Below are 57,671 nucleotides of genomic sequence, written 5' to 3'. Positions count from 1 at the left end.
TGAATTAGCTGATATTCGGGCTGATTTAACAAAAAAAGTCGCTCAAGCCCCTGACTTTTTTTATCTCGTACCCGTTGTGGTCAATATTGAACAACTTTCGTGTTCAATTGATTACCAAGCGGTAAAAGCATTAATTGAAGAATTCAACTTTACTTTTGTTGGTTTTACTGGCGCAGTAACAAAAGAACAACGTTTTCATATTCGAGAACTGGGCTTTTCTTTTGTTAATACAGCAAAGGCCAATGTACCACCAAAATCAACAATCGCACCAAATAGTGAAGTAAAAGAAACGGCAATAGAAGCACCAAAAGTTGTTGAGCATTTATATACTGATAAAGTTCACCGAGGACAAATCCGATCGGGCCAGCAAATTTATGCTAAAGATCAAAACTTAGTGATTATTGGTTCGGTATCTGCCGGTGCAGAAGTGATAGCAGATGGCAACATTCATGTATATGGTTCGTTACGCGGTAGAGCAATAGCCGGTGCAAAAGGTCATCATAAAGCACAAATATATTGCCAAAATCTTGAAGCTGAGTTGGTCTCAATCAATGGTAACTATTGGCTAAGTGAGTCAATGGAAGAACATTGGGGATCGCCAGCATTTATACATTTGACTGACACTGAATTAACGTCATCAAAACTTATTTAATTTTAATTTAAAAGGATATTCGGTCTATGGCACGGATAATAGTGGTTACATCAGGTAAAGGCGGTGTTGGTAAAACAACATCAAGTGCTGCCATTGGTCTTGGCTTAGCGTTAAAAGGCCATAAAGTTGTCTTGATAGATTTTGATATAGGCTTACGTAATCTTGATTTAATTATGGGCTGCGAACGTCGAGTAGTATATGATTTTGTTAATGTAATTAACGGTGAAGCTACGTTAAATCAAGCACTAATTAAAGATAAACGTGTAAGTAGTTTGTCAATTTTACCGGCTTCACAAACACGTGATAAAGATGCATTAAATAAAGAAAGTGTTGGGAAAGTACTAGAAGAACTTGGTAAAACCTTCGACTTTATTGTTTGTGATTCACCTGCGGGGATTGAAGCCGGTGCAATGATGGCACTTTATTATGCAGATGAAGCTATAGTTACAACAAACCCTGAAGTATCTTCAGTACGTGATTCAGATCGTATTTTAGGTATGCTTGCCAGTCGTTCACGTAGAGCGGAGCTTAACTTAGAGCCAATCAAAGAACATTTGTTATTAACTCGTTATTCACCTAAACGTGTAGAAGAAGGTGAAATGCTGAGTGTTGAAGATGTTAAAGATATCCTTTCAATCCCATTATTAGGTGTTATTCCAGAGTCACAAGCCGTACTTAAAGCCTCAAATGCCGGTGAGCCGGTAATTCTTGATACTGAAAGTGATGCAGGTCAAGCTTACCAAGACGTAATTGATCGCTTGTTAGGTGAAACTGTAGAATTTAGATTTTTAGTTGCCGAGAAGAAAGGCATATTTAGTCGTATGTTTGGAGGATAACATGGCACTATTAGATTACTTTTTACGTAAAAAAGAAAAACAGGTAACTACTGCTTCTAAAGCGAAAGAACGTCTACAAATTATTGTTGCGCATGAGCGCAATAGTCGTAATAAACAACCAGATTATTTACCACAGCTTACCGAAGATATCCTTCAAGTTTTACGTAAATATATTCAAGTATCTGACGAAACATTCTCGATAAACCTTGATAAAAAAGATGGCGATTTGAATGTGTTAGAGCTCAATATTGAATTACATGATGAGCTAAACAAAGACAATTAATTTTGTGTGTCTGTTTAATTGATTAAGAACAAATCATCAATTAAACAGACATAAAAATGTTATTAGTTTTCGTCTTCTTGAACTGGATTCCGGAACTCAAGCATCATGTTTCAAGTATAAAAAGATTCCGTATTAATACACTTACGGAATGACGAGATATACAACTCCCACCCTATAGCAGTTTTCGTCTTCCTGAACTGGATTCAGGATCTCAAGCGCTATATCAGTATAACTTGATAAACAGCATCGATATAAATGAATAAGAATATACAATACATGACGAGCTAAGGAGATAGTTTGCTTAAATCAATTCACCATGCTGCAATTATTTGCTCAAATTACGAAAAGTCTAAGCATTTTTATACAAGAATTCTTGGGTTAGAAGTTTTAGCTGAAAACTATAGAAAAGACCGTGACTCATTTAAACTCGACCTTCAACTTCCACAGGGAGGCAAAATAGAATTATTTTCATTTTTAAACGCTCCAGAACGACCTAGTTATCCTGAAGCACTAGGTTTAAGGCATTTAGCCTTTACTGTTGAATCAGTTGAGTCAGTACGCGATTATCTTTTATCACACCATATTGCTGTAGAAACCATTCGAATAGATGAATTCACAAATAGGAAATTTACATTCTTTCATGATCCTGATGGTCTTCCATTAGAATTATATGAGCAAGAAAATAACTCGATCATATAGGGTATGTTAATCCCGAAGGATAATTTTTATTGGAATAAGCAAGCATACCTTTGCTTTCATTTACATATAAAAACATTCATCTGCAATAGTAAATAACTGTGCTAATTAACTAAATTAGCGACCGAAAATTAATAAACGAATAATTGGTCAAACACAACAAAGCTTATGCTTAAGGCCATCAAACAAAGAATTTGCGAGTTGTACTATTCTCAATTCAAAACTTACTAAGTATTAAAGTACTTTGTGATTTAACAATTTGATGTTTTTAGCTTTTCTGGTAAATTGAATAAAGTCTGCGGAAGGATGTTACTAATAAACCAAATTGTAGTTGTTAATTGCAATTAGTTTTATACTTCTACTTATAACTTCCGTTAAGAAAATTGAAAGTATTCAGGTGGAATATCTAAGGTTATTAATTAAAAAGTTCAAATAAAAGGGAATTAATGAAAGTACTAATGCACTATACAACTTCTAGTCATGTATCTAGTATATTTCTTCGATCAGGAACTAAAACCTTTACGGAGAAAGAAAGAATTAAAAAGGTATCTGATTTTTACGACAAGTTTCATAGGTTACAGAATCATTTATATTTTATTGTTAGTTACTTCGACTTAGGTACAAGAACCCCTATTTACAGTGTCTCAAATATTCATTTTGATAAAAAGACAAGTAAGTTTAAGCATTCAAAAGTGTCAGCGAATACCAAAGAGTTAATTTGTGAAGAATTAGGACTCAATGGGGCCAATACATACGATAAAGAATCGTATTATAGAACCTTCACTATTGAAGGAAGTGAAACAGAGTTTGAAAATAACAAAAAAGATAGCAATTTAAATAAAATTAAAATGAAGTTTTTTACATGGGATGAATTACTTGATTGTAATGAGATTCTTTTTAACGAAATTAATGAAAAAATCTTTAATAAAGAAAACGTACTCAAAATTGCTAGTACTTATTCACCAGCGAATAAAGATACCGACGACCTAAAACAAAAAAAATACTTAGATGCATTAAAAGCTATTGGTTTTATATCTAAAACAGGAGTTAATACTTCCCGTACAACATTGCATGGCGATATAGGTGAGTTTCTAATGCATACTATGCTCAGCCAATTTTTGTCAGAACAATCTAGCGAAAAATATATTTACCCTAAACTTGTTTTTAAAACTTCACCGAAAATGCCTATATATGGTAATGATGGAACTATTTATTTAAAAGATAAAAAGGAAATATATTACTTAGAAGCTAAGTTTTACGGTGATTTAAATAAAGCAATTAATAAAGCTGTTGTTTCACTAAGCGAGCATAATGAGGTAACTCAAGAAGAATTAAGTCATAAAATTGAATTATTTCGAAATATCAGGACTGATATGTTAAATGAAGTAATTGAAATAGATGAGAATGTTTCAGAAAACTTGGTTTTGTTTTTAATTTGCGATAATTACACTGGATATAACGACATTCTGAACGTTGTTAAAGAAAATACTAAACTAAATGATTTAAAAGCTAAATTTAATATCGTCTTATTTGTTTTACCTATTATCAATAAGAGTGACTTCCTTAATCTCTTTAATACAAAAAGTAAAAACGTATGGGAGGAGTTAAATGCCTAATAAATTTGATCCAAATATGAATGAATTAAGAAGTTATTTTTTAAAGGGAATATATAGTGGACAAGTGATATCAGAAGCAGAATTAAGTATTACCGACTTATCAATTTACTCCCAGAATAGTACTTTCTTTTCCAGATTTAGCAATGCTATTAAACAGTCTTTATTAGACGAAAAAATTATTCTGACAAATGAACAAATTGAATGTTTAAATATATTAAATGACAATAATTTATTTCTAAGTGCCCCTACAAGCTTTGGCAAAACCTTTATTGCATTGGAGTTTATAGCAAGAAATAGACACATATTAGATAATATAATCTTTGTCGTTCCTACCATTTCTTTAATGAATGAGTTGCGTAAGAAATGTTTTAACTTTTTCAATGAGGAATACATATTAATTACATCTGATGCAGAACTCGATCAATATAATGATGTAACGAAAAAAATTATGATCGTAGTCCCTGAAAGAATTAGCAGTAAGAAATTCAAGGAATATATTAGCAAGACAAATATTGATTTACTTGTATATGATGAAATCTACAAGCTTAAATATGAAGCAAAACAACGAGAGACGAATAGTAGAATTATTAAAATGAATTCTATCTACAAGTACTTAATAAAAAAATCACGAAAAATATTATTGCTTGGGCCTTTTATAAAAGATGTAGATTTTTCTAGAAGTGATATTAAAATCGTTAAATTCATTACCAACTTAAACCTTGTTTATAACGAGATTGAACTTAAACCTAATAAATCAACTGCCAATTTTAAATTTTCTAATGATAAAAAATTTGTTTATTTTAAATCTCCTAGCAGTATTAGGTCTTTTATTAATAAAACTGACTTAATAAATGATGAAGACAATTTTAATAAGTTTGATGGCGATATCATTGATTGGATATCCGAGAACATTCATCCTGAATGGTATTATTCTATTTATTTAAAAAAAGGAATAGGTATCCATCATGGAAAAACGCCTTTGTTTCTTAGAAAGTATATAGAAAATGAATACTCAAAGCCCGATGGTTCGATACACACAATACTTTGCACAAGTACATTGATGGAGGGAATAAATACTCCAACTAATAAATTAATAATTTATGATCCTCCCCGTGGAACATTTGAACTGAATAACCTGATCGGAAGGGTTGGACGGCTAAACCCTAAATCTCCTCAAATAGGGAAAATTTATATTTATGATAAGGACGTACTTGATCTTTACAATCCTGCTCAATGGATTGATTTAAAAATACTATATGAAACAGACGAAGTAATTACAAATAGTCCTGAAGATGAAATTTTATACTTGGATAAATCTTCTAGTGACGGAGTACCAGAAAACACAATTCAAGAATTAAAAGAATCTTTAGCGGATAAATTCGGAATAGATCTATCTGAAGTTATAGATTCTGAAATTGAAATAAGTCTATTAATTGAATTTATAAATATATATGACGAAATAACAACCTATGAAAAAGAATGGGATGTTATTAGGGATATTAAATTTAAATTACTTAGGAGGGATGCGTCATTTGTAAGGGGGTTAGAAATTAAAAACTATTCATTTAACTATCAAGGCAGTCATATTTTTGATGCTGTTTATTCTTTAATGATTAACGGTGGGATATTGAAACCAGTAATTGATAAATTTGTTAATAAATATACCCCTAATGTTGATGATATAAATAAATTTATTGATACACTTTTTCAAATTGATGAGTTTATTAAATTTAAGATGATGAAAATTATCGGTATATATGAGTTATTCAATAGTAAAAACTTGTTTCATAAATCAAATAACAGAGCATTTATTCAAAGTGTTTACATGATAGAGAATTACTTTGATTCAACAGATGGTTATGAGCGTATTTTAAGTGACCTTGGAATACCACAAGAAGATATCGTAAAAATTGCAAGTGAGATAAGTAAATTTAAAGAAATAGTTGGAACCGAGAATAAACTAAAACAAACAGTGGGAAAAGAGTTTTTTAATAATCTATCTCCATTTAGTAGACGAATCATTCAATCTTTATAGCTAATTATCTGTCAACCTAATAAGGACTCAAGCATTGAATGATTTTTCACTAAGTTTTATTGTATTTAAAGGTGGCTATTTATGAAGTAAAGGCCATTAACTGGGCGATCTATTTTTATACAACAAACTAATTGATTATCTGTGTTTTAATTTCTATGGAAGTTGAATTATACCGCTATAAATGTGCTATATAATTTATTTTTATGTATCGAATGAGTTACGCCAAGCAACGTAACTCATTGATATATTTGGTCGGAGTAGCAAGATTCGAACTTGCGACCTCACGTCCCCCAGACGCACGCGCTACCAAGCTGCGCTATACCCCGATTTGTAAAGCAATGTTCTAATCAGTTAGCTAATACTTATGTTTCTAAAGAAATAATAATCTGGGGAGATCACCATAAGTACACTTGATTTACGCTGACTATAATAATCGTTTCTCAAACGAATGCAACGACATTTATTAGAACGGTTAATCAATAATAACTAACCGTCTAACGAATGAACAATTATTCATTCTCTTGTTCTAATTGCTTACTAAAACGTTTAATAAAGTGAACACCGTCAATCATTAAAGGAAAGTCTTTATTGACGGTAATAGGGGCATTTAATTTACTAGAATAACTATGAAAATTACCATTTCTATCAATAAAAACAGATTTATCTTTGTTAAATACCATCAAACCAGCCGCAGAAGTATTTGCAATAACACGGTCTTTATTTAATGTAATAAGATCTGAACCATTACTATATTTTTTATCTTCAGTATCACAGCCAAGCCAATTTTTCATGAGTGTAGATTGTAAATCCATATGGCTTGTTAACTTAGTAACAATATCCTTATTTACTTGCCTTTGGGCTTTTTTGTAAGGTGTTATCAGTAATGCAGGTTTAGTAATTAATTGGGTATCTTCTATTTGATTTCCAATTGAACTAATCCAAATAATATCTTTTTGCTGTTTTTGTTGCTGTGCTAATAATAAAGCATCAACAAAAAGCTCAAATTGATACTTACTGATACTGCTTTCAACATCGTTACTGATTGCACTTTTAAAGTAAATTATATGTAATCCTAACTTTTTGCTATTAAGTTTATCAGCGAAAATTAGGCTCGATATATCGTTAAGGTGACTCTTTTCGTCAAACAAAGAAACAAACCAAGGTGCGTTATGTTGATCAGTTATTGAGTTTACGTCAGATTTATCTATTAACGTAAAACTACTGGCTAAATTTTGCTTTTCAATGGCTTGAAATAGCAATGGCTTAGTGGATTGCTTTAAAATATCGTCTTGATAAATATTTGGTAAAGAATAAAACAATTTAAACCAGGCTTCATCATTTAGCGCCGAGTCTACATGGTTATTAAATTGGTAACTATTACCACTTGTTCTATTGCTAAAACGTTGTAGTTGCTCGGTATTTAACTGTGCATCAGTAAGTACTATAAATACCGACTGCTCTGCGTTAGTTATTTCACATTGCCCTGACGTTAAACTTGGGTAAGGTGGAATAGCACTGCTAAACGATAATGGGCTTGTTTTACGTTCTATATAATCGTCAACATCAAATAAACCGTACTTGGTAAGTAAAGTTTGAGCGGTTGCAGGGTAAGATAGAGGTAATACAGTATCTTGGCGTAATATATCGTAATCTAAGTTAGCATCAGCCCAAATATGAGTTAAATGACTAAAGAAGAATGATGCGACTAAGCCAAAAATAACAAAACGAGCAAAAATCGTTTTTTGTAATTTTTTCAAGTGCTTCCATGCATAATTACTAATAGTGAATTCAAAAGCTAAAATTAAAATAGCTAAAAAACCACTAACAGTATAAAAAATAACATTTTTCTGTGCTATTTCTTGAATCAAACTAAAAATTTGAGCACTGGAAGATGCATTTAAATGATAACCCAAACGGCTATAAATAAAACCATCAAGTAATAGCAACAGCAGTCCAAGGGTAAATATTATTGAAGCACTGGATCTAATCACTTTGGTATTGGGCCAAATAATGATCAATGGAAACAAAATTAACACAAAGCTAATAAAGGTTAGAAAAGCAATATGACTAACCCAAGTAGTAACAAGATACATCTGACCTAAAAATGTAGTCGGTGCAGTTTCACTGAAAAGGTAATAAGAGGAGAGGGCTATTGCTGCAAAAATATTAAAAAATGTGAACCAATGGCTCCAACTTATTAAATGTAACAGCTTTCTACTATAGGTTTTGGTATCAAAAGTGACCATTGAACTTTATTCTTCTTATCTGATGAAATTATAAAATGAATTATTCACTAGTTATCAATAAAACTAGTGAGTTTTTTGGATAGATTGATTCAATGCGCGAGTAAAATTGTCTACAATAGCACTTTGTTTGTCGGCAGGAATTTTACTAATAACATTAGTTATTGTATTTCCTAAACACATTAAGGCTAAATCGGTTGTTGCTGATTCATTTACAAGAACATCCATCAGTTCTTGGATAATTTTTTCTACACGTTCGTTTGAGTATTTCGATACAATGGGCATAATGACACTTAATTGCTGATGATTAATAATATTTTTGCAGTTTATCAAATGCCTGCACAATATACTAATATATCCCTAACATAGACCCTTACTTATGAGTTTAATAATTTCTAACATAGCACTACATTTTATTTCGAAAAAAGAAGAATCAAGCGAAGTTTTACTACGCTTAGGGCCTGAGAGTATAGAAATTGGGCCTAAAATAACCGCTTTTGTTGACGGTTTGCATAGTATTTATAATGCTAAAGGCAGTAAAGCTTATGGTAGTTTCTCTTCTATGCCTGCACCTGGTAGTTCTGCAAGCAGTACCGAAAGTGATATAGATAGTAGCGATACCGTCACTGCTCGTTTTGTTGATTTAATGGAAAGTTACTTAGGCGAGCGCCAAAACTTTTATACTTTTAGTACACAAGCGGCAAATACCTTAAAAAATGAAATAGAAAAATATGATCTAGACGAAACCGGTTATTTAGTTGTTTGTCATTATGAATATATGGGGGGACGTTACTTATTGGTTGCCGTGATTCCTGTATCTGAGCATTATAGTGTTGATGGTGAATTAAATATTTCAGCGGATCAACACCTTGATACTACTAAATTACAGTTAGCAGCGCGTATCGATTTATTTGATTATCAGCAAAATGCTAGCGGTAACCGATATATTTCCTTTATTAAAGGACGTGCCGGACGTAAGGTTTCTGATTTCTTTCTCGATTTTTTAGGTTGCGAAGAAGGCTTAAATTCAAAAGAGCAAACCCAAACATTAGTACAAGCAGTAGAAGACTATGTCGCTGTTAACCAACTTGATTCAAATGAAAAACAGCAAACACGTAAAGAGTTACTTAATTACTGTAAAGAGCAAAAAGCAAGTTCTCAAGATGTGTCTATGCAAGAAGTTGGCAAAGTCATTGGCCATACAGCAACTGATAGTGATGGTAATGAACAAAACTTTTATCAATTTTGTCAGCAACAATCTTATCCTATTGAAGAGTCTTTTCCTCATGACCAAACCGTTGTTAATAAAATAACGAAATATTCGGGTTATGGTAATGGCATTAGTTTAAGTTTTGAACGTAGTCACTTTGGTCAAGATGTCGTTTATAACCCTCATAATGATTCAATTACTATTTTTAAAGTGCCTCCTAATTTAAAGGAACAATTGCAAGCATTGTTAGCAAATAATGATGAAGAAATAATTGAAAATAATTAATTTACTAATACCAATCACCATAAAATAAGTTACGCGTAACCATGGTTTTTTTGTTAGCGCGTTGAAAATTAATAATTTATCAGTAATTTACTATTAAGTGAGTTACGTTAAAGAAAAGAGAGTTACCATGACAAATAAAGCACAAGCAAGTACAGAAAATACCCTTACTATCACCCGCCCTGACGACTGGCATGTACATTTACGCGATGGTTTGGTACTAAAAAATACCGTCGCAGATATTAGTCGCTATTTTGCTCGTGCCATTGTAATGCCAAATTTAGTGCCGCCGGTAACGGATACTAAACTAGCCAAAAGTTATCATGATCGCATTATGGCTGTTGCAGCTAATGACAATTTTAAACCATTAATGGTGTTATATTTAACCGATCAAACAAGCGCACAAGATATTATTGAAGCAAAAGAATCTGGTCTTGTATTTGCTGCTAAGCTTTATCCTGCAGGAGCAACAACTAACTCTTCTTCTGGGGTAACTGACATAGCTAAAATGGCAGATGTTTTTGCCGCAATGCAAAGTGTTGGTATGCCATTATTAATTCATGGTGAAGTTACCGATTGCAATATTGATATTTTTGACCGTGAACAAGTATTTATTGACACTATATTGTCACCACTCGTTGCTAACTACCCAAATTTAAAAGTAGTGCTAGAACATATCACCACAAAAAATGCTGTCGATTTTGTTAAATCAGCGAGTAACAATGTTGCGGCAACAATTACGGTTCATCATTTACTCTATAACCGTAATGACATGTTAGTAGGCGGCATTCGACCACATTATTTCTGCTTGCCAATTTTAAAGCGTAATATACATCAACAAGCACTTATCGAAGCAGCAACAAGTGGTAGTGCTAAGTTTTTCTTAGGTACAGATTCAGCACCACATGCACAGCATGCCAAAGAGTCGGCTTGTGGTTGTGCTGGTGTTTATTCAGCTCATGCAGCCATCGAGTTATATGCTGAAGTATTTGAACAAGAAAATGCTCTTGATAAATTAGAAGCATTTGCTAGTTTAAATGGACCAGAGTTTTATCAATTACCCATTAACACTGACAAAATAACCTTAGTTAAAAAATCGTGGAAAGTTCCTGCTACCATGAGTTTTGGTGACGACGTTGTTGTACCTGTACGTGCCGATGACGATATTTTGTGGCAAGTAAAAGACTAAGTTTTGCGTTGGTTAGTTGTTTACCTTTTGTAAATAACTAACGTAATAGCTAAACAATCTAATTAACAATTGAGAGCCAAAAGTAAATTAAGGAAAAAAATGCAATTATTTGTAGATGATTTAACCGTTATTGATTTTTCGTACCTGTGTAAACAGCGCGGTATTGTGGGTGAAAGCTGGATTGTTGACGTGTTACTCGATGGCTCATTAAATGAAATGAGCATGGTGCTTGATTTTGCCGTCGTTAAAAAGCAAATTAAAGCCATTATTGACGAAGCAGTAGATCATAAATTATTACTTCCGATGCAAGAGCAAGCAGTAACCTTAGCTGAATCACCTTATAATGAAGGTCATCAAACTGTTGATTTTGTGAGTGATATTGCCAGTTATTATTTACAATCACCTGCCTGTGCTTTTGCCGCAATTGATTGCTTAACCATAACAGTACCAGCAGTAATTGAGCATTTAAAAGCAATAATATTAGCGCAGTTACCTAATAATGTTGAAGGCTTAACGTTAGTATTACGTCCTGAAAATATCCCAACCGATTATTATCATTACACTCACGGTTTAAAGCTCCATGATGGTAATTGCCAACGTATTGCCCATGGTCATCGTTCTAAAATTCAAATATTAGTTGATGATAAAAGAGATGCACATTTAGAAGCTGCTTGGTGTAAACGCTGGCAAGATATTTACATTGCCAGTGAAGCCGATAGAATTTCTGTAGATGACATTCAATTATCAGCTCAAGCAATGAAGGACTTAACCCCTGATCATCAATATTTTAGTTATCATGCGCCACAAGGGCGATTTGATATTGCTGTTGATACTAAAATTCTTGATGTTGTTGATTGTGATTCAACAGTAGAATTACTGGCTGATTTTATTTTACGACAAGTAAAAGCAGAACACCCTGAACTCGCTAATAACACCATTAAAGTTATTGCGTATGAAGGGGTTGCTAAAGGAGCCATTGTTCATGGTTAGTTTGTTTATGATTAATAATACCTTTCGTTTAACGCTAATGGCATTAACTTTTGCTGGTGGCTATGTAACAAGTGCTACAACTCAAGCAGCGACTAATGTTTTGAGTGATAAAGCTGAAATAATTGAAAAAGTGAATACAAAAAATATCGCTTTATCAGGTGTTATTAAGCAGGGCGGTTTAATTGTTGGTAAAACATTACCAAGTGACACTGTTAAGCTAAATGGTAAAACATTAATGGTATCAGCTAATGGAGATTACACGTTTGGCTTTTCTCGTGATGATAAACAAAGCCATAAACTAGTCATCACTTCAATTAATGGTGATCGGGTAGAAAAAATATTAATACCTGAGCAACGTGAATATAACATTCAACGGATTGAAGGCATTAAAAAAAGCATTATGCAGCCAAACCCTAAAGCCGCTATACGCGCTAGAAAAGATAGTACACAAGTAAAAGCGGCTAGAAAAATTGCCAGCTCGCTTGATTATTTTGCTCAAGGCTTTATTCCTCCTATTGAAGGTACCATTACCGGTGTTTATGGTAGCCAACGTGTTTATAATGGCGTACCTAAAAATCCTCATTTTGGTCTAGACTATGCCGGTAATACGGGTGATCCAGTAAAAGCACCGGCTTCTGGCACTGTATTACTGTGGGTTCCTGATATGTTTTATTCGGGGGGGACTATGGTTATTGATCATGGTCAGGGCGTTAGCTCTACTTTTTTACATTTAAGTGATTCGTATGTTAAAAAAGGCGATAAAGTAACACAAGGACAAGTAGTTGCTGCCGTAGGCCAAAGTGGTCGAGCGACAGGACCTCACTTAGATTGGCGTATTAATTGGTTTGATGTGAGAATTGATCCTGCCTTAGTGCTGGAATTACAACCGTTGAAAACAGTACAACATTAATGAATCTTCACCAATACTTGTTGGCAATCCAGGAAGGAAAAATAATAAACTTCACACGTTTTTTAACCTTGCTACCTAAATTGCATCAGCAAAATTGGCGACATATTTTTAGTGTCAGCAAAGTAAAAGGCAATGGAAAGTTTCTGGTAACAGTTGTTGATAAAGCCTGTTTTGAACAGTTATTATCAGCAGCGACACCTAGTACGAATAGAACTGAAGCCGCAGTTAAAGGAAATTCACACCAACATAAAAGTTCAATGAGCTTCGTGTTGGTGTTTCCTGAAGCATTTAATCATCAATACTGGCAAGAAAAACCTAAATGTCCTCATGTTGTTGTGTGTAGTCATTCAGAATTAACATTGAGCTTTAAGCCCCAAAAAACCTTAGTAATAATTGAAAATCAAGAGAATTTCTTTCGATACAATGAGTTTTTAGCTGCTCTGTTAGATGAAACATCTTCAAATGTTAATTATGATCTACAGGCCCTTGATATTGCTTTTGGGCACGGTAATAGTATAACTAATGCATTACATGCGGATTTTTTCTGCCAATATCAAACAATATTATGCTGTTTTGATTATGATCTTGGTGGTTTAACCATGTTTTCGACTTTACGCAAACTATTTAAAGCACATACAATTAACACGGAACTGTTATTTATGCAGCCAAGTAACAATCAAGTTAACAACGAGAAATTTCTAAAAACCCACTTTAATAAAATCCCAGAAAAACCAGAGAGTTGGCAACAAGCAATTAAGTTAGCAGAACAACTTGATTTGGTTGATTTAGCTCATGCGTTCCAGCACACTAGAGCGTTTATGGAACAAGAAGTCTATTTGTCAGACCGAATTAGATAAATAGTATATAACTAATACACATTAGTTTAAAACGTCAGTAAAACTTGGTAATAACCTAATTAATGACCCATTAAAGGTCGAGTTCAGACAAAACTGAATTTGTCAGACAAAAAGAAAAAGGTAAGACATGTCGTCACAATACAAATTTGAAATTAAGCGTATGGTACTCGTTGACTCAGCGGGTTTTTGCTATGTAGAACTACCGGTAGATGAACATGCTATTTTACTCGCTGATGGTAATATTGGTAAATCGAGTATATTAAACTCACTACGATTATTTTTATTACCTGAAAACAATTTTAAGAATTCAAAAAACAAATTTGCATTCAGTACCCCTAAAAATGATGGTTTTTATGACAATGAAGAAAGTTATCATCATTATTTCCCAAGTAAATACAGTTTCTTAATTTTAGAAGTAAGTCATCAACATGCAGGCACTGAGTATAATCATTGCCAAATTCTACATCCAAGTACTGGCTATTTAAGTTACAGTCGAATTTTCACACCGCTAGCATTCGATCAAATTCGTCATTTATTTTGGCAGCTTGATGGAGATGAAGACGGTATTGGTTATCGTGCTAACAGTTTAAGTAGCAGCGAAGTTTTTAAACAACTGAAAAGTTTACATAAAGATACTGTATCAATCAAAGACACCACTAAGTTAAAAGAATTACTTTACGCGAACGAGCAACTAGTGCCCCAGAATATGCGTTACAGTGTGTTTCCACTTGCTGAGTGTGATGATGCGCGAATTGAATCGTTACGTACTTTAGTGCTCTTATTATTTGAAATGAATTCAGGTAGCGGTGGTGTAGCGAAAGCCGTTGCAAATATCATCGAAGCGGATAAAAAATTCACTAGTGATATTTTAGATTTTAATATTGATCAGTTTCTATCAAAGCACGACGAACTAAAACAACAAGAGTTAGAGCTAACCAAAATCTCTAACTTAGAAAACAAATACCAAGGCCTACAAGAAAACTTTCAGCAGTATTCTCGTTTTCAAATGGCAGACAAAGATTTTGCTAACTTTTATATCTCGCTTAATACCCAACTTAGTGAACTGAAAAAGCATTTACAACTAGCTGCTAATGTTGTCAGTGAGTCTAGCAGCGAGTTGAAAGACCAACAGGCATTAGTGCAAAGTATAAAAGTTAGTTTAAAAGCAGAGCAAATTGAAGAAAATAAACTCAATACTAAATACACACGTTTAACCAAAGCATTAGATAAAGCACAATTGCTTCTCGCTGGCTATCCAGATAAACCACTTCATACCGTTATTGAATGGTTTAATGACGATATTGCCACAATGAAAGAAGACTTAGCTGCACACCAAGATAGAACAGCAAGTATTAATCGTATTGCTAAACTTGAAGCAAGTATTAACCAGAATGAAAGTGAGCAACAACGTTTAATTACGCGTATTAATACCCAAGAATTTTCCTTAAGTAATCAATTGCCTAAACGTACTTGGCAAGTATACGCTGCAATAAATAAACGTTTAGCACTAGCAAACCCAGGTAAAAATTTAACTGAACTACAGTTAGCAGCTTTCAATCAGTTTGCAGAGTTGTTTGAAAATAAAAGTGATGCAGTCATTTTATTTGATGAAGTCTTTAATCAACAATCCCAACAACTTAACGATGATAGTAAACTTAGACTAACAGATGTAGAAGCTGACTTAAAAGCAGATAGACAATCGTTACAAGCATTACGACAATCTCAAAATAATAGTATCGCCAATGCTGGTGAGATCAAACGTCTAACCCGTGATATAAATCTTGCAGAAGAAGAGTTACTTACGCTTAAGCATCTTGAACATAATAATTTAAGCCTAGAAGAAGTAACGCAAGAGCTTGAGCAAGTACGAAGGAAAACAACAGAGCTAGCCGATGAACAAGGTAAAGCATCAACCACGCTAAGTCAGTTACAACAAACAGCAGAGCAAGCAAAACTTAATTGGCAAACTATTTCTAATCAAGTAAATAGTTTAGTGCAATTACAAAAACAAGCCGATAGCATAAAAACGCGTTATCCCCGTTGTGCTCAGGCTTTAGAAAAATCCATTACCTCAACACGCCAATTTACGTTAACAACAGCAGAGTTAGCAGATATTGAAGCGCAATTAGCGTCGTTAACTGAGCTGAATTTACAGTTACAAAAAGGTTTATGTAACTTTGTGTTAGAACAAATTATTGTTGATAAACAGGGGATTATGAACGAAGCACCAAGTTTCTCTGTTGTTAGAAAAACGTTTGAAGCATTAAGTGATGTTTATACTAATTTAGAAGCACGTCAAACCATGCTGAATGAGCAGATTTATGTGCATAATGAATCTGTACAAAGTTACATGAATTTATTACAACAAAACTTCGATTATATTAAAGATTTTGAAACCGGACTTAATCGAGATTTTTCACAAATCAGTATTAATGATCTAGACGGTATCAGCGTTGAAATTCATATCGATAAACGGTTCGAAAATCTAGTACAAGAATTACAACATGTTGACTTATATGCCGAACAATTAATTTCAGATAATTTTTATGCAAGATTACGTGCTTTTGCCAATTCAGGAATATTCGCAAGTAAAAGTAGTGGTTCAAATGTAAAGGCCGTTAGTCAGCGCTTAACTATGGATAAGATTATTGAAAACTTATCTTATAAAACCCGTAAAAGAAATCAAACACAGTGGCAAAGTAAACAACAATCCAATTCAACAACAGCATTAATCAACCTAAAGTTAGTACAAATATTACTTAAACGTCTACGTGCCAGTGGTTATGATTTATTACTGCCATTAGTGCTAGATGAAGTAGCGACAGTTGATGTTAAACAATTTGATTGGTTACTTGATGATATTAAATCGAGTGGCTTTACTTTATTCGCTGCATCAACGCATAGTGCTAGTTCACAACTTATTTATAAAATTGGTCGTTATCATGAAATAGGGGCCATGCGCACACAAAAGCCTTATTCCAAAGAGCGTACATTAGTTTATTGGGGCGGCGCAGAGTTATTTACATCGCTTGATGAAAGCTTGCTAAATGATAATGATCAATCAACAGAGTCGCAACTTGGTTTACTTGCTGGTATCGAAGCAGGGCAAACGGATATATTTGATTTGCAAAATGATGATGACCAAATAGCTGACAAACAAGTAAATAAAAGTAAAGTACTTGAAAATGATATTACTGAGAGCCAAACGATTACCAGTGAAGTAAAACAAGGGAATGAGGAAGCTTAAGTGGCTATCAGTAAAGCAATCAGCAACGAGAATAGCTCAACTCAAACCACCTTGGTATCAAGTGGGCAAAAGCACTCAGATAAAAAATTTAATACGATTGAAACGTTACGCATATTATTAGATCACCCAACAATCATGTTTAATGTTATTCGTACTATGGATAACAACAAAGTCCGTTTTATTACTGAGTCTCACTTAGCACTAGAAATTTTACAGTACTCTCAACAAGTAAGTCATATTGAAAGTCAGCGTATTACGCTTGCATTTGATACCGACAACTTATTGCAAAGTCACATATTGATGGATAAAGATATTTATCAAGGAACATGCCGCTTAAGTTTTCAAGAAGGGATTATTAGTATATTCCGTCTTTGTGAAAGCTCACTGTATCAAGAGTTGACTGATTCTAAACTGAAATCTCGACTCGCGTCACTTTGGCGCTTACAAGAGCGAGTTAATAATGCCGAGCTATCGTTTATTGATGATGATCCAGATTACTTAGAATTTGTAGACGACTTAGTTCAGCAGTTAAGTGAATTGTTAAGTTTGCTCAAACAAAATATTGACCGAATGCAAGGACTTGGAAAAGATCTTGAAGCAATGTCGAGTCAAGTATTTACAGAAGTAGTCAGTAACGATTCATCTACAACGAATAATCAATATTTAGGTAACGAACATAAAGAAAAAATGTTGGCGCAAATTACACATTTATTTGAGCGTCATATAAAACCAACACAAAACTTTTTGAATCACAGTACTCGCTTGGCCAAAGGTACTAATTTATTTGCCACGTTAGAGAGCTTTAAAAACGCCTTTTCAGGCAATAATAAACATGCCTTAAGTTCACAAGTATTACGTTATAGCATGAGTTTTAGTAACATTTTTCTCCCTATAACCGAAGTAGCTCACCAAGTAGATCAGTTTTTAAGGAAAACGCGTTCAGCGTTACTGCAAAGTAATGCTATGGAGCATTTTCATCAAAAATTACTGTCTGCTTATGACAAAACACTTGAGCGAAGTTTGAATAAAACCAAAATAGATAATAACCTTGTTAAAGAATTTGATTTTATTAATAGCCTAAAACGAGCAAGCAAATTAAAAGATTTTAGAGTAGGGCAGTCAACCAGTTATTTTAATAACTTATTCACTGAGTTATCACTGCGCCTTGAAGCCTTGAACCTTGATGGACATTTTAATTCAGACAATGAAAACTTCAATTTAACTGCGGTTATTGATGATAGCGAGTCACTTGTTCTTAAGCGATCTCTTGCGATGTTTGAACATTTAAATACTATTAAATTAAGAGAAAGCAATGACTTAACAGCAATGCTACATTGTCGTCTAAGTGATAGTTTTGACGATTATCGACTGGTAGACCTTATTGGTGCATGCCAATTAATGCAAGAGCAACAAGCTAACTTCACGTTAAGAACGGTAAACCAAAAAGCCTACTTACGACATAACGATGAAATTTATATTTACCGCCGTAAAAAAGTAATTGCTAATCAGCCTAAGTGCAATGAAAAAGAGATCACGAAATAATGAGTAATGACAAAGACATAACAACAGAAGCCGACGACGTGAATACTACTAATAGTGGCTATAAGCCTAAGTTAGATGCTGGTGAAAATAGTAGTCAAAACACCAATGACAACACGCAAGTACCTAATGATGTAGGTAGTAGTGTAAGTGGTGATGAAAATGATGACCAAGAATCAGCTCAAAACAATTTATCACCATCAAATCAACAAATCATTAATAGCTTTGAGCAAGTTAATGCGCAACATAGCGCAGCAATTTTTCGTCAATTCAACCAAGGAAAAGTCATTACTAAGCTAGTGTATGACGATATAAATGCTAAAAATATCGATAACCCATTATTTACCTGTTTATTTAATTCATCTCAACATTTTGAATCCTTATACCAGCATTTAGGTTATGAACTTTGTTTACATAGCGCAGGGGATTTTTATTATGTTCGTGAATTACGTGCCGATAGTAGTGATGAAGCAGACGATAATGCCTTAAAAGTACAAGCTATTTTACTGCAGTTAGGCCGTTATTATAGTCAAACAGGACGTGAACTTGAGCAATTATGCCAAGCTCAATTTGGTTTTAATGAGAACGATTTATTAACATTGTCAAAAGACGATGAGTCATTAGCTATACTTAAAGCCATTAAAATAGACAACTGGCCTAAAGCGATAGACTTTATAACGATTCGAAATTTTGCCTACAAAACAGGGGGCAATAGTTGGTTTATTAGCTCTGCAGGTAAAGCGTTCTTATTTAACTTAGTTGAACAATATAGCCAGTTTGAGCAAGATCACTAAAGCTAACATGTTGAAATTCTATTTCAGCTATTTTTTACAATGGATAAATATGACTAACAAAGTTGATTTTTCTAGGCGATATTAACTTAGTTAGACATTTACAAATAAACTTACAATGGAACTGTGATGTACAAAGGAAAGCTAAAAAATTGGCAAGGTGTTAAAGGTTTTGGATTTATTCAATCAGATGAGCTTAAACACGATGTTTTTATTCATATTTCAACCTTAAAAGCCATGAGTCGAGAGCCCAAGGTTGGTGATTTCATCTATTTTGAAGTAGAACAACAAGCAAACGGTAAATTTAACGCTGTTAATTGCCGTATTGAAGGTGTAGCAACAAAATCAAGGCTAACAAAGAAATCTCGTATTAGAAAAAATTCCCCAAGACGCAAGAATAAACTTGTTTTACTGCTTATGTTACTCGTAATTGGTTTTTTTACATATGAACGATTAGTATCAAATGTTCCAAGACTACAAACACCAAATAATCAAATAATCAAATACCAAGTAGCTCAGTATTAAGCAATGAGTTAAAGAATGAATTAAAGAGTGAACTATCTAACAAAGGTTCACAGTTTTCATGTGATGGTAGGCAGTATTGCAGCCAAATGAATTCCCGCGCTGAAGCTGAGTTTTTTACCAGATATTGTCCTAATACAAAAATGGATGGCGACAATGACGGTATTCCTTGTGAAAACGATTCACGATTTTAAATACTATATACATAGTGGTTAATAGTATATTTACCTTAGTAATGAAGCAGCATCAAAGTGCATTATCTTTTTATTAAAAAGAAAATATAGGATCTAGTTGTTAACTTGCAAACAGTAAAATGTCATTAAGCTAAAATTCAACAAAATGATTTCCCAGTGAAGAGTGGATCCGATCCAGTGCTTAATTTGGATTAACAATAAGTGCTCAAGACCCCTCTCTATAAAAACACCCTCGCTAAATCCGATACTATTTAATACTGGACATAACGTATATTTAGTTAACTAGTAGCTTTGTAGCTAATTTTGTCATTAAGTTGTTAATTCTTAAACCTAACGCTATGTGAAATCTGATTCTATTTGGCTGTTACTACCAGTTAGAATTTACAGACCGTCACCGTATTGATCGTCTATACTTTTGATTACAGCTTAGAAGTTTTTCATTTCACCAAATTTATCTTTGACGAGTTAAATATTATTTGCTGATGACAAAAATGCTTACTCAATGTCATTAGCATTTCTTTCTGATAAGCCAATTATTCAAGTTGATAAATATTACTTCCAGATATCGAAATTTCTTATCCTCAAATTAGCTACATAGATAATGATCTAACTTTAATATGAAGTTATTTCTCAACAATAATTATCCATAATGACAAATATTAAAACTTGTTGATAAAAATATTAACTTTTTGTTAAACCAACTCTATAAACCTTAAATGTCATAAGCTTGTCATAAAGCACCGATAATATTCCGCCGATTTTCATTGCTATTAGGTTAACTAAAATGAATAAAGCGCTGTCCAATGTCCCGTTATTTTTCAATTCCGATGTTAAAGAGCCTTCTGCTAAATCTGCAACCATCCATACGCTAAAAACAAAGTCAGCTAAAACACAGACCATTGATACTTTATTTCGTGATCACTGGTTAGATGTTTGTCGATTGTTACATAAGTGCTATGGCTCAGGCCCTCCAGAGCCAGAAGATGTTGCCCAAGAAGCATTTAGCCGTTTTGCACAAATGAATAATCCCGAGCAAATACATGATCCCAAAGCATATATCATAAAAATAGCTATCAACATTACGCTTAAATCTATTGGTCATTTATGCAAAGCGCGAGAATTTATTACCGAACAACTGCAAATTGATGAAGACCAAGTTGACACATTTTGCCCTGAACGTATTTTACAGAGTGAACAACGTATTCACGTTATTCAAAAAGCTACTGAACAACTCACTGATAAACAACGCGATATATTAATGCGCGCCAGAATCAAAGGTCAAACATACGCACAAATTGCTGCAGATACAGGCTGGAGTCTTGCTGATATTTGCCGTCAATTAAATACAGCAATGTCTGTTTTAGAAGCGATTGACGAAGAATCATCTAGCAACAATAACGATAAGTTAGTTAAAAATACTAGTAGTAATTCACTTGCAAGCGCCCTACCCGACGAGTACAAATCATGACAGTTCAACACAACGAAAATCAAGCTAACACGGTAAAAGATCAAGCAAGAGAATGGCTTATCTATTTATATTCTGGTGAAACTACACAAAAAAAACGTGATGAATTTGTAATATGGGTAAATAAAAATGATGTGAATAGACAAGCATTTAGCCAGTCATACAAAGTTTGGCAAACCATAGGAGCGACAGATTCATCGGTAGAATGGCTAGCACAATATGCGATACGAAAACCTGCTTCGTTACCGACAAAAAAATCAAAATCTATACTCACTAAATCAGCGTTATGGCTAAGTGGTATTGCCGCGAGTGCTTTATTTTTAGTTGTTAACAATTCTTTTCAAGCACCTAAAACCATGAAAGTTACAGCATCTGAAATAGTGTTTACTTCACCTATAGGTGAAAACAAAACGGTTACATTAAGTGATGGTACCGCGGTTACGTTAGCTGGAAATTCCAGTATTTTGGTGGATATAAATCAACATGAAAGGCGTATATCACTGCGTAAAGGTAGTGCTTATTTCGACGTAACTCATGATTCAGAACGTGTTTTTTCAGTATCAGCTCAGCATACTGAAGTTCGGGTTCGTGGTACAGCATTTGAAGTTGAATATAGTACTAACAATGAGTTAAAAATTTCAGTACAACGTGGGCTTGTCGATGTAGCTGATTTACCTGAGTATGGTAGTAAAGATGAAAAAGTGGTTCAGTTGCATCCAAACCAACAATTACGTGCTGATATTCATGGCGCATTTGTTAATGGTGTTACTCATTTTGACCCGGAAACAGAATTTTCTTGGCTAAATTCACGATTAATTTACGATAATATACCGCTTAAAAATGTCATTGTAGATATTAATCGTTACGTTACAAAACCAATTATTATATCAGATGAAAGCATCAATCATCTGCCTATCACCGCATCATTTAATTTTGATCAAATTGACTCTGTTCTATCAGGATTAGTTGCCGCTTATCCTATTAAGTTAACAGAAGAAGTAAATCGTACTGTAATAACAAAAATCAATGCTAAGCCATAGTAAATAAGTGTTCTGGACGTTTTTCATAAGCTTCAATTTATGAAGCTTTTGTTAAACATCAACATTTACTGAAAAAAAATTCTTCTTGATGACTCTTGTAACGAACCTCTATTAATTAACCGGAAGATACATTATGAAAACATTACTCAGTAGCTCTATTAAGTTTGCACTTTTTAGTGGCGCACTTGCTTCTTTAACGCCTCAACATGTATTTGCACAACAAGCTGAAATAAATATTTCCATTCAACCTTTAGGTCAAGCCCTTAATCAGCTTTCTCAACAAACGGGAACCGTGATTATTGCACCAAGTCGCTTAGTTAGTGATAAACAAGCCGTTGCTGCAACAGGTAAACTAACAGTTATTGAAGCCGTTGACCAATTATTACTCGACAGTGGATTAATAGCCCAAGAACAACCAAGTGGTGCCATCATCATAAAAAAAGCAGACTTAAGCCCTACTTCACCTAATAAACGTGCTGCTAACTATCAAGCCCCAATGGATGAAATTGTGGTGACTGGCCTTAAACGCGAGAGCAGTTTACAAGATACGCCCGTAGCAATTTCAGTACTAGGTGGCGATGAATTAAAAGCTCAAGGTGTCACTGATTTCACCGACCTAATCGATAGTTTATCAGGCATATCGATCAATTCAGCTTTTGGTGGCCCTGAAAACAGCTTTATCACTATTCGTGGTATTGGCGGTGCTGATGATTATAAACCTAATGGTAATCCATCAGTTGCTCTGCATGTTGATGGTATTTACCAAACTTCTAATGCTTATTTAAGTATGCCACTTTTTGATTTAGAACGTATTGAAGTACTTAAAGGACCGCAAGGCACTTTATATGGTCGCAATACTACAGCAGGTACAATTAACGCAATTACGCGTGCCCCAGGTGATACCTTAAACGGTTATGCAGATATTGAATATGGCTCATACGACTTTGTTTCTGGTAGCGCTGCTGTTGGTGGCCCAGTATCAGATAATTTAGGTGTACGGGTTGCAGTATTAATGAAGCAAGGTGGTGGCTTTATGGATGGTCAAGGCGCGGGTGATTTTGCTGGGTTCGTACCTGAAGGTACTGAAGGAATTATACCTGCGGTGACAGATCCCGGTGAACGTGATGGTTTTGGTGATGCTGATTTATTTGCTTTTCGAGGCACTGCTGAATATGAATTTGATAATATAACATCGTTAACCTTACACTATTTTGTTAGCCAAAACCGTGGCGATACTCGCCAATATGATCGTATTGCATTCGATGATGATACTTCTGCTCTTAATGCAGGTGAAAACGATAATCCTTATGAATTCTATGCCAGTGAATATTACTCACACGAAATAGACGTAAGTGGATTTTCAGGTGATTTCAGCCGCCAATTAGATAAAGATTTAAATTTAGATGTGTTATTCGCTCTACAAAGTAGTGACCGTAATGTTAGTGGAAATGGTGATGGTACTTCTTTCCCGCGCTATCAATACAATTTTGATGATAGTTTAAATCAAACATCGTTAGAAATACGATTAAGTGATAGTACTGGCGGCGAATTTGATTGGATAGCAGGTGCCTTTTTTATCAACGATTCTGTCGACTTTACCAGTAACTGGACCAGTTATGCTGTATTGTCTCAGTACAGCTCTCCTTATAATCAGCGTCGTAACAGTGTTGCTACTTTTGGTAATCTTGACTGGAATGTATCTAACGATTTAGTGCTTAGTGCAGGACTACGCTACACCAAAGATAGCGCTAAATTTCGTGGCGAAAACATTGATGCAGATCCTTGGGGATTATCGATATTTGAAGATACTTTTAACACTGATGCTAACTTCTCTTGGGATCGACAATTTGACGACAGCAACGTGTCAGGAAAATTAGTTGTGCAATATTTTGTTAACAACAACTTTAACGTATTTGCTTCTGTCAGTACGGCTTATCGTGGTGGTGGCTTCGACGGTACTTCTATTTTTTCAGAAGAAGAAACGCAGCCTTTTGAATCAGAAGAAGTATTTGCTTACGAGGCAGGAGCACGTTATGTAAATGACACAGTCAATTTTACCTTAGATGTATTTTCTTATGACTTTGAAGAGTTACAGGCGACAGCTCGTTTATCAAATGATACAAACGGTAGAACAAACGTAGGTAAAGCTACCGTTCGTGGTGCCGAAGCCTCACTAGCGGTTACTTTGTTTGAACAAGATAGTCATCGAGTTACCTTCAATACTGCAGGTACTTATTTAGATACTGAGATTACTGAATTTAATTCAAATCGTGTGAACGATGTTATCAGCACCATTGGCGATCCACTTCCTGGCTCACCCAAATGGAGCCAAACGGCCGCACTTAATTATGAAACGTCATTCGCTAATAATACTCAGTTAAATGCGCGTATTAATTATAGCTACCACGGTGAGGAGTCTAATCGTTTAAATGCGGGTGATGGAAACACCACGCCTTCGTACAGCTTACTTGGATTACGTGTGGATGTAACATTGAACAATGGTTTAAATTTATATGCTTATGGCCGCAATATTACTGATGAAGTTTACTTTCTTGAACTCAATAGTGGCTCTCGCTTAGTTGGTGCACCAGCAACTTATGGTGGTGGTATTAGCTACGCATTTTAACCACCAATATAAATAACGTGCCCATAATGGGTGCGTTATTTTCTTACCATAAAGCGTCTCATATTGTTGTGACGCTTTTCTATTAAGTGTTAGTACATTTTCAGGTGACTTTATGACTTCATCAACTTGTTTTTTTTGCTTAGCTCTACTCTTACTTATATCAAATGCCGCATTGGCTAATACGGCGCAAGTCTCTAAATCAGAAACCCCTTATCAATTGGCCTCTTCATGGCCAGATCGTATTATTGCCACAGCGACAGAAGATCCGGCGACAAGTATATCAATTACTTGGCGAACTAATAATATTACCGATAGTACTTATGGACAAATAGTTAAAGCAAATTCAGATGCCAGGTTTGATATGCGTGCCAGTACCGTTAACGCAATCACCAGTATTGTCTCTTTAAAACAAGGTAAAAATAATCAAGGGGAATTTAAGTACCCTGCCAATAATAAATTGCCCGATGTTAATTATCATGCAATTACCTTTAAAAACTTATCTCCAGATACCCTATATAACTACCGTGTTAGTGGTAGCAAAGGTAAATGGTCACCTTGGCAACAAATTAAAACTTCGTCGCTAACAATGAATAAAGATGTCGAATTTCTTTATTTTGGTGATGCACAAAACGGCATTTACTCTCATTGGCCCATGGTTTTACGACGGGCATGGAAAAGCGCAGCCAATGCTGAATTTGCCATTTACGCTGGGGACTTAGTAAACGAAGGAGCGAATGACAAGCAGTGGTCAAACTGGCTTAATGCTGGACGCTTTATACATGGCATGCTCCCTGCGGTATTAGTTGCCGGAAACCACGAATATGATTGGCAAATACAAGCTAATGAAAATACAAATACCAGTATAAAAACGAGTACAGAGGCGAGCACTCAAAAAAATTGGGCGCTTTCAACACTTTGGCAAGATCAATTCACATTGCCTCCTGCACCTACTTTACCTAATGCATTACAAGAAACTGTTTACGTATCACATTACCCCGATTTAGATGTTTTTGTACTTAACTCTGAAGCTCAAGGTGACGTTGCCTTGTTACAAGCACAAGCTGAATGGCTTGATGATCAACTACAACATAGCACCGCACAATGGCGAATTGTCACTATGCATCATCCAGTATTTTCATCTTGTGGTGTACCATTAAATACCCCAGGACAAGACGAGCCAGAAGTAAGAGCGGCTTTCTTACCTGTTTTATTAAAACATAATGTCGACTTAGTGTTACAAGGTCACGATCACACGTATGCGCGTGGCAGTATAGGTACAAAAGAAGATATTGCCGTATTGGCCAGACATTCGTCACCTAAAAAAGTTAAATCGGTATTTGTGACATCAGTTGCAGGCCCTAAAACCTATCCTCAAAAACCGACACGGTGGCAAGAATATAGTCATTATGGTGTAACTCTTGAACGTATAGGCGAGAATACTCCTACTTATCAGGTAATTAAAAAAACGAATAATAAGATAATATATCAATCGTTTACCACTGAAGGAAAGTTGTATGATGGTTTTACCTTAACCAAGGCATTAAGTGGTCAAAAGATCTTACAGGTCATTAACGATTTACCCGAACAGCGTACTTTTGACAACACCGGTAATTATAAAAGCCATCATGATTTAGCAGAGTAACTAAGGCAAGCAAGCTATTATTTATCCAATATATGAGTGACCGCATCAGCCAGCCATATCAAGGCTGGCCCTTTAGCCTTTTGTTTGGTCATCACACGTTCAATTTGCATAGGCCACGGCTTATGATCGAAGCTTAAATTCATGCGTACCATTTCACCTCTTTTTTCGTATTGTTCTGCCATATAAGCAGGAATATAACTCCACCCTAACCCTGCTTTTACCATTGTATTAACAGCATTAAAGTTACTTCCCCACCAAGTATGCGAAGATATATTTGGGCTTTGCGGCAAGGTTTTTTCATCAAGCCCTCTTGTCAATAATTGACGGTGGGCTGATAAGTCTGAAACGGTGACTATATTCATACTCGCTAGTGGGTGTGATGGACTCACAACGCCATAAAACGGCAAACTCCCTATGTAACATAAATCCACTTCTTTCGGGAAACCGATATTCGCAAACATTAGTCCTATATCAGCTCGTTCAGTATTCACCAAGGTTAATACATCGGGTGTTGAAACAGCATAAAGCTCCAAATTAGTACCAGGAAACTTCGTTGAAAAATCATTTAAAATATCGGTAACTACCGGAAGTAAGGCATCATCTAGCGCTATTTTAACCTCTGTTTCATGAAATAAACTTAATGCATTGTTTACTGAGTCAAGCTCATAAGTCTGTCGCAAAATTGCTTGAGCAAACGGTAATAATCTTTCCCCATGTGATGTTAAAGTTGGTTTACGGCTAGTACGATCAAACAATCGGGTATTAAGTTCTATTTCAAGGTTGGCAATCCCTTGACTCACTGCAGATTGAACCTTGCCTAACTTACGCGCGCATGCTGAAAATGAACCAAATTTTGCTGTTTCTACAAACATTCTCAACTGTTCTAAATTATACATATCACTTTTCCTGATAGTAACTAACTATATTCTTTCATAATGAATGATTATTATAACAACATCAATACAAAGCAACGAAAGGAAATTTAGCATGAACGTGCAAAGTATTAGTACAACAGAGCGTATTTTACACAGCGTATTATTTGAAGCGATTGCATTAATATTTATGATATATGCCGCAATGAATTTTATCGATGTAGATACAAAATCAGCCACAGGATTAGCTATGGGCCTGTCATTAATTGCGATGTTCTGGAATTATTTTTACAACTTAGTATTCGATCATATTTTCGGAGATGATCGCATCAATCGTACAATTAAAATGCGTATAGGTCATGGACTCGGCTTTGAATTAGGACTAACTTTCGTCACGCTCCCATTAATAATGTGGGTACTACAGTTAGACTTTTGGATTGTTGCCGCGATGGAAACAACCCTTATTCTATTCTTCTTGTTATACGCGATTATTTATAACTGGTGTTATGATCTAGCTCGTGTACGTATTATCAGTGCATTGTAGATTTTAACAATACACTGATAATACTAACTAAAATAGACTGACAATAAACTATCTTTAGCGAAGGTACACCATACTATTACTGGGTACCTTTGCTAGTTAAGTCATTAGAAAATAGTACACAGCAATACCACTCAATTACATCTCATGCAGCCATGCACTTATAATACGTTTCAATGCATCATAAAAAATCCTAAAGTAATGCTAATTACATTTACTGCATGTGTTTGTTAATTATTTTAATTAATTCAAAAATTAGCAATTTCAGTCAATATTTTTTCATGGCAACGTGTAATATCTACTTAAGATTAATAAATCTAAACTACATAGAGAATTAATTGCTAAGGCAATAAATAATGGGATAAGTCTTATCAAATGAGTAATTACGAACAAAATATTATTAGGGTATGTGATTATATAAATCAGAATCTTGATGATGACTTAACATTAGATCGATTAAGTGCAGTTTCAGGTTTTTCTAAGTTTCACTTTCATCGTGTTTTTTCAGCTTTCACTGGACTTAATTTAATTAAGTTTATTCAGATGTCACGCTTAAAGCGCGCGTCTTTTAGATTGGTATTTAAAGCTGACATTAAAATTATCGACATTGCTTTTGAAGCTGGGTTTGAAAGTGCCGAGGCCTTTTCAAGAGCCTTTAAGCGCGAGCTTGGACAAAGTCCATCTGAGTTTAGAAAATCTCCTAAATGGCTTAACTGGCATGAGAAAACAGAGACGTTAACCCTACCGTTAACTGAAAATACGGACGATAAAATGCATGTGAACATTGTTGATTTTAAAGAACAAAAAGTTGCGGCATTGGCACATTATGGTGATCCTAAACTTCATTACCAAACATCGATGAAGTTTGTTGCTTGGCGCAAAGCCAGCAAGTTATCACCAATAAAAACCAGTAATACTTACGGCATACCATATTCTGATCCTAATGTAGTAAAAGCAGAAGACTTTCATTTTGATCTTTGCGGCGCAGTTACAGTAGACATTCCCGAGAATGAGTTTGGTGTAGTAAATCAAATTATTCCTGCAGGACGCTGTGCCGTTATTCGTGATATTGGTAATCGTGATGATTTAAGTAAAGGCGTTTATTATTTATATAAACAATGGTTACCAACAAGTGGTGAACAATGCAGAGATTTTCCTGTGTTTTTTCATTATGTAAATTTTGTTCATGACGTGTCTGAACATGAAGTGATCACTGATATTTATTTACCAATTAAATAGTTTTTTATTTATGATCTTTTCACTGACGAGCTTTATCCCATTAGGAGTTAAATAACAATGCCCCACGCTAACAACATGTTTCTTGTCGGTTCACTACCGTCTGTGTTTATGAAAACCGCTGCACCTATCGTATTAATGATGTTAGTTAATGGGTCGTTTTCATTAGTTGATGCCTATTTTCTTGGTGAGTTTGTTGGTGCTCATGCTCTTGCCGCTGTTACTTCAGTATTTCCTGCTTTTATGTTACTTGTCGCTTTATCAAGTTGGGTGTCTGCGGGTTTTTCAAGTGTAATGGCAAGGTTATTAGGTGCTAATAAAAAGAATGAAGCTATATCCGCTTATGGTCAAGCGATTACGCTGTCTATGTGTGTTTGCATGGCGCTAATTGTACTTTTTTTAGTGGGCGGTGAGCACTTGGTGTTGTTTGTTAATAATGGCTCTGTAAGCTTATCTAGTATGAGTTATGATTACTTATCACCCATGATATTTTTCTCGCCGTTATTATTTATTCTTACTATTAATAGCGATAGTTTACGCTGTGAAGGACAGATGTCTTTTATGGCGGTTGTGCCTTTATTATCAGTATTCTTCAATATTGTGTTTAACTATATTTTTATTGCGATACTTGGCTGGGGAGTTATTGGTTCTGTTTATGGTACGTTATTAGCGCAGACCTTATCCCTGTTTGCCGTGTACTTATTTCGTCGTTACAGTAAAACCGCGTTAAAAGTTGCTATTGTGCGTTTCACTACAAACCGTAAGTTATGGTCAGACTTTTTAGCGTTAGGCGCGCCGACCAGCTTGTCTTATGTTGGTGTGGCACTTTCTTCTGCTTTTATTTTATACAACTTACAAATTTGGAGTGACGCGAATTATAGTATGACTGTTGCTGCTTATGGCATTATTACGCGAATTATGACCTTTATTTTTCTGCCCTTGTTAGGTTTAAGTATGGCGTTTCAAACGATTTTAGGTAATAACATTGGCGCAAAAGAATGGTTAAGATCAAACAGTGCAATTAAAATAGCCATTATCATCGCTTTTATTTATTGTGTATTTTGTCAGTTTGTTATTTTACTGCTTAAAAATCAGTTGGGCGGTGTGTTTGTTAACGATATCAATGTCACTACAGAAGTGTCGCGTATTTTACCTATTATGTCATCAGCCTTATTTTTATTAGGCCCATTAATGATGGTGGGTGTTGTGTTCCAAGCCATGGGCGATGCCAAAAGAGCTGCTATTTTACGGCTGGCAAAAGTATACATTTTCACCCTACCGTTGATATTTATTTTGCCACTATTGTTTGCAGAACAAGGCATTTGGTTAGCAGGACCAAGCGCAGAAATTTTAGCGCTGTTACTGACCATTACTGTTTTATATAAACGTAGGCAAAAATCAGGTAATCCATTTGGCTTGTTTTTTATAAGAAATAAGAAGCAGACAAAATATGAAAGCTGATCTCAACCAAGGTGTTTATTTAATTGTCGATGATAACAAGGGCTGGTTGTTGATGATTGATCTGCCCCCGATAAAACAAGGATGGCAATCGCAAAAACCTCGGCAGCTGAGCGCTTCCATGAAACAATTTAAGATTTTGGCCTGAAGAATGTAACAGGTTATATTGTTGTCTCAGTAAGTTATTCAAAGTTTACTGCAAGCGATAGACTTTATGAAACACATTTTACGAGACAAACTTTAACGTCTTTAGCATTTAAGCTAAAGACGTTATTTACTAAACCATTTTTGATAAGGCTGATAGCGGTCGTATAATATGTTAAATATTAAGGTGTATACCAGTATAAAGATTAGAAAACCTGCTTCTAAAATTAATGCGGCTATCCACGTTATATTTAAATACCAAGCTATTACTGGCAGTGTTATTGCGATCATACCCAGTTCAAAACCAACTGCGTGAATACAACGTGCAGCTAAACCTCTTGCTGAACGATTTATCCCCATAAAATTATCGAATATTATGTTGTAAATATAGTTCCAAAATACCGCAAATAAAGATAGTCCAATTGCCACAACTATCATTTTTTCTGCCTTAAAACCACCAATGATAACTGACGTAGGTATCAAAATAGAAAGTACTATCATTTCAAAAAGAATGGCTTGAAAGATCCGTTCAATTGTTTCCATTGTTCATCCATGCTTAATACCAATCTCACTAGCTATGTGATTATTTCTCCTTGCTAAAATCACCAACGACATCGTTATTTATTTAATAATTAGAACAACGAGTTATTGAAATAAATGTCTTTTATTTAGTGATTTTTTCTACGTATAAAATTGTTCACTTAATTAATGAAACTGGTATAAATATAAATATTCTGCCATTATTATCATTTATTTTTAAGCAATAAAATAGTTAGTTACTATCATATTAAGTGATACCACTATGGTTCTTGTAGGTCGCTATTTTCAAGTTTTACTGATAAATACCGAAAATATTAGGTACAACCTTAATTATCTTTTCTGATTCCAGTATGCACTAGCATAAAGTGTTGACTTATCATACTCACAATTATTGATTAAATGGCTTTTTAATTGTTTTACAACACTTGCTTCAGCAGCGATAAATATAGCAGTATCATTCAAATGATTACTTTGTGATTTAAGCCCATCTAAAAAATCTTCAGTTAACTTGTTTGGCGTTACCAACCAATGAATGTTTATTCCTTTAGGAGTTATTAATGTTTGCTTGTCTTGCTTATCAGGAATTTGTATATAAGCATGTCCAATGGCATTTTCAGGTAATTTATCCAAAGTTGCAGCAATGGCAGGTAAGGCTGTGATGTCACCAAAAAAAAGATGTTGCTTAGCATTGATATCAAGGTGCTTTACATCTCCTGGCCCTGCTATGCCAAGATAATCCCCTGCTTTGGCTTCAAGCGCCCAATTAGTAGCTAAACCTTGATGATCATTTACCGCAAAATCAATGGTTAGTGCTAAATTCTGCTTATCAAAAGATCTAACTGTATAAGAGCGCATAAATTTCTTAAAGCCGAAATGTAAGCCCAATTTAGGTTTTTTGCTACTTGAATTAGGATTAGGGAAAATAGCTTTAACATGAGCACTTTCTTTGTCTTCAGGGAAATCACTCAGTGATTCACCAGTTAAGGTAATTCTTTTCATATGTGGGGATAAATCATCTACCGATAATACTTGTGTCATACGCATTGCAGGTCCCATAATATCTTCCTATTTTTATCTATTAATTTATTAATCAATTGTTTAAGCAGGTACTTTTGCTATGTACCCTTCAAATTTTGGTTTTATGAACAAAGTCATTACCAGTGACAGCGTAAGCCCAACAGGTAATGCAAAAAGTAAACTATTAAAAAATAACTGTGAAAACTGAGCTGAAGACTCGTAGCTGCCATTTTTTACCGTAAGAACTACTGCTATAATCGACTCCATTATTATCGCCATTGAAATACCTTGAAAAAGATTCTTTTGTAAAGATGACCAAGCAAGACAGTATCGATTTATAAGCTTATTCATACCGATAAATAGAACGCCACCAACGGGGAGCAAAACAACCAACGCAAAAATAAATGAATTAACCCATGTATTAATAAAAGGTTGAGCAGGTGAAAGATTGACCAATGTCATAATCGCCGTAATAGTCCCAACCATAAAAAGCATGATTAAAAACATAACAAATAGGTTTTTCAATTTAAGTTGCATAACAGTACCCAATAAAATATAGTTGATAATGTCTACTATATTTTATTTTGGTTGATAATGTCAACTAATTTTTGATCTATACTGAATTTATCCGGGAGAGCCCATGGAATTAAGTGAAGCAATTTTTGGTTTAGTACACGCTGTGCGCAATAATATGAAGCAAGAAATAAAGCTATTATCAATTGATTTAGCGCCAATGCACCTGAAGTCGTTAAAAGTGATATCAATAATTGATAATTGCACAGGACAAAAATTAGCTGATTTCATGGGGCGAGATAAAGCCCAAATTAATAGATTAATTAAAGAGTTAGTTAGCCAAGAATTGATTACTAAAATTGATAATGAAAATGATAAACGTAGCCATCTATTAAAGTTATCTATTAAGGGAGATAAAATAATTGAGTTATTTAAAATCGCCGAAAAACGAGTATTCAATAAAATGGCAAACGACATTTCGCCAGAAAAAATTGATGATTTTATCCAGTTAACCCAAATACTGCAAAGTAACCTTAATCCTAAGAGCATTGAATAGGAATTAAAAGTTAACATTGAAGAGATAATAATATTGAGTATTAGAAATGTTTGCTTGAGGCTTTACAGCTAATACTAATTTTTCTTTTTTTGAGTTCGAAATTGTTTTGGTGTCATCCCAACGTATTTATTAAAGGTTTTTGTGAATGCACGCTCTGATTCATATCCCACAGATAATGCAATATCATCAATAAAAAGCGAGGTATTAGCAATCATCTCCTTAGACTTTTGAATACGTAAATTAGATAAATAACTAAATACAGTTTGTCCAACAAGTGATGAAAAACGTTTAGCAAATGCTGCTCTCGACATTCCCACGTTTTCAGCTAAGGTTTCAATCGTCCAAGGTTGTTCGAATGAACTATGTATTCGTTCTAGCGCTTTTGTAATACGTTTATCACGCAGCGCATGAAAAAATGAATGTTCTTCTTGTCGTCCAAAGTTGATTCTTATTAACTCAACTAATACAACTTCAGTTAACTTATTTACAATGATCTCGTTACCCGGACTTTGTGACATATATTCAGAGCTTAATTGATTAAATGTGCTTTTGAGCCATGTATGTTTCTCAATTTCCTCTTCACGCACAATGGTTACTTGCTCAAATATATTACTCAGAGGGCTTAATACGTCATGCTGAAATGAACAGTCTCCACATAATAATAATGTTGTATTCTCATACAAAAGTGCCTGACTCATAGGCGGTTCACTAGACAGCATATGATCAATTCCAGGTCCTAAAAATATTAAGTCACCTGCACCCAACTGCTCTACTCTATCCCCAATAGTCACCCAACATGCACCACGCTTAATTAAATGAAAACTTGCTGTGGTTTTATTTTTGAATTCTTTTGTCCAGGGTGATTCTATTTGGCTACAAAAGTAGACGCTACCTCTGACTCGTAATGAAGTCAAAATATCGCTGAGTATTTCCATAAGTTTCTCTAAATACATCATTAAAAAATTAATTTTAGACGATTAGTGTACAAAGTAAAGACTTTCGCACGTTGTTGGGATTTTAATAACCGTCATAATAGACTCATCAAAACGACATAGCAAAACAACTACAGAGGTATCTGATGAGTAAAATAGAAATTTATAGCAAAGGCTACTGCCCATATTGTAAACAAGCAAAAGCTACCTTAGCTAGCCTAGGCCTTCAATATCAAGAGTATGAAGTAACAAACAGTAAAGCACTTCAATTAGAAATGCGAGAACGAAGCCAACGAACCACTGTTCCGCAAATTTTTATTGATAACCAGCACATTGGCGGTGCCGATGATTTTCATAAAGCGCTAAGAAGTGGTGCGCTAAACAAATTTTTACAGCAACACTAAAATAATTATTAAATAAAAAAACTAATACGTAGATATTAAAAAAGGAATAAATAATGAACACAGCAACTATACATCACAACACACAAGGTCGCGCAGAAAATATTACAAAAATCGGTGAAAATACAATACGATTTTCAATAGCTTTGGTACTTATTTGGATTGGTGCAATGAAGTTTAGTGCCTACGAAGCGGGTGTGATTGAAGGGTTAATAGCGTCAAGCCCACTTACATCATGGCTTTATAGCATATTTAGTTTACAAGGTGCTTCTAATTTTATTGGCACTGTTGAAATTGCCACAGCTGTCGCGCTTTTATTAACACCATTAAATCGTATCGTTGGTATTGTGGGCAGTTTAGGTGCAATCGCAACATTTGCAGTAACGTCAAGTCTATTATTAACAGCACCCGTTTGGGAAGCTTCTTTGGGCGGTTTTCCAGCACTAAATGTAGTACCTGGGCAGTTTTTGGTTAAAGATTTAGTTTTATTAGCTGCATCTGTTTGGTTACTAGGTAAAGCACTAAGTGTGAAAAAGTAAATTACTATTTTGATTCAACTCTAACATAATAGTTTTTATTAAAAGCCAGCGACTAATCGTTGGCTTTTTGTGCTCTACATCCGGTCCTAAATATGAATAAGCCTACTATATCCCTTGGTAAGCCTTCATAACTTCTTCTGAAATAATTTGAATGCCCTGCTTTACTTGTAGTTCAGGTTGAACATAAGAAACACGTAAACATTCACGTTTATGAGACCATTCATCATCAATTCCAACAAAAAAATCATCACCTGGTACGACTAAAACACCACGTATTTTAAGGCGTTGGTACAACTCATGACTTGTTATTGGTAAGTCTTTAAACCATAACCAAAGAAAAATTGCACCTTCAGGCTTATGTATTCGATACGGCAGGTTTCCAAGATATTGACGAAACCAGTTAGCCGCTTTGTTAGCGCGCTCTTGATAAAAAGGTTTAATGTAATCTTGCGTGATAGAAACAATTTCACCGGTTTTAAATAACTCTTTAGCTAATGCTGGGCCAAGTGAACCACAAGATAAGTTAACAATGGTATTAACGTTGGTATAGTTTTCAATAACCTCTTCATTGGCAATAACAATTCCTGTACGTAAACCAGGTAAACCCATTTTTGAAAGGCTAAGGGTTAAAATTGTATTTTGATTCCAGTGAGGTGTTGCTTCGGTAAAAATGATATTTGGAAAAGGGAGACCATAAGCACCATCAATAATCAGTGGTATATTCTTTTCTTTAGCTAATTCATCTAAATGATTGATTTCTTCATCAGTAAGTACATTTCCTGTTGGGTTAGCAGGTCTAGAAACACACATTGCCGCGGTTTTGTCAGACAATGCTAACGTTGAAAAGTCTACATGGTATTTAAATAAGTTATCATCTAACAGTTCAATTGATGGTCTAGTTGCTGTAAAGAAGTTTTCATTTACGCCAATATCTTTATACCCTATATATTCTGGAGACAAAGGTAAATGAATGGAATGGTAATCGCCATTTGGCATAGAGCCAGCAAACATATTATATAAAATGAAAAAAGCTGATTGGCTACCATTAGAAATTGCAATGTTATTGTGGTTAAGATCCCAACCAAATTGTTTTTTCAAAAAACTAGCCACTGCGACACGAAACTCTTTGTCTCCTTGTGGAGACTGATAAACGCCTAATATACTTTGTCTTTTTATAGGATCAGCTAAAAGTGATTCTAATTTTTGTTGGAATACTTTTTCAACTTCAGGTAACTGACCTGGATTTCCTCCTCCCATAAATATCATATTGGGATTTTCATCAAGGGCATTGCCTATATCATCCATTAATCCGACTATGCCGGATTTTTGGGTAAATTTTTGTCCAAATTTAGAGAGTTTCACAAGTAAAAAGTTCCTATTAATACAGTAACGATATAAATCAAATAATTAATTAAACTGAATGATGGTAACAAGTATGACTGACCCTGAATAGCTATCCAATAATGCTTGTTAAAAACGAACGAGTATACCCTTGAATTAACTTGCAAGTTGAGCGGTAAAATTATACCAATAACGATTAATCCACCTTTCTTTTCTTACCACTTTCAGCTCTTTTCTTATTCTCTGACTGTACATAAATTGTATCGGTTGTGCCCATACTGGCATGGCCTAAATCTTCTGATAGATCTTTCAGTGCTCTACCACGCTCAATTTCCATACTCGCGCCAGTGTGTCTAAGCCAATGCGTGGTTGCTTCTTTAAGTTTTACCGCTCGGTCTTCACCTTCAGCTTGTTTCATTCGTGTAAAGGCATGATCGAATATATCTTGTACTAACCGTCGTAAATGCCTTGTTGTCATGCCACCTTGGCCACGTATTTTTTCAACTAAAACATTATTATCACCGCTGGTAGGTAAGCCAGAAAGACCTCTATATAAACGATACCGTTGTAAAAAGGGAATAAAATCAGAGGGAACGGTTATATCACGCAACTTTCTTCCTTTACCAAATACTTTTAACCACCAGTTTTCGTCTTCATCTTGCCAGAAATGTCCCATTGTTGGAGACCAATTATCTCGCTCTGATAACTCTGAAATTCTCAAAAACAAAGTCTTTAAGCTAGCGATTACAAATAAATTTCGCTCATATATTGGATCTTCATCAGCAAGTTCAATAGCAGTATCTAATAAGTATTGCCACTGTAAACTTGAGAGTCGTTTAATTTCTTTAACTTGGGTGTCAAAGATGAAATGCTTACAATCTTTTTTAGCAATCTGCGCTGGGTTGCCATAACAAAACTCTTCACCCATTAAGTAATTATAAAATACAATAACGGCTGTGAATGTTGAGGTTAAGGTTTGTTGTGACGGACGATATTTCTTTTTATCAATTTCCTTTATTGTCTGGCTTTTAGCCGCTTGTATTTTAAATGGTCGCCATATTTCATTAATAGTAAAGTAACTATTTTGTAGCTTAAAACGCTCTTGATTACTGGTGCCAATCCAATTTATTGCTGGCTTCCAACAAAAATCTGCATAAGTAAGAATATCTGATTTACGTAATTCATCTATCGGTGTTTTATTTTCTAAAAATGACCATAATAAAAATTTTTCAACTTCATTTCTAAACCTATCAAAGGTATGTGCTGATTTATTTCTACCGGTGTATTTTAGAAACTCCTTGCCCCATTCCCAATGAACTTTACACCAAGATGGTAGTGTATTGATAAAGTCATCTAATTCTGGATAGTTTTCAAACGTAAAATCGCACAATTCGATATAAGTGGGAAATAATGGTACAGGTATTGTTTTAGACATGAATACATAATGAGAGGAAACTTTGATATATTCTAATTAGCCTCAGCTATTATGTCCAATACTAAAGAGAAATAATGAGTTCAAATAGGTTGTTGGATGCCTTGCTAATTCATTAATATAACTGAATTTTTACAAGGCAATATTAGAAAGTGGTTAAGGCGGTAAAGCAATAAACTGAAGGCCTTTTACCTTATAAGCATTAACTTTAAATATCGAGATCACTACACCATTGACTCGCTTTTAAAAACTCAGCTTGTACAACGTCTTTGTCTAATGAGTACTGATTTAAAATATTCGTTAAGGTTTTATCAATAGTTACCTGTTCGTGACCTAAAATATAACTCGTTGTTAAATCGAGTAACTGGCCCAATAAACCTTCATGCTTCACTAAAGCCCTTTCAATTGGCTCTGCTAAAGGCATCGTTTTTACAATTTCAGAAATAGGCATAGATAACATTACTTCAATAGAGCTAAGTAATCCGGTGATAAAAGCAAAGTCACTAACCGGTTTAAAGGTATCATTATTACTTAATGAGTACATCATTTTCGCGGTTATCAATGCTTGTTTACATACTTCATCGGTCGTGTCAGATGTTAGATTAGACAACGCAAGAATAGAAACAAAGTGCCTTAGTTTTTCTTCGCCTAAATAAGCCGCCGCTTGTTTCAATGATGTTATTTTAACGCGAGTACCTGTAGCAACATTATTAACTAATTTCAATAAACCAACGGTTAAGTTTACATCGTGACTAATAATCTCTGCTACGCTGTCATAGTTAAGTGGTGAATTAAAGGTTTCACTTAACAAATGTAGCATTTGAGTTTTTATTGGTGCAAGTGTTTGCCCTTTAATAATTTCAGGCTCGTGATAAAAATAACCTTGAAAATAATCAAAGCCCACTTCAGCAAGTGTTTGTTGTTGATTTCTTGTTTCTACTTTCTCTGCCGCAATGGCAATATTAAATGCTCTCATGCGAGTAACAGCAGGTAATAAACGTTTAGTATTGATTTTTTCAATATCAACTTTAACAATATTAATGTATGGAAAAAGTACATCCCAATGCAGTGCTAAATCATATTGCGTTAGTGCAATCATATAACCTTCGTCATGATAAAACTTGATTATTTTTAGTAGCTTGTTAGTTGGTTTTTCATGACCTACTAGCTCTATTACTATAGAGTCTTTATCAAACATTAAGGGGAATTTATGAATTAGGCAGTTTTCGGTGAAATTAATAAATGACAGCTTGCCCATACTAATTGTTTTAATATCACCATGAATATGATTTTGAATAATCAACTTAGAGCTGGCAATATCATGATCAACTTCGGGGAATTTATTATCAGGACTGTCTCTAAACAATAGCTCATAACCAATAGTTTCTGAAGTATCGTTAAAAATTGCTTGTCTCGCGATATAAGTATTTTTCATTGCACTACATTATTATTGTCTTTTCCTTGATCTCAAGACTAACATTACTACATGAAATTGCTAGTAAAAATAACATACTATTAACTTTTTATTTATTTTTCATAATAAGTGGCATTAGCACTTCCTTATTACCATCAATCGTTGATATTTTTTTGAGATTTAACAATTCACTCATAAAGGAAAAAACATGTATGTTTTCAAATGGTTCCACCTCAATTCCTTTTGCGATATTCGCGCCTGAAGCGATGAATATTCCAGCTAAACTTTTTTGGTTTTTTGGATCATAACCATGAGCACCAGTAATTGTTAATTTTTTGTTATATTTCTCCTTAACAAAGGTTGCAGGAGGAATTGCTTCAATAATAATGTCTGGCACAAGCGTAATATCTTTAGCTAAATGCCAATGCTCAGGATAACTTCCTTTAGCGTACAATTGATAAAGACTAGACTGCTGCTGTACTAATTTTAGTTTTAAGTTCTCAATTACTTGTAACTGTTCTGCTGGCTGCTTTAATTTTAACGGGTTAAAATAAAGAAATTGTTGGGTATCGTTACTTGCAACAATAATAGCGCCCGATTTAATAAGTTTAATCGTTTCTTGATCAAACACCATTGATGGTTTTATCGCTTTATTCTTGTCAACTTGTATCATGCCATGATCTGACACAATAATAAGATTTACCTCTTGGTCTATATCATTTGCTAATGTTGAAACGAACTCTCCCAGCAGCTTATCAATGTCAGCAATAGCCTTCGCAACCTGCTTCGACCTAGGGCCATAATGATGCCCTGCACTATCGACTGTTGAGAAGTAACTGGCAATAAAATGAGGTCGCTCTGCTTGCGGTAGCTCTAACCACTTAATTATTTGTGTAAACCGCGCTTTATTTGAATCTTTTTTATTGAACGGAACATTATAGGTCGGTGTTTTTCCAATAACTTCTGATTCCGGCCAAAAATATACAGCGGCTTTAATATCTTGTTGCATTGCAACGTACCAAAAAGGCTCGGCTGTTAACCATGCAGGGTTATTTTTTCCCGCACCTTTTACGTATTTCTCACCTAATGTAGGATTGTAAAAATTATTATTACTAATGCCATGGTTGATAGGGTAAGAGCCGGTAATAATCGACAAGTGATTAGGAAATGTCTTACTCGGATATACAGGAAGCAGTTCGGCAACAGTACCAGACTTAGCTAAAGCAAGCAGATTGGCTGGTTTATGTTGTTCAAGGTATTCATATGAAAAACCATCAATTGATAACAAAATTACAGTAGGTTTTTCAGATTTACTGTAAACTGAGCAGGAAAGTAGTAATGCTACTAAGCAAGAAAGAAAACGCATTCGGTTATTTCCTATGTAATTTAGTTATCAATTTAATTAACGAAAAAAGCCTAAAACAGGTCTTTAATATTCGCTAAGTCTGATTTGTTTTTAGCAATTTCTTCTGGTGTTAAACCAGATAATTCATGCGGGAAGACTAACCATTCGTCAGATTCATAAACAAAGTAATCAGGCGTAATATCTACTTGTTTATTATTAGGCTTATACCAAGGGCAAGCAATTCGCACATCCGTTGGCATATTATTTCTCATTGTTAATTTCAATTTTGCAATAAGCGCTTTAATACTACGACCAGAATCAAAAACATCATCTACAATTAACAAGGCATCATCTGCATTGGCATTTTCAATAATATAATGTAAACCGTGAACCGTAATATCTTTACTTTGTTTATTAATACCGTAATAAGAAGAGGTACGCACAGCAATATGATCCGTATCGATTTTTTTATAATCAAAGTATTCTTGAACAGCGATACCAATTGGAGCACCACCACGCCAAATACCAACAATAAATTGTGGTCTAAAGCCATCTTCATATACTTTTGCTGCTAATCGGAATGAATCTTCTAGTAACTCTTGTGCCGTAATATATTTCTTATCCATCAATAATAACCCTAACTTTTAATTTTGAGTATTATAACGCGATTATTCAGGTTTTAAAATTATTTGTCTAATTAGTCAGGTTTTTATTTTACTCTTAATATTTGGCACTTATCGCGTAATGGAAAATAATTTATACATATAGATTGTTACATCGTTATTACACGGTTATTTCATTAACTATTTTACTAAATTTAAACCTAACAATTCATCCATATAGTTATTTAACTGCTGTCATTATCAATGGGTAAATTCATAAAAAGGATAAATTAATTATGTATCACAGCAGAAAAAATCAATAAGAGCGCACTTGTAGCACCTATTAGATAATCATATTTGCAGCCATGACTAACAATAATCCTGCGAATATTTTCTTGATCGTTGAAACAGGTAAATAATGAGTAGATTTGGCACCTAATGGGGCCGTAAACCAAGAAGTACAAACAATACCTAATAGGGCCGGTAAATAAACAAAGCCAGCAAAACCATCTGCTAAATTAAAATGAATACTACCTGAGCTGATATAACCAATAGAGCCAAATAAGGCGATCACAATGCCACAAGCAGAAGCACAACCGATCGCTTTTTTCATATCAATAGAGAAAAAGGTTAACAACGGCACTAAAAGCGCCCCGCCACCAATGCCTATCATGGCTGATAATGCGCCAGTAATCGTAGTAAAAAAGGTTAACAAGCCTTTATTGGGCATTTGGCGTTCTGTCGTAGACTCAGCTTTAGTGCTGCTGTAAAACATCTTTATCGCAATAAGTACCACACTTACAGCAAACACGATACGAACAATTTTTTCTGGCAATAATGCAGCCATAAAGCCACTAATAAGCGCACCAAGAGCTACACCTGTCATTATCCAAGGGGCTAAGTGCCATGGAACATTACCATTTTTATGATGAGCAATTGCTGATGAAGTCGATGTAAATAATATCGATGCCAAAGAAGTCGCTACCGCAACAATAACCACTTGCTCAGGTGGTATTATTTCAAAATGTAGTAAAAAAACACTCAAAATCGGAACAATAACTAACCCACCGCCAATACCTAATAGTCCAGCTAAAAAACCAACAACACTGCCTAATAACGCGCAGTATGTAATTAACAATAATAAATCACTCATTCAGTTCACTTTTTAATATAATCAAAGGGTTATTTCGCTACATAAAATGTAGTTATGTTTGCAGTAGGCGAAATAATATAACTGACAACACCTAAAACATTCAATTATATAGGCCATGAATTTTTCTCATAGGGCATGTGAAATAAATGCGCTTTTCATCACTTACTAATCCACGTATAAATTACCCAGCGCTTAACACTGATTGATATTTCAAATGACTATTAATTAGTTAACAAGGCAGCAAACGCTACAAACTTTGAAGACAACAGATCTTGATAATTTCTCACTGATTAAAGCAGAAAGTAAATTAACAAGTCTAGCAACAGCGAACATAAATTAGGTTTTAAATTAGACAATTGGATACTAGATCACAATGAATAACGACTTCACATTTACTATTAAAAGCATTTGTCTTGATGAAGACTATCAACCATCAGACAATACCCGTATCACCACTAATTTTGCTAACTTAGCAAGAGGAAGCTACCGTCAAGCAAACTTGCGCAATGCTTTAAAAATGATTGACAATAGTTTTAATGCGTTAGCACATTGGGATAACCCAAAAGCTGATCGTTACTCGGTTAAACTTGAAATTGTGTCAGTTAATGTTGATATTGAAGGCAGCGGTCAAACCTTCCCTTCTATTGAAGTCTTAAAAACAAATATTGTTGATCATAAAACTAATAAACGTATTGAAGGCATTGTAGGAAATAACTTTTCGTCATATGTTCGCGACTATGACTTTAGCGTTTTACTGCAAGAACATAATAAAAATCAAACCAAATTTAGCATTCCAGAAAATTTTGGTGTTTTACATGGTAAGTTATTTCAATCTTTTATTAATTCAGAAGCTTACAACGATAACTTTACTAAAAAACCTGTAATCTGTATCAGTGTTTCTGATAATAAAACGTATCACCAAACTGAAAATCAGCATCCCGTATTAGGTGTTGAATATCAACCCAATGAAACATCATTAACTGAGCAATATTTCAAAAAAATGGGCTTGCAGGTACGTTATTTTATGCCGCCAAATAGTGTTGCACCATTAGCTTTTTACTTCTTTGGTGACTTACTTAATGATTACACCAGTCTTGAGCTTATAAGCACAATCAGCACTATGGGTACTTTCCAAAAAATTTATCGACCTGAAATTTACAATGCAAATGCGGTTGCAGGAAAGTCGTATCAACCAGATTTAAAGAACCTAGACCATTCCTTAACGCAAATTGTTTACGATCGAGAAGAACGTAGCCAGTTAGCTAGTGAACAAGGAAAATTTGCTGAAGAACACTTTATCAAACCTTATCAAACGGTGCTTGAGCAATGGTCTGCTAACGTTAACTATGCTTAAAAATATAGTTAATCATTACGTTGATATATACATTAAGCAAAAATTGAACAGCTAAGTTAAATACTTAGCTTAATAACACACATATAAGACATTATTTATTATGAAAGCCCTTTTTAACAAAACCATTTTACCTACTTCAACGGCAGGCAGCTTACCTAAACCAGCTTGGCTCGCAGAGCCTGAAAAACTTTGGTCACCTTGGAAATTACAAGGTAACGAATTAGCCGAAGGCAAGCACGATGCATTACGCTTATCGTTATTAGATCAACAACAAGCAGGCATTGATATTGTTAGCGATGGTGAACAAACCCGCCAACATTTTGTTACTACCTTTATTGAACACCTTAATGGCGTTGATTTTGAGCAACGCAAAACGGTTAAAATTCGCGATCGCTATGACGCGAGTGTACCAACAGTGGTAGGCCCAGTTTCTCGTCAAAAGTCTGTTTTTGTTGAAGACGCTAAGTTTTTACGTAAGCAAACCAATCAACCAATTAAATGGGCGTTGCCAGGTCCTATGACCATGATAGACACCCTTTATGATGATCATTATAAAAGTCGTGAAAAACTTGCTTGGGAATTCGCCATTATTCTTAATCAAGAAGCCAAAGAATTAGAAGCAGCGGGTGTTGATATAATTCAATTTGATGAACCTGCATTTAATGTATTTTTTGATGAAGTTAATGCTTGGGGAATCGCCTGCTTAGAACGCGCCATTGAAGGACTTAAATGTGAAACAGCTGTGCATATTTGCTACGGCTACGGCATAAAAGCTAATACCGATTGGAAAAAAACCTTGGGATCTGAGTGGCGACAGTATGAAGAAGCTTTTCCTAAGCTGCAAAAATCTAAAATTGATATTATCTCACTCGAATGTCACAACTCTCATGTGCCAATGGATCTACTTGAACTTATTCGTGGTAAAAAGGTGATGGTAGGTGCAATTGATGTTACTAGCCATACTATTGAAACACCAGAAGAAGTTGCCGACACCTTACGCAAAGCGTTGCAATTTGTAGACGCGGATAAGCTATATCCTTGTACTAACTGTGGTATGACTCCCCTACCGCACCATATCGCTAGCGGCAAATTAAAAGCGTTAAGTGCAGGTGCTGAGATCATTCGTAAAGAGCTAGCTGCTTAGCCTATGCCTTACCCTTACTTTATTAAATTGCAGCGGCTTCTGGCCGCTGGAAACTAAAGAACATAGTTACAAATTCTATGTTCTATGTTCTTTAGTCTATTTTCTTGAAATTCTCTTTAGTAAGCTCAAAAGGCGCTAAATATCCTTCTTCAATAATGACATCAACTCAAAATTCTTAACCCATTAATCAATTTATTTTATCCTTAAAAGGATATCTGCTTAGCGCTGTAAGTTAAGTAGAAGGTAAAATGCCTTCGTTCACACATCAACAAGTCGGGTTTGTTTTTAACTTATTGATCTACTGATTACAATCAAGTAATCTTTTTAAAAATACAATAATGGATGATTGATACTTTCTTGTAGAAAGAAGGTATGTCACCTCATAGTAAGTTGTTATGCTTATAAAAGGAGTTAGTGTTGATTTCAGGTTATAAAATTAGTTCTGAAATAAGTGATATGGATATTTCAGTGATTCATGGGTACATTACTAGATCTTATTGGGCTGAAAATATTCCATTGAATACCATGGAGACGGCAATTAATAATTCATTATGTTTTGGTGTGTTTACTGATTCAGGAAATCAAGTAGCTTTTGCTCGAATGATTACAGACACTGCAACATTTGCGTACTTAGCTGATGTTTTTGTTTTAGAGGAACATCGCGGCAAAGGTATTAGTAAATGGATAATGAAAAATATTATTGAACACCCAAAATTGCAAGGTATTCGTCGTATGGCTCTTGCGACAAGTGATGCACATGGATTGTATGAACAATTTGGTTTTAAAGCATTAAGCTCCCCAAAATCATTCATGGAATTACATCACCCGGAAGTTTACAAATAAGCATAACAAGTCGTTAAGTGTCCAGGGAGGCGAGATGATTGAAACAACTTGCCATTGTGGGCATATTACACAGCGAATCAAGTAGTAAATATCAGATATTTTGATAGAATAAAAAGTAATAAAAATAGGACACCCATACTTTCTTGAATAAATAAGAACTCCTGACTATGTTTATAAAGTAAACACATAAGGAGTTTGATTATGACCCAATCTCGCCGTCAGCAAGTTTCATTACAAGACACCCGTTACTATCACCTAATCTCTCGTTGTGTGCGCCGCGCTTACTTGTGTGGTGAGGATGCTTATAGCAAACAAAGCTTTGAACATCGTCGTCAATGGATGGTTGATAGAATTCGTTTCTTAACCAACATATTTGCTATTGATGTGGCAGCTTATGCCGTGATGTCGAACCATTACCATCTTGTGGTCTATGTGGATGAAGAAGCCGCTTTAGGTTGGAGTAACAAAGACGTGTGTCAACGTTGGCTAGCCCTTTATAATAATCATCCGCTAGTTGAGCGTTGGCAACAAGGTACTAACAGTGGCGAAGCTGAAACTGAAGCGGCATTAGCGATTATCGCTAAGTGGCGGCAGCGTCTAAGTGATTTATCTTGGTTAATGCGTAACTTAAATGAATACATCGCCCGTAAAGCAAATCAAGAAGATAACTGTAAAGGTCGATTTTGGGAAGGTCGCTTTAAATCTCAAGCTCTACTAGATGAGAAAGCAGTGCTAGCTTGTATGGCTTATGTTGATTTAAACCCCGTTAGAGCTAAGATGGTCAATAGTGTGCAACAGTCACAATTCACGTCAGTCTATGAACGTATCCATGATAAAGCGAGTGAAGTAGATAAGAAGCAACAATTACCCTTCTCTCATAAACCACTGCTTGGCTTTATTGGTAATGAACATAAGCACGCAGTGAAAGGCATTACTTTTTCGCTGTTAAATTACCTAACGTTGGTGCAAGAAACAGGTAAAGTAATTAGAGCAGATAAAGCCGGTCATCTTGATGCTCAAGCATTGCCAATACTGAATCAATTAGGGTTATCTAATTCACAATGGCTTGAGTTAGCACAACGGTTTGGTAAGCAATACCATCAAGCGGTTGGCACGATTGATGAACTCAGCGCTTTTGCCATGCATACGAATAAAAAATGGATAAGTGGACACCGACAGCAAGCAACTATATTTCGGTAGTCTCACCTCGGTTAACCCACCAGTAGATTGTTAATTGCTATCTTTTTTTGTGCTGCCTGAAATTCAGTAAAATGACTCTGCAAAGTATGATTTAAGAAAATAAACCTATAATGATTGTTAAGTTATGTTTTGTATGATTAAAATAACAGAAAGAATACAAAAATTAACTTAGGTAATCAAACCTTGGGTGTCCGATAATTTCATCTTGATAATTTCTGGCGTTAGCAGCCAAAGGGTAGTTATGCATATACCAGATAAATGGAACATGGGTTCTTTAGATAAGATTCACCAATTTATTAGTGAATTTGGCTTTGCTACGATTATTTCTAATGATCTAGAAGCTTCACACCTCCCTTTAATATCCTTTCCTAATGAAGGTAGTAATGGTGTACTTTATGGACATTTTTCTAAAACCAACAGTCATTTTAAATCAATAAACAATTCAAAAGTTTTAGTGATCTTTTCTGGTCCACACGCTTACATATCACCAACCTCTTATGATAAAAAACCAGCTGTACCTACATGGAATTATAGTGCGGTTCATGTATCAGGAATAATTGAATTCACGGATGATGAAACTACATCTAGTATGCTTGAAGCCTTAGTGAGTAAATACGAACCTCAATTACAATCTAATAATGTTATCCCCGATGAATTTAAAGATAAACTCAGCAAAGGTATCACTGGTTTTAAAATAACTATTTCACAATTAGAAGGTAAGGAAAAATTGGGACAACATCGAAGTATTGAAGATCAGCTCGGTGTAACTGCTACTTTGGCTAAATCAGACAAAACAGATGAAATCGAACTATTAAAATATATGAAAAGTAGGAATATTGGTATTGGCAGCTAACAAGCCAATGAAGCGGGACTAAAACAGTTTGCTCGGTTCCGATGCCCTACACATTTTAGTAAACAATTATCAGCCCTTTAAATGGACGTTAGGTTTATACATGCTGTCAATTAAAGTAAATTATATTTGGTCGGAGTATATCAATGTGATAACTGAATTTGCTCCAATTAATTTATATAAAGAAAAACATGGGAAATTCCCCTCAAGCAAAATAAAAATAAGTTTGTGGGACAAGATAGTTGCTCACTTATTCGGTTCATTAATATTTGCCATAAAAGTCAGGAAAGTTGGGCTATGTACTTTCAAATTTTGTGCTAATGGCTTTGAGCGTAAATCGAATTTAGGAGATAAGTTTATTCCTTGGGATAAAGTTTTACACATTCACCAATTAACAGACGCTTATCTAATGGAATTGGAGCAAGGATTTATTCCTTTACCTTATAGATGCTTTGAGAATCACCATACTGAATTTAAAAATCTTATTTCAAATAAGTTTGTTTAATGAAATTAACAAGAACAGTCGTTCAAATTATTTTTAGATGCCAACAAGCTTTATCCTTTTACTACCTAATTGCCTATTGCCCTACCCTCATTTCTATAAGAAAGAAGGCAAAAAGCCTGCTTTACACATCAACCAGTAGGTCTGGTTTTTTTAACTTATTGATCTACTGGTAACAATCAAGTAATCTTTTTAAAAATACAATAATGGATGATTGATACTCTCTTGTAGAAAGAAGGTATGTCACCTCATAGTAAGTTGTTATGCTTATAAAAGGAGTTAGTGTTGATTTCAGGTTATAAAATTAGTTCTGAAACAAGTGATATGGATATTTCAGTGATTCATGGGTACATTGCTAGATCTTATTGGGCTGAAAATATTCCATTGAATACCATGGAGACGGCAATTAATAATTCATTATGTTTTGGTGTGTTTACTGATTCAGGAAATCAAGTAGCTTTTGCTCGAATGATTACAGACACTGCGACATTTGCGTACTTAGCTGATGTTTTTGTTTTAGAGGAACATCGCGGTAAAGGTATTAGTAAATGGATAATGAAAAATATTATTGAACACCCAAAATTGCAAGGTATTCGTCGTATGGCTCTTGCGACAAGTGATGCACATGGATTGTATGAACAATTTGGTTTTAAAGCATTAAGCTCCCCAAAATCATTCATGGAATTACATCAGCCGGAAGTGTACAAATAAGCATAACAAGTCGTTAAGTGTCCAAGTAGGCGAGAAGATCGAAGCAATTTGCCATTGTGGAAATATAGCAATAACTACAAATAAACTACCGGAATCAGTAACAAGTTGTAATTGCTCCCTATCTTATCGTATTGCAGCTTTGTGGGCATATTACACAGCGAATCAAGTAGTAAATATCAGATATTTTGATGGTGCGAATACATTTAAATATGTCGAGCAATAAAGCACTTAACAACTTTATCAAACCTCGTTTATAAAGACATTAAATGCCTTAACTGATCAATTAAACTTTTTATCAATTTGATGCATATTAAACAATTATTTTTTAAGGACAATAATGAAGTATTTCATTTCCATTTTTTTCACTACAATATTATTCATTTCGGTTAGTGTAAATGCAGTTCCTGCGAAAAAAGTACTGATTATTGCATCAAACATGATTGATATGGGGGATGCTGAAAAGCATGATGCGCGAAATAACTTATGGGAAGTAGCGCCGCCTTACCATATTTTTGTGAGTCATGGTTTCGAGGTTGACTTTGTTTCACCTAATGGAGGAAAAGTTGAATTCATGATGGATCCTCTAGGTATCAGTAGTTACACCATTAAATATGAAGGTTTCATGGACAAAGCAAACAACACTTTTACCCCAAGGAGAATTGAACCGAGTAATTATTGGGGAGTTTATATTGGTGGTGGTTACGGCCCTTTATTTGATGTTGCTAATAATAAAGAGTTACAGTCAATTATTGCAAAAATATATGAATCAGGTGGTATTATTGGTGGCGGCGGACATGGCGCGGGTGCTTTTGCTAATGTTGTTTTATCTACGGGGGAGTTTCTTGTCAAGGGTAAGAAAGTTGCTGGTTTTCCAAACTCAACAGAAAGATCTAAATCATGGGCAAAACAAGGATCTCTATTACCATTTCTTGTTGAAAGTCAGTTAAATAAAAATGGTGCAATTGCACAAAATAAACATACTTTAAAAGACAAACACGAAGTTGTTATCGATCAGCGAATTGTTTCAACAATGTTTTTACCTTCGGCAGCTATTGTTGCAAAAGAAATGATAATATTAAACAAGTAGCAATGGCACTTAACAATATTTTTTCAGGTTGGAGTATCCAAATGGCTCAAGGCAACAATAAGAAATTACTAACCAAAAGGGTTCGTAAAGGTGATAAGGGCTATCCCATAGCAACGATAGCTTTTTATGGACCAAACAATAATCTTGCAACAAAAGCAGTATGCGCAATCATAATACAAGAAGACGCGGAAACAGATCCGATGAAAAAGTGGTTTTCTTCATCAGACTTGAGAAAGTCAGAACTGGTTATGAGTGAAATTTTGAATTTTATTGATGAAAACGGAGCAAAATCCGTAAGTATGATCCAGGAAGTAATAGGTTGCCCTCACGAAGAAGGGATCGATTATCCAGAAGGTAACTATTGTCCTGAATGCAACTATTGGAAAGGCCGTGATAGATTTAGTGGCGAGATGGTACATTAAAAGTTTAATACTAAATTAAACAAGGACAAAAATGGAGCTCCCATTGAAGTTTAGTTTTAAATCAAAGTTATTAATTAGTGCCGGTTTTATTGCCGCTACTTCTGCGATATGGCACCTACTCTGTATCTGGGGTGGTCCTAGTTGGTTTACTTTCGCGCGAGCACCTCAACAAATTATTTATTCCGCACAGCAAGGAACTTTACTTGCCCTAATTGGTACAGTCGTAGTCGCTGGATTAATGTTTTCATGCACTCTTTTTGCTTTTTCCGCAGTTGGCTTAATTCGCAAAATACCTTTAGTTACACCAGCGTTAATTACTATTGCTTTTCTTTGCACATTACGTGGTTTAATCGCTATACCTACATTTACTAATCCTACAGGCTTAGATCTTTGGCAAGTTATTGCTAGTACAGTTTGGTTTTATGTTGGTATTTGTTTTATCGCCGGTAGTATAGAACAATATAGGCTTGGTAAATCAGACATATAACAATAACTTCCAAATGGTGTCTTTGTAAAAACGGCCCAAATTCACGGTTAGTGGGAAAGTGGTGGTTCATTACTAGCTACACTCATTCAATGTAACAAATTTTAAGTATTTTAAACGTTATTTATATATCGTAATCGGAGCTTATATGAAGGTAATCATAATATACTGTTTGGTGTTTTTCTCATTCTTAATCCAAGCATCAGATAATAATTCTGACTTTAAATGTACGGTAAAGCAGGCCCAGCATGTTGCTGAAAACGGTAAATTAGATGAAGTTAAAAGTTGGGATGTCTTCCTAGAAAAGAACTTTATGGTTGATCGTCAAACTGGAATAATAGTAGGTCAACAATTTAAGAATAACATTGCTTCAATAAAACCTTTGGTTTATGACCATTTCGTAAATGGATACTCTGTTATAGCTGCCACTAATACTCAAGTAGTTAGCTACCTTCAAATAACTACAATTGATGATTCTCCCAAAAAGGTATTTATTTATATTATGAATAATGTTGTACTTTCAGGTGTATGTGTATCTTTTTAAAATACACATAATAATTAGTTAAAACAGGACAAATAACAATTGGCTTTTACTCTTGTTTTTGATTATTTTAAGGTCGTTATATTTATTTCAAATTAGGAAGTTGTCGTGAGTGGTAATTTTAAGTTAGATATTTTTATTGTTTGTTTAATGTTTATACCCATAATTATTCAATTTATACCTGTAGTTTCAAAGCTATTAATTAGCTCAAATAAGCAGTTTCGTTTTTCATTGCTTTCATTTCCACCCTCTCTATATATTATTTTTCTATCGGGCTTAGGTGGTAATTTACTAGGTCAAATTGTTGTGGGTTTGGCTTTTGTAATCTTTTTTGTTAGTTACTCTGCTGCTTTATCTTATTTATTTCAAGCAAATAAGCAATAAATATAATCAACTTTCAAATGAGGTTAATGGCGTTTGTGAAGATAATAAATGGAGATTACAATGAATTCTGATAAATATGATTTTAAGCTAGAAAGCCCATTAGTTGAAGAGTTTTTAAATTTAAGAAATAAAGTTGGTTGGGGAGAATTAGAATTTAATTTGGCTCAAACGAGCTTAAATAATTCCTTGTTTCACGTCACGGTCCGTGATAAATCGGTACTTATTGGTATGGGTCGTATAGTTGGCGATGGCGCAATGTATTTTTATATTCAAGATGTGATTGTTGATCCAAGTTATCAAGGTACAGGTGTTGGCTCTATTTTAATGGATCAGATAGAAAATTATTTATCCGTAGCAGCTCAAAAAGGCTCTACTGTCGGATTGTTAGCTGCAAAAGGAAAAGAGGATTTTTATATCCGTTATGATTATATGTTACGACCAAGCAATACCTTAGGCAGTGGTATGTGTAAGTTTGTGTAAATGAGTTTTATACTAATCTCACTAACTATGTGATCATTTCTACTTGCTAAAATCCCCCACTACATCGTTATTTAATAATTAGGACAACTAGTTATTGAAATAGATGCCTTATATTTGGCAATTCTTTCTATGTATAAAATTGTTCACTTAATTAATAAAATTGGTATTAATAAGAGCATCAAAGGTAAATTACAATCAAGAAAATAATTATGCATAAGTTAATCTCCATTATAGCGGTCGCTTTTTTAATGTTTATCACGTGGATAATATATTTAGCTAATACAGCACAAAACAGCATTTTTTTTGAGCTGGTTGCTAGTATTCCTTATGGCGACAAACTAGGACATTTCTGCTTATTTGGTTTACTAACATTAGGGGTTAACTTTGTTTTTAAACTTAAGTCATATACATTAATTTCATTGAACATTTATGTTGGTTCAACCGTGGTTTTCTTCTTCGTGTTACTTGAAGAATTAAGTCAGTACTTTATACCTAGCAGGACACTAGACATTACGGATTTACTGGCTGATATTCTAGGTATTATTACTTTTAGCCTTGTAACAAAGTTTATTAGTAAACACCTCGAATAGAAAATTAACCAGAAAAATTATAGTTGGCTATTATTTAATTTTTCAAACATTATAGTTAACGGTAATTTTCGCTTATGAAAGCGTTATATACACAAGGAGTATCAAGCATTGTTTAATAAATTAATTCCTGTTTCGCTGATCGTTTTATTATCAGCTTGTGGTGCAACTCAGCCACCACCTTATCAAAAAGATAGAGCGCCTGAAGATAGAGATCAATATAGTGGTGCGCAAGGTATGTCGCAATATCAAAAAGATCAAGGCTACCTAGTTAAAAAAGAGTTATCTGATAAATGTACTACAGCTAAAATTGACTTAGCAATTGCAGAAGCAGATAAAAATACTAGCGACATTGAAAAACAAAATGCACTAATTAGCAGCTCGTGTATATAACGAGTAATATATTGTTTGTTAGGTATGCGTTATATAGAAATCACAAGCAAGGATAGATGATGAGTCGAACTAAAGTTTTCAAAACTTTAAGTTTTGTTATCGGGTTAGCAATGTTACTAGCAAGTATCATGGTGTTTTTGGGCTTCTCCCCTTTTTCGGATACAAGTAATATTGGAATAACGGGATCTTCTTTAGTTGGTGCATATTTTATATTTTATGCACTAACAGGAAAAACAGATATATTAAATTACTTTAAAACAAATCAAGTTTAGTCATTACCTATTAAAAATAGTTAAAACAAGACTAACAACTGCTGGATTTTGATCCGGTGTTGTTTATTTCAGCAAACTATCTTTCGTCCATTAATCTGTAGTTAGTTACAGTGAGTGTAAAATGTCATTTCAAAATAAATTAGAATCTGCACAAAAAGAGCTTAATGAAGCCAATATATGGAAATCTAATCATACCCCTCCGATTGTTGTATTGTTAAGGAAACTTGGCTTTAATATTCGTCCCTTCCATTATTGTTCATTCAAAAGTAATTTTATTACAGCCTCGTTATGGTTTGGTATTATTTGGGGGATTATTATGTGGTTTACCTCATGGGAAAATGACCACATGCCTATTCAAATTGCTATATTTACAAGTTTACTTGCAGGTGTAGTCTTTGGATTATTCATGGCGCTATATTACAAACGTAGTGCAAAGAAAAACAACTTGAGTGATTGGCATACATTGTAGCTAACAACCCGCAAAACGAAAAAATAGCGCCCCGTTAAAGTTGTAGTTTCTTAGAATGTGGCGGTGAGATTGAAATTTGAACTCTACTCGAAAATGCAGCGCTACAAACCACGGGGTTGTATTTAACAAACTTTAGACGAAAAAAAACGCGACTCGTTAAAGTTGCGGTTTCTTAGAATGTGGCGGTGAGATATGTACTCTACTCGAAGGTGCTACGCTACAAACCCCAATAATGCTTTATCAAGGCCTAAAAGCAAAAAGCCCATCAATCTTTCGATTAACGGGCTTTTCTAAATGTGGCGGTGAGATAGAGATTTGAACTCTAGAAGGGCTACAAACCCTTGCCGGTTTTCAAGACCGGTGCTTTCGACCACTCAGCCATCTCACCAATAATTTTAACAATCATCTTGCTAAAAAGTCGAGGCGTATATTAAGCACTATCCATATCATTGTAAAGGATTAATTCACATTTTATTAAAATAAATTACTTTATAAAGTCTAAATGCGCTTGGTAGAAGTCTCCTAAGATTGGAACTCTTATTGTATGGCCTTGTACCACATGATAAACAGCATATACCCAAACAAGTAAAACAACGATATTTAACAACCAACCGATAAGTGGAATTAATGCGAGTAATGCCCCTGTAATGATAAGCCCTAAAGATTGTCGTAAATGAAAACTAATAAAATTTGATTTATGGCTGCCATGTAAAACAATAGCCGCTAACCAACCTATTAAAGTAAAATAACTTAATATTGCAAAAGCTTTCGCCATGGTAGGAACATCTTCATTAGAAGATGCATAGTAATTATTGGTGTTAGAGGTAACCTGTTGCTTAGATTTTTCCATTGATTGATACTGCATAAATTGACACTCCGTCTTTATTATCGTAATCATTATCTACTAACTTATTACATACTCTCCTATTCAATATAGACATCTCGTCTTGACTTAACAATCATTTCATTAGAACAATATAGCATATCGTTCCTAATCGATTAAAAATTCAACAAAATTATTTTTTAATCCGTTCTTGCGATTTTTGCCTTACTGATTTTTGTTCATAAAGAAAGTTACCACTTTGTTTAATCATTATTGCTGCTTCGATGTTATAAGCGCCAATCTTATCGTTTGTTTATTTCATTAACGTAATAAAATCATTGTATATTCATGCAATTATTAAGACAATTCAGACATAAAAAAAGTCTACTTGAAGTAAGTAGACTTTTTATTATCTAGCAATAGTTTTAATCACTTTTCAGTTTACAATGGCTTATTCGATCAACCGTTAATTAAACATTAATTACACAGAGCGTCTAGTAATAACAGCATCACTTAACTGCGCTAATAACGTTTCGGTATCATCCCAACCAATACAAGCATCTGTGATACTTTGACCATAAACCTCAGCTTTACCATTAACTAGTTTTTGGTTACCTTCAACTAAATGACTTTCAACCATAACCCCAAACACATTGTGATTACCTTGGCTAATTTGCTCACTTACATCAGTTGATACTAACATTTGGTTTTCAAATTTCTTATTTGAATTAGCATGACTAAAATCAATCATTATTTTAGTGTTCAAACCACAACTATCTAACTCTTCTGTAACTTCTTTCACACTTTGTGCATCGTAATTAGTGCTTTTGCCGCCACGTAAAATAATATGACAATCACTATTACCTGTCGTTTCAACAATTGCCGCATGACCAAATTTTGTAACAGATAAAAAGTGATGTGAAGCTGCCGCTGAGCCAATTGCATCAATAGCAATTCGAATAGTACCGTCGGTACCATTTTTAAAACCTACTGGACATGAAAGACCAGATGCGAGTTCACGATGCACTTGTGATTCGGTAGTACGAGCACCAATTGCTCCCCAACACATTAAATCTGCCATATACTGCGGCGTGATCATATCTAAAAATTCACCTGCTGTAGGTAAACCTAATTCGTTAATATCAAGCAATAGTTTTCTACCTAAACGTAAACCATCATTTAGTTTGAAACTATTATCCATGTATGGGTCATTGATTAAGCCTTTCCAACCAACCGTTGTTCTTGGCTTTTCAAAATAAACACGCATCACTATTTCTAGACTATCTTGATACTTTTCGCGTAATTTCACTAATCGGTGCGCGTATTCTAATGCTGCTTTTGGGTCGTGAATAGAGCAAGGTCCAATAACAACAAGTAAACGATCATCTTTGTTGTTAAAAATGTTGTGAATTGCAGCTCGGCCAGAAACAACCGACTTAATTGCTTTCTCTGACGCTGGAAATCGCTCTAGTAATGCGATAGGAGGTAATAAGTCTTTGATTTTATTGATGCGCACATCGTCAGTTTGATACATAATATTTTCTCTTTGCTCTATGCTAATTTAATTAGCAACTTAATTCGTCTTATTTACGTCTAGACATCCAAATGAATAATCTAGAAGACAATTTAACAGTGTTAAGCGTGTAATACCAGTATATTCCCATGAAGAAAGCGATAAAATTCGCTATAATCATAATTTGAAATTCTAATATAAGAGGTAGATATATAATGATAAATCAGACTTTACCATTACTTGACCTTCACAGGCATTTAGACGGCAACATTCGCCCTGCTACCATTTGGCAATTAGCAACTAAAAACAATATTGTTTTACCTGCAACACAGCTGAGCGATTTTATCCCTCATGTGCAAATACAAGGTAGTGAATCAGACCTCTTGGCGTTTTTAAAAAAACTAGATTGGGGGGTTGCGGTACTCAAGAGCCTTGATGACGTAAAGCGTATTGCCTTTGAAAATGTAGAAGATGCCTTTAATGCCGGGTTGCATTACGCTGAATTACGTTTTTCGCCTTACTATATGTCGATGAATCATAATTTACCCATTGCTGATGTGGTTGCTGCAGTTGTTGATGGTGTTAACACTGGCATGAAAACTTTTAATGTTAAGATTAACTTAATTGGTATTTTAAGCCGTACATTTGGTGTTAAACAATGCCAACTTGAATTAGATGCTTTACTTACTCATAAAAACGATCTGGTTGCTA

The 57,671-nt window shown here is 34.6% G+C and carries 57 protein-coding genes, 2 tRNA genes and 1 pseudogene (2 of these 60 cut by a window edge); 43 read left to right on the top strand and 17 right to left on the bottom strand.

Annotated features, from left to right (window positions below):
- From minC to Q4503_RS04980, 6 genes are all read left to right on the top strand, one after another.
- On the top strand, positions 1-652 hold the 3' portion of the coding sequence (gene minC / locus Q4503_RS05005; protein ID WP_303601563.1) for a septum site-determining protein MinC. 68 nt of this gene lie to the left of the window's left edge; the window shows 652 of its 720 coding nt (coding positions 69-720); its start codon lies beyond the left edge, outside the window; its stop codon occupies positions 650-652.
- Between the two features lie 26 nt (positions 653-678).
- Entirely contained in the window at positions 679-1,488 is an 810-nt protein-coding gene (gene minD / locus Q4503_RS05000) for a septum site-determining protein MinD (RefSeq protein ID WP_215974066.1), read from the top strand.
- Position 1,489: 1 nt separating this feature from the next.
- Entirely contained in the window at positions 1,490-1,771 is a 282-nt protein-coding gene (gene minE / locus Q4503_RS04995) for a cell division topological specificity factor MinE (protein WP_215974065.1), read from the top strand.
- Between the two features lie 297 nt (positions 1,772-2,068).
- Positions 2,069-2,470: a VOC family protein gene (locus Q4503_RS04990; protein ID WP_303601562.1), complete on the top strand. Its 402-nt coding sequence runs from the start codon at positions 2,069-2,071 to the stop codon at positions 2,468-2,470.
- 443 nt (positions 2,471-2,913) lie between these two features.
- Positions 2,914-4,083: a Hachiman antiphage defense system protein HamA gene (locus Q4503_RS04985; RefSeq protein ID WP_303601561.1), complete on the top strand. Its 1,170-nt coding sequence runs from the start codon at positions 2,914-2,916 to the stop codon at positions 4,081-4,083.
- Positions 4,076-6,118: a DEAD/DEAH box helicase gene (locus Q4503_RS04980; protein ID WP_303601560.1), complete on the top strand. Its 2,043-nt coding sequence runs from the start codon at positions 4,076-4,078 to the stop codon at positions 6,116-6,118. Before Q4503_RS04985 ends, Q4503_RS04980 begins: the two co-directional genes overlap by 8 nt.
- Before the next feature lie 249 nt (positions 6,119-6,367).
- Here the strand turns inward: Q4503_RS04980 and Q4503_RS04975 are convergent.
- From Q4503_RS04975 to Q4503_RS04965, 3 genes are all read right to left on the bottom strand, one after another.
- Positions 6,368-6,444 (bottom strand) — tRNA-Pro (locus Q4503_RS04975).
- Positions 6,445-6,627: 183 nt separating this feature from the next.
- A complete protein-coding gene (locus tag Q4503_RS04970; protein WP_303601559.1) occupies positions 6,628-8,364 on the bottom strand; it encodes a DUF3413 domain-containing protein in 1,737 nt (578 codons plus the stop codon).
- A 63-nt stretch (positions 8,365-8,427) separates the two neighbouring features.
- Positions 8,428-8,646, bottom strand: coding sequence for a DUF1414 domain-containing protein (locus tag Q4503_RS04965; protein WP_159820311.1), 219 nt, complete (start codon positions 8,644-8,646; stop codon positions 8,428-8,430).
- A gap of 94 nt (positions 8,647-8,740) precedes the next feature.
- On the opposite strand from Q4503_RS04965, the gene yejK reads away from it, so the two are divergent.
- The 13 genes and pseudogenes from yejK to Q4503_RS04900 all read left to right on the top strand — a co-directional run bounded on the left by yejK (position 8,741) and on the right by Q4503_RS04900 (position 26,865).
- Complete coding sequence (gene yejK / locus Q4503_RS04960; protein ID WP_215974062.1) at positions 8,741-9,856, top strand: nucleoid-associated protein YejK; 1,116 nt, start codon at positions 8,741-8,743, stop codon at positions 9,854-9,856.
- Positions 9,857-9,983: 127 nt separating this feature from the next.
- Positions 9,984-11,042, top strand: a complete 1,059-nt coding sequence (gene pyrC / locus Q4503_RS04955) for a dihydroorotase (protein ID WP_303601558.1) — start codon at positions 9,984-9,986, stop codon at positions 11,040-11,042.
- 99 nt (positions 11,043-11,141) lie between these two features.
- The gene (locus Q4503_RS04950) at positions 11,142-12,032 is read left to right on the top strand and encodes a 6-carboxytetrahydropterin synthase (RefSeq protein WP_303601557.1); all 891 of its coding nucleotides are present in this window, start codon (positions 11,142-11,144) and stop codon (positions 12,030-12,032) included.
- Entirely contained in the window at positions 12,025-12,942 is a 918-nt protein-coding gene (locus Q4503_RS04945; protein WP_303601556.1) for a M23 family metallopeptidase, read from the top strand. Before Q4503_RS04950 ends, Q4503_RS04945 begins: the two co-directional genes overlap by 8 nt.
- Entirely contained in the window at positions 12,942-13,799 is an 858-nt protein-coding gene (locus tag Q4503_RS04940) for a hypothetical protein (RefSeq protein WP_303601555.1), read from the top strand. Before Q4503_RS04945 ends, Q4503_RS04940 begins: the two co-directional genes overlap by 1 nt.
- Before the next feature lie 127 nt (positions 13,800-13,926).
- Positions 13,927-17,046 (top strand): hypothetical protein, encoded by a 3,120-nt coding sequence (locus tag Q4503_RS04935; protein ID WP_303601554.1) that lies wholly within the window; start codon positions 13,927-13,929, stop codon positions 17,044-17,046.
- Positions 17,047-18,588 carry a hypothetical protein gene (locus Q4503_RS04930; RefSeq protein ID WP_215974057.1) on the top strand — a complete coding sequence of 514 codons (1,542 nt, stop codon included), beginning with the start codon at positions 17,047-17,049 and terminating at the stop codon, positions 18,586-18,588. It abuts the gene before it with no gap.
- Positions 18,588-19,379 carry a hypothetical protein gene (locus Q4503_RS04925; RefSeq protein ID WP_303601553.1) on the top strand — a complete coding sequence of 264 codons (792 nt, stop codon included), beginning with the start codon at positions 18,588-18,590 and terminating at the stop codon, positions 19,377-19,379. Before Q4503_RS04930 ends, Q4503_RS04925 begins: the two co-directional genes overlap by 1 nt.
- A gap of 126 nt (positions 19,380-19,505) precedes the next feature.
- Positions 19,506-20,092 (top strand): annotated as a pseudogene (locus Q4503_RS04920) (excalibur calcium-binding domain-containing protein).
- A gap of 784 nt (positions 20,093-20,876) precedes the next feature.
- Complete coding sequence (locus Q4503_RS04915) at positions 20,877-21,560, top strand: RNA polymerase sigma factor (RefSeq protein WP_303601552.1); 684 nt, start codon at positions 20,877-20,879, stop codon at positions 21,558-21,560.
- Entirely contained in the window at positions 21,557-22,597 is a 1,041-nt protein-coding gene (locus Q4503_RS04910) for a FecR domain-containing protein (RefSeq protein ID WP_303601551.1), read from the top strand. The genes Q4503_RS04915 and Q4503_RS04910 overlap by 4 nt, the downstream gene beginning before the upstream one ends.
- Positions 22,598-22,730: 133 nt before the next feature.
- The gene (locus Q4503_RS04905; RefSeq protein ID WP_303601550.1) at positions 22,731-25,223 is read left to right on the top strand and encodes a TonB-dependent receptor; all 2,493 of its coding nucleotides are present in this window, start codon (positions 22,731-22,733) and stop codon (positions 25,221-25,223) included.
- Between the two features lie 112 nt (positions 25,224-25,335).
- Complete coding sequence (locus tag Q4503_RS04900) at positions 25,336-26,865, top strand: metallophosphoesterase family protein (RefSeq protein ID WP_303601549.1); 1,530 nt, start codon at positions 25,336-25,338, stop codon at positions 26,863-26,865.
- A 17-nt stretch (positions 26,866-26,882) separates the two neighbouring features.
- On the opposite strand, the gene Q4503_RS04895 is transcribed toward Q4503_RS04900, so the two are convergent.
- A complete protein-coding gene (locus Q4503_RS04895) occupies positions 26,883-27,761 on the bottom strand; it encodes a LysR family transcriptional regulator (protein ID WP_303601548.1) in 879 nt (292 codons plus the stop codon).
- A 91-nt stretch (positions 27,762-27,852) separates the two neighbouring features.
- Here Q4503_RS04895 and Q4503_RS04890 point away from each other — a divergent pair, with 91 nt between their 5' ends.
- The 4 genes from Q4503_RS04890 (at position 27,853) to Q4503_RS04875 (ending at position 31,120) form a co-directional block, all read left to right on the top strand.
- Positions 27,853-28,281: a PACE efflux transporter gene (locus tag Q4503_RS04890; protein ID WP_201294500.1), complete on the top strand. Its 429-nt coding sequence runs from the start codon at positions 27,853-27,855 to the stop codon at positions 28,279-28,281.
- A 372-nt stretch (positions 28,282-28,653) separates the two neighbouring features.
- Positions 28,654-29,517, top strand: coding sequence for a GyrI-like domain-containing protein (locus Q4503_RS04885; RefSeq protein WP_303601547.1), 864 nt, complete (start codon positions 28,654-28,656; stop codon positions 29,515-29,517).
- Positions 29,518-29,574: 57 nt separating this feature from the next.
- Positions 29,575-30,975 carry an MATE family efflux transporter gene (locus tag Q4503_RS04880; RefSeq protein ID WP_303601546.1) on the top strand — a complete coding sequence of 467 codons (1,401 nt, stop codon included), beginning with the start codon at positions 29,575-29,577 and terminating at the stop codon, positions 30,973-30,975.
- The gene (locus Q4503_RS04875; protein ID WP_215974046.1) at positions 30,965-31,120 is read left to right on the top strand and encodes a hypothetical protein; all 156 of its coding nucleotides are present in this window, start codon (positions 30,965-30,967) and stop codon (positions 31,118-31,120) included. The genes Q4503_RS04880 and Q4503_RS04875 overlap by 11 nt, the downstream gene beginning before the upstream one ends.
- Positions 31,121-31,242: 122 nt before the next feature.
- On the opposite strand, the gene Q4503_RS04870 is transcribed toward Q4503_RS04875, so the two are convergent.
- From Q4503_RS04870 to Q4503_RS04860, 3 genes are all read right to left on the bottom strand, one after another.
- Entirely contained in the window at positions 31,243-31,659 is a 417-nt protein-coding gene (locus Q4503_RS04870; protein ID WP_215974045.1) for a PACE efflux transporter, read from the bottom strand.
- Positions 31,660-31,986: 327 nt separating this feature from the next.
- Positions 31,987-32,712, bottom strand: a complete 726-nt coding sequence (locus tag Q4503_RS04865; RefSeq protein ID WP_303601545.1) for a siderophore-interacting protein — start codon at positions 32,710-32,712, stop codon at positions 31,987-31,989.
- Positions 32,713-32,754: 42 nt separating this feature from the next.
- Positions 32,755-33,210: a hypothetical protein gene (locus Q4503_RS04860; protein WP_303601544.1), complete on the bottom strand. Its 456-nt coding sequence runs from the start codon at positions 33,208-33,210 to the stop codon at positions 32,755-32,757.
- Positions 33,211-33,313: 103 nt separating this feature from the next.
- Between Q4503_RS04860 and Q4503_RS04855 the strand changes: the two genes are divergently transcribed.
- Complete coding sequence (locus tag Q4503_RS04855; protein ID WP_215974042.1) at positions 33,314-33,742, top strand: MarR family winged helix-turn-helix transcriptional regulator; 429 nt, start codon at positions 33,314-33,316, stop codon at positions 33,740-33,742.
- A gap of 74 nt (positions 33,743-33,816) precedes the next feature.
- Here the strand turns inward: Q4503_RS04855 and Q4503_RS04850 are convergent, their stop codons facing one another.
- Positions 33,817-34,677 carry an AraC family transcriptional regulator gene (locus Q4503_RS04850; protein WP_303601543.1) on the bottom strand — a complete coding sequence of 287 codons (861 nt, stop codon included), beginning with the start codon at positions 34,675-34,677 and terminating at the stop codon, positions 33,817-33,819.
- Between the two features lie 143 nt (positions 34,678-34,820).
- Between Q4503_RS04850 and grxC the strand changes: the two genes are divergently transcribed.
- Together grxC and Q4503_RS04840 are read left to right on the top strand one after the other, a co-directional pair.
- Positions 34,821-35,078: a glutaredoxin 3 gene (gene grxC, locus Q4503_RS04845; RefSeq protein ID WP_215974040.1), complete on the top strand. Its 258-nt coding sequence runs from the start codon at positions 34,821-34,823 to the stop codon at positions 35,076-35,078.
- A 53-nt stretch (positions 35,079-35,131) separates the two neighbouring features.
- Complete coding sequence (locus Q4503_RS04840; protein ID WP_303601542.1) at positions 35,132-35,614, top strand: YkgB family protein; 483 nt, start codon at positions 35,132-35,134, stop codon at positions 35,612-35,614.
- A 105-nt stretch (positions 35,615-35,719) separates the two neighbouring features.
- On the opposite strand, the gene Q4503_RS04835 is transcribed toward Q4503_RS04840, so the two are convergent.
- From Q4503_RS04835 to Q4503_RS04810, 6 genes are all read right to left on the bottom strand, one after another.
- Positions 35,720-36,976 carry a valine--pyruvate transaminase gene (locus Q4503_RS04835; RefSeq protein WP_303601541.1) on the bottom strand — a complete coding sequence of 419 codons (1,257 nt, stop codon included), beginning with the start codon at positions 36,974-36,976 and terminating at the stop codon, positions 35,720-35,722.
- Positions 36,977-37,151: 175 nt separating this feature from the next.
- The gene (locus tag Q4503_RS04830) at positions 37,152-38,390 is read right to left on the bottom strand and encodes a tyrosine-type recombinase/integrase (protein ID WP_215974037.1); all 1,239 of its coding nucleotides are present in this window, start codon (positions 38,388-38,390) and stop codon (positions 37,152-37,154) included.
- A gap of 205 nt (positions 38,391-38,595) precedes the next feature.
- A complete protein-coding gene (locus tag Q4503_RS04825; RefSeq protein WP_215974036.1) occupies positions 38,596-39,822 on the bottom strand; it encodes an EAL and HDOD domain-containing protein in 1,227 nt (408 codons plus the stop codon).
- 88 nt (positions 39,823-39,910) lie between these two features.
- Positions 39,911-41,167 carry an ectonucleotide pyrophosphatase/phosphodiesterase gene (locus Q4503_RS04820; RefSeq protein ID WP_303601540.1) on the bottom strand — a complete coding sequence of 419 codons (1,257 nt, stop codon included), beginning with the start codon at positions 41,165-41,167 and terminating at the stop codon, positions 39,911-39,913.
- Positions 41,168-41,217: 50 nt separating this feature from the next.
- Positions 41,218-41,775 (bottom strand): phosphoribosyltransferase, encoded by a 558-nt coding sequence (locus Q4503_RS04815; protein WP_215974034.1) that lies wholly within the window; start codon positions 41,773-41,775, stop codon positions 41,218-41,220.
- Between the two features lie 316 nt (positions 41,776-42,091).
- Complete coding sequence (locus tag Q4503_RS04810) at positions 42,092-42,901, bottom strand: sulfite exporter TauE/SafE family protein (protein WP_303601539.1); 810 nt, start codon at positions 42,899-42,901, stop codon at positions 42,092-42,094.
- A gap of 373 nt (positions 42,902-43,274) precedes the next feature.
- On the opposite strand from Q4503_RS04810, the gene Q4503_RS04805 reads away from it, so the two are divergent.
- The 16 genes from Q4503_RS04805 (at position 43,275) to Q4503_RS04730 (ending at position 54,624) form a co-directional block, all read left to right on the top strand.
- Positions 43,275-44,255 (top strand): DUF1852 domain-containing protein, encoded by a 981-nt coding sequence (locus Q4503_RS04805; protein ID WP_303601538.1) that lies wholly within the window; start codon positions 43,275-43,277, stop codon positions 44,253-44,255.
- Positions 44,256-44,355: 100 nt separating this feature from the next.
- The gene (locus tag Q4503_RS04800) at positions 44,356-45,399 is read left to right on the top strand and encodes a methionine synthase (protein WP_303601537.1); all 1,044 of its coding nucleotides are present in this window, start codon (positions 44,356-44,358) and stop codon (positions 45,397-45,399) included.
- Between the two features lie 417 nt (positions 45,400-45,816).
- Positions 45,817-46,242: a GNAT family N-acetyltransferase gene (locus Q4503_RS04795; RefSeq protein WP_303601613.1), complete on the top strand. Its 426-nt coding sequence runs from the start codon at positions 45,817-45,819 to the stop codon at positions 46,240-46,242.
- A gap of 201 nt (positions 46,243-46,443) precedes the next feature.
- On the top strand, positions 46,444-47,442 hold the full coding sequence (locus tag Q4503_RS04790) for a transposase (RefSeq protein WP_303601536.1): 999 nt from the start codon (positions 46,444-46,446) through the stop codon (positions 47,440-47,442).
- A gap of 241 nt (positions 47,443-47,683) precedes the next feature.
- Positions 47,684-48,295: an FMN-binding negative transcriptional regulator gene (locus Q4503_RS04785; RefSeq protein ID WP_303601535.1), complete on the top strand. Its 612-nt coding sequence runs from the start codon at positions 47,684-47,686 to the stop codon at positions 48,293-48,295.
- Positions 48,296-48,440: 145 nt separating this feature from the next.
- Positions 48,441-48,797, top strand: a complete 357-nt coding sequence (locus Q4503_RS04780; protein WP_303601534.1) for a hypothetical protein — start codon at positions 48,441-48,443, stop codon at positions 48,795-48,797.
- Between the two features lie 282 nt (positions 48,798-49,079).
- Positions 49,080-49,505 (top strand): GNAT family N-acetyltransferase, encoded by a 426-nt coding sequence (locus tag Q4503_RS04775; RefSeq protein ID WP_303601612.1) that lies wholly within the window; start codon positions 49,080-49,082, stop codon positions 49,503-49,505.
- Positions 49,506-49,842: 337 nt separating this feature from the next.
- A complete protein-coding gene (locus Q4503_RS04770) occupies positions 49,843-50,592 on the top strand; it encodes a type 1 glutamine amidotransferase domain-containing protein (protein ID WP_303601533.1) in 750 nt (249 codons plus the stop codon).
- A gap of 41 nt (positions 50,593-50,633) precedes the next feature.
- The gene (locus tag Q4503_RS04765) at positions 50,634-51,014 is read left to right on the top strand and encodes a hypothetical protein (RefSeq protein ID WP_303601532.1); all 381 of its coding nucleotides are present in this window, start codon (positions 50,634-50,636) and stop codon (positions 51,012-51,014) included.
- Between the two features lie 43 nt (positions 51,015-51,057).
- The gene (locus Q4503_RS04760) at positions 51,058-51,501 is read left to right on the top strand and encodes a hypothetical protein (RefSeq protein ID WP_303601531.1); all 444 of its coding nucleotides are present in this window, start codon (positions 51,058-51,060) and stop codon (positions 51,499-51,501) included.
- Positions 51,502-51,646: 145 nt separating this feature from the next.
- Positions 51,647-52,042, top strand: coding sequence for a hypothetical protein (locus Q4503_RS04755; RefSeq protein ID WP_303601530.1), 396 nt, complete (start codon positions 51,647-51,649; stop codon positions 52,040-52,042).
- 441 nt (positions 52,043-52,483) lie between these two features.
- On the top strand, positions 52,484-52,903 hold the full coding sequence (locus Q4503_RS04750) for a GNAT family N-acetyltransferase (RefSeq protein WP_215971492.1): 420 nt from the start codon (positions 52,484-52,486) through the stop codon (positions 52,901-52,903).
- Between the two features lie 209 nt (positions 52,904-53,112).
- Positions 53,113-53,493, top strand: coding sequence for a VanZ family protein (locus Q4503_RS04745; protein WP_303601529.1), 381 nt, complete (start codon positions 53,113-53,115; stop codon positions 53,491-53,493).
- Between the two features lie 108 nt (positions 53,494-53,601).
- A complete protein-coding gene (locus tag Q4503_RS04740; RefSeq protein ID WP_303601528.1) occupies positions 53,602-53,883 on the top strand; it encodes a hypothetical protein in 282 nt (93 codons plus the stop codon).
- 59 nt (positions 53,884-53,942) lie between these two features.
- Complete coding sequence (locus Q4503_RS04735; protein WP_303601527.1) at positions 53,943-54,155, top strand: hypothetical protein; 213 nt, start codon at positions 53,943-53,945, stop codon at positions 54,153-54,155.
- A gap of 121 nt (positions 54,156-54,276) precedes the next feature.
- Positions 54,277-54,624: a DUF6404 family protein gene (locus tag Q4503_RS04730; protein ID WP_303601526.1), complete on the top strand. Its 348-nt coding sequence runs from the start codon at positions 54,277-54,279 to the stop codon at positions 54,622-54,624.
- Between the two features lie 297 nt (positions 54,625-54,921).
- On the opposite strand, the gene Q4503_RS04725 is transcribed toward Q4503_RS04730, so the two are convergent.
- The 3 genes from Q4503_RS04725 to aroG form a co-directional block, all read right to left on the bottom strand.
- Positions 54,922-55,012: transfer RNA gene (locus Q4503_RS04725), tRNA-Ser, on the bottom strand.
- A 96-nt stretch (positions 55,013-55,108) separates the two neighbouring features.
- The gene (locus Q4503_RS04720) at positions 55,109-55,489 is read right to left on the bottom strand and encodes a DUF4870 domain-containing protein (RefSeq protein ID WP_303601525.1); all 381 of its coding nucleotides are present in this window, start codon (positions 55,487-55,489) and stop codon (positions 55,109-55,111) included.
- Between the two features lie 439 nt (positions 55,490-55,928).
- Positions 55,929-56,984 carry a 3-deoxy-7-phosphoheptulonate synthase AroG gene (gene aroG, locus Q4503_RS04715; protein WP_303601611.1) on the bottom strand — a complete coding sequence of 352 codons (1,056 nt, stop codon included), beginning with the start codon at positions 56,982-56,984 and terminating at the stop codon, positions 55,929-55,931.
- A 191-nt stretch (positions 56,985-57,175) separates the two neighbouring features.
- Here aroG and add point away from each other — a divergent pair, with 191 nt between their 5' ends.
- On the top strand, positions 57,176-57,671 hold the beginning of the coding sequence (gene add / locus Q4503_RS04710; protein ID WP_303601524.1) for an adenosine deaminase. Its footprint extends 497 nt past the window's final position; the window shows 496 of its 993 coding nt (coding positions 1-496); the start codon lies at positions 57,176-57,178; the stop codon falls past the right edge of the window.

The sequence above is a fragment of the Colwellia sp. 6_MG-2023 genome (assembly GCF_030547765.1).
GTDB lineage: Bacteria > Pseudomonadota > Gammaproteobacteria > Enterobacterales > Alteromonadaceae > Colwellia.
This window is presented reverse-complemented; position numbering and strand designations above follow the sequence as displayed.

Excerpts from the sequence above, each read along its gene's own strand:
- Q4503_RS04850 (WP_303601543.1), bottom strand. The coding sequence starts at position 34,677 with ATGGAAATACTCAGCGATATTTTGACTTCATTACGAGTCAGAGGTAGC.
- Q4503_RS04770 (WP_303601533.1), top strand. The coding sequence starts at position 49,843 with ATGAAGTATTTCATTTCCATTTTTTTCACTACAATATTATTCATTTCG.
- Q4503_RS04830 (WP_215974037.1), bottom strand. The coding sequence starts at position 38,390 with ATGTCTAAAACAATACCTGTACCATTATTTCCCACTTATATCGAATTG.
- Q4503_RS04880 (WP_303601546.1), top strand. The coding sequence starts at position 29,575 with ATGCCCCACGCTAACAACATGTTTCTTGTCGGTTCACTACCGTCTGTG.
- Q4503_RS04800 (WP_303601537.1), top strand. The coding sequence starts at position 44,356 with ATGAAAGCCCTTTTTAACAAAACCATTTTACCTACTTCAACGGCAGGC.
- Q4503_RS04755 (WP_303601530.1), top strand. The coding sequence starts at position 51,647 with ATGAAGGTAATCATAATATACTGTTTGGTGTTTTTCTCATTCTTAATC.
- Q4503_RS04865 (WP_303601545.1), bottom strand. The coding sequence starts at position 32,712 with ATGGGACCTGCAATGCGTATGACACAAGTATTATCGGTAGATGATTTA.
- Q4503_RS04885 (WP_303601547.1), top strand. The coding sequence starts at position 28,654 with ATGAGTAATTACGAACAAAATATTATTAGGGTATGTGATTATATAAAT.
- yejK (WP_215974062.1), top strand. The coding sequence starts at position 8,741 with ATGAGTTTAATAATTTCTAACATAGCACTACATTTTATTTCGAAAAAA.
- minE (WP_215974065.1), top strand. The coding sequence starts at position 1,490 with ATGGCACTATTAGATTACTTTTTACGTAAAAAAGAAAAACAGGTAACT.
- Q4503_RS04745 (WP_303601529.1), top strand. The coding sequence starts at position 53,113 with ATGCATAAGTTAATCTCCATTATAGCGGTCGCTTTTTTAATGTTTATC.
- Q4503_RS04810 (WP_303601539.1), bottom strand. The coding sequence starts at position 42,901 with ATGAGTGATTTATTATTGTTAATTACATACTGCGCGTTATTAGGCAGT.
- Q4503_RS04860 (WP_303601544.1), bottom strand. The coding sequence starts at position 33,210 with ATGCAACTTAAATTGAAAAACCTATTTGTTATGTTTTTAATCATGCTT.
- Q4503_RS04915 (WP_303601552.1), top strand. The coding sequence starts at position 20,877 with ATGAATAAAGCGCTGTCCAATGTCCCGTTATTTTTCAATTCCGATGTT.
- Q4503_RS04925 (WP_303601553.1), top strand. The coding sequence starts at position 18,588 with ATGAGTAATGACAAAGACATAACAACAGAAGCCGACGACGTGAATACT.
- Q4503_RS04985 (WP_303601561.1), top strand. The coding sequence starts at position 2,914 with ATGAAAGTACTAATGCACTATACAACTTCTAGTCATGTATCTAGTATA.
- Q4503_RS04945 (WP_303601556.1), top strand. The coding sequence starts at position 12,025 with ATGGTTAGTTTGTTTATGATTAATAATACCTTTCGTTTAACGCTAATG.
- Q4503_RS04965 (WP_159820311.1), bottom strand. The coding sequence starts at position 8,646 with ATGCCCATTGTATCGAAATACTCAAACGAACGTGTAGAAAAAATTATC.
- Q4503_RS04970 (WP_303601559.1), bottom strand. The coding sequence starts at position 8,364 with ATGGTCACTTTTGATACCAAAACCTATAGTAGAAAGCTGTTACATTTA.
- pyrC (WP_303601558.1), top strand. The coding sequence starts at position 9,984 with ATGACAAATAAAGCACAAGCAAGTACAGAAAATACCCTTACTATCACC.
- Q4503_RS04980 (WP_303601560.1), top strand. The coding sequence starts at position 4,076 with ATGCCTAATAAATTTGATCCAAATATGAATGAATTAAGAAGTTATTTT.
- Q4503_RS04750 (WP_215971492.1), top strand. The coding sequence starts at position 52,484 with ATGAATTCTGATAAATATGATTTTAAGCTAGAAAGCCCATTAGTTGAA.
- Q4503_RS04790 (WP_303601536.1), top strand. The coding sequence starts at position 46,444 with ATGACCCAATCTCGCCGTCAGCAAGTTTCATTACAAGACACCCGTTAC.
- Q4503_RS04910 (WP_303601551.1), top strand. The coding sequence starts at position 21,557 with ATGACAGTTCAACACAACGAAAATCAAGCTAACACGGTAAAAGATCAA.
- Q4503_RS04820 (WP_303601540.1), bottom strand. The coding sequence starts at position 41,167 with ATGCGTTTTCTTTCTTGCTTAGTAGCATTACTACTTTCCTGCTCAGTT.
- Q4503_RS04895 (WP_303601548.1), bottom strand. The coding sequence starts at position 27,761 with ATGTATAATTTAGAACAGTTGAGAATGTTTGTAGAAACAGCAAAATTT.
- Q4503_RS04730 (WP_303601526.1), top strand. The coding sequence starts at position 54,277 with ATGTCATTTCAAAATAAATTAGAATCTGCACAAAAAGAGCTTAATGAA.
- grxC (WP_215974040.1), top strand. The coding sequence starts at position 34,821 with ATGAGTAAAATAGAAATTTATAGCAAAGGCTACTGCCCATATTGTAAA.
- Q4503_RS04785 (WP_303601535.1), top strand. The coding sequence starts at position 47,684 with ATGCATATACCAGATAAATGGAACATGGGTTCTTTAGATAAGATTCAC.
- Q4503_RS04735 (WP_303601527.1), top strand. The coding sequence starts at position 53,943 with ATGAGTCGAACTAAAGTTTTCAAAACTTTAAGTTTTGTTATCGGGTTA.
- Q4503_RS04905 (WP_303601550.1), top strand. The coding sequence starts at position 22,731 with ATGAAAACATTACTCAGTAGCTCTATTAAGTTTGCACTTTTTAGTGGC.
- Q4503_RS04825 (WP_215974036.1), bottom strand. The coding sequence starts at position 39,822 with ATGAAAAATACTTATATCGCGAGACAAGCAATTTTTAACGATACTTCA.
- Q4503_RS04875 (WP_215974046.1), top strand. The coding sequence starts at position 30,965 with ATGAAAGCTGATCTCAACCAAGGTGTTTATTTAATTGTCGATGATAAC.
- Q4503_RS04900 (WP_303601549.1), top strand. The coding sequence starts at position 25,336 with ATGACTTCATCAACTTGTTTTTTTTGCTTAGCTCTACTCTTACTTATA.
- Q4503_RS04855 (WP_215974042.1), top strand. The coding sequence starts at position 33,314 with ATGGAATTAAGTGAAGCAATTTTTGGTTTAGTACACGCTGTGCGCAAT.
- Q4503_RS04940 (WP_303601555.1), top strand. The coding sequence starts at position 12,942 with ATGAATCTTCACCAATACTTGTTGGCAATCCAGGAAGGAAAAATAATA.
- Q4503_RS04840 (WP_303601542.1), top strand. The coding sequence starts at position 35,132 with ATGAACACAGCAACTATACATCACAACACACAAGGTCGCGCAGAAAAT.
- Q4503_RS04765 (WP_303601532.1), top strand. The coding sequence starts at position 50,634 with ATGGCTCAAGGCAACAATAAGAAATTACTAACCAAAAGGGTTCGTAAA.
- Q4503_RS04890 (WP_201294500.1), top strand. The coding sequence starts at position 27,853 with ATGAACGTGCAAAGTATTAGTACAACAGAGCGTATTTTACACAGCGTA.
- minD (WP_215974066.1), top strand. The coding sequence starts at position 679 with ATGGCACGGATAATAGTGGTTACATCAGGTAAAGGCGGTGTTGGTAAA.
- Q4503_RS04935 (WP_303601554.1), top strand. The coding sequence starts at position 13,927 with ATGTCGTCACAATACAAATTTGAAATTAAGCGTATGGTACTCGTTGAC.
- Q4503_RS04870 (WP_215974045.1), bottom strand. The coding sequence starts at position 31,659 with ATGGAAACAATTGAACGGATCTTTCAAGCCATTCTTTTTGAAATGATA.
- Q4503_RS04950 (WP_303601557.1), top strand. The coding sequence starts at position 11,142 with ATGCAATTATTTGTAGATGATTTAACCGTTATTGATTTTTCGTACCTG.
- Q4503_RS04805 (WP_303601538.1), top strand. The coding sequence starts at position 43,275 with ATGAATAACGACTTCACATTTACTATTAAAAGCATTTGTCTTGATGAA.
- Q4503_RS04720 (WP_303601525.1), bottom strand. The coding sequence starts at position 55,489 with ATGCAGTATCAATCAATGGAAAAATCTAAGCAACAGGTTACCTCTAAC.